The organism is Gilliamella sp. Gris1-4 (assembly GCF_001690335.1).
Lineage (GTDB): Bacteria > Pseudomonadota > Gammaproteobacteria > Enterobacterales > Orbaceae > Gilliamella > Gilliamella apicola_P.
In genome coordinates this window covers 1-57,671 of the sequence record NZ_LZHA01000009.1, presented here as the reverse complement: position 1 = coordinate 57,671, position 57,671 = coordinate 1, and the positions used below count along the sequence as shown (strand labels likewise).

The 57,671-nt window shown below is 35.2% G+C and carries 57 protein-coding genes, 2 tRNA genes and 1 pseudogene; 37 read left to right on the top strand and 23 right to left on the bottom strand.

Annotated features, from left to right (window positions below):
- Window positions 1-203 precede the first annotated feature (203 nt).
- The 3 genes from A9G31_RS01010 to A9G31_RS01000 all read right to left on the bottom strand — a co-directional run bounded on the left by A9G31_RS01010 (window position 204) and on the right by A9G31_RS01000 (window position 4,050).
- Window positions 204-1,358 (bottom strand): sugar diacid recognition domain-containing protein, encoded by a 1,155-nt coding sequence (locus A9G31_RS01010; protein WP_065560039.1) that lies wholly within the window; start codon window positions 1,356-1,358, stop codon window positions 204-206.
- A 224-nt stretch (window positions 1,359-1,582) separates the two neighbouring features.
- Window positions 1,583-2,728 (bottom strand): glycerate kinase family protein, encoded by a 1,146-nt coding sequence (locus tag A9G31_RS01005; RefSeq protein ID WP_065560038.1) that lies wholly within the window; start codon window positions 2,726-2,728, stop codon window positions 1,583-1,585.
- A 17-nt stretch (window positions 2,729-2,745) separates the two neighbouring features.
- Window positions 2,746-4,050 (bottom strand): GntP family permease, encoded by a 1,305-nt coding sequence (locus tag A9G31_RS01000; protein ID WP_065560037.1) that lies wholly within the window; start codon window positions 4,048-4,050, stop codon window positions 2,746-2,748.
- 319 nt (window positions 4,051-4,369) lie between these two features.
- On the opposite strand from A9G31_RS01000, the gene trhP reads away from it, so the two are divergent.
- Window positions 4,370-5,713: a prephenate-dependent tRNA uridine(34) hydroxylase TrhP gene (trhP, locus tag A9G31_RS00995; protein WP_065560036.1), complete on the top strand. Its 1,344-nt coding sequence runs from the start codon at window positions 4,370-4,372 to the stop codon at window positions 5,711-5,713.
- A 59-nt stretch (window positions 5,714-5,772) separates the two neighbouring features.
- Here the strand turns inward: trhP and proA are convergent, their stop codons facing one another.
- The 4 genes from proA to gpt form a co-directional block, all read right to left on the bottom strand.
- Window positions 5,773-7,026, bottom strand: coding sequence for a glutamate-5-semialdehyde dehydrogenase (gene proA, locus A9G31_RS00990; protein ID WP_065560035.1), 1,254 nt, complete (start codon window positions 7,024-7,026; stop codon window positions 5,773-5,775).
- 174 nt (window positions 7,027-7,200) lie between these two features.
- Complete coding sequence (gene proB / locus A9G31_RS00985) at window positions 7,201-8,310, bottom strand: glutamate 5-kinase (protein WP_065560034.1); 1,110 nt, start codon at window positions 8,308-8,310, stop codon at window positions 7,201-7,203.
- Window positions 8,311-8,332: 22 nt separating this feature from the next.
- Window positions 8,333-9,589 (bottom strand): alpha/beta hydrolase, encoded by a 1,257-nt coding sequence (locus A9G31_RS00980; RefSeq protein ID WP_065560033.1) that lies wholly within the window; start codon window positions 9,587-9,589, stop codon window positions 8,333-8,335.
- A gap of 23 nt (window positions 9,590-9,612) precedes the next feature.
- Window positions 9,613-10,149 carry a xanthine phosphoribosyltransferase gene (gpt, locus tag A9G31_RS00975; RefSeq protein ID WP_081296839.1) on the bottom strand — a complete coding sequence of 179 codons (537 nt, stop codon included), beginning with the start codon at window positions 10,147-10,149 and terminating at the stop codon, window positions 9,613-9,615.
- A 146-nt stretch (window positions 10,150-10,295) separates the two neighbouring features.
- Here gpt and A9G31_RS00970 point away from each other — a divergent pair, with 146 nt between their 5' ends.
- The 6 genes from A9G31_RS00970 to serC all read left to right on the top strand — a co-directional run bounded on the left by A9G31_RS00970 (window position 10,296) and on the right by serC (window position 18,007).
- Window positions 10,296-11,759: an aminoacyl-histidine dipeptidase gene (locus A9G31_RS00970; RefSeq protein WP_065560032.1), complete on the top strand. Its 1,464-nt coding sequence runs from the start codon at window positions 10,296-10,298 to the stop codon at window positions 11,757-11,759.
- Between the two features lie 238 nt (window positions 11,760-11,997).
- Window positions 11,998-13,008, top strand: a complete 1,011-nt coding sequence (gene argC, locus A9G31_RS00965) for an N-acetyl-gamma-glutamyl-phosphate reductase (protein WP_065560031.1) — start codon at window positions 11,998-12,000, stop codon at window positions 13,006-13,008.
- Between the two features lie 77 nt (window positions 13,009-13,085).
- Entirely contained in the window at window positions 13,086-13,865 is a 780-nt protein-coding gene (gene argB, locus A9G31_RS00960; protein WP_065560030.1) for an acetylglutamate kinase, read from the top strand.
- Between the two features lie 104 nt (window positions 13,866-13,969).
- Window positions 13,970-15,214, top strand: a complete 1,245-nt coding sequence (locus A9G31_RS00955) for an argininosuccinate synthase (protein ID WP_065560029.1) — start codon at window positions 13,970-13,972, stop codon at window positions 15,212-15,214.
- Between the two features lie 174 nt (window positions 15,215-15,388).
- Window positions 15,389-16,762 carry an argininosuccinate lyase gene (gene argH, locus A9G31_RS00950; protein WP_065560028.1) on the top strand — a complete coding sequence of 458 codons (1,374 nt, stop codon included), beginning with the start codon at window positions 15,389-15,391 and terminating at the stop codon, window positions 16,760-16,762.
- Between the two features lie 159 nt (window positions 16,763-16,921).
- On the top strand, window positions 16,922-18,007 hold the full coding sequence (gene serC, locus A9G31_RS00945; protein WP_065560027.1) for a 3-phosphoserine/phosphohydroxythreonine transaminase: 1,086 nt from the start codon (window positions 16,922-16,924) through the stop codon (window positions 18,005-18,007).
- Window positions 18,008-18,083: 76 nt separating this feature from the next.
- Here serC and A9G31_RS00940 read toward each other — a convergent pair whose 3' ends face one another.
- Window positions 18,084-18,443 (bottom strand): DUF4156 domain-containing protein, encoded by a 360-nt coding sequence (locus A9G31_RS00940; RefSeq protein WP_065560026.1) that lies wholly within the window; start codon window positions 18,441-18,443, stop codon window positions 18,084-18,086.
- 216 nt (window positions 18,444-18,659) lie between these two features.
- On the opposite strand from A9G31_RS00940, the gene A9G31_RS00935 reads away from it, so the two are divergent.
- The 20 genes from A9G31_RS00935 to A9G31_RS00840 all read left to right on the top strand — a co-directional run bounded on the left by A9G31_RS00935 (window position 18,660) and on the right by A9G31_RS00840 (window position 32,976).
- Window positions 18,660-18,736 (top strand) — tRNA-Ile (locus tag A9G31_RS00935).
- 161 nt (window positions 18,737-18,897) lie between these two features.
- The gene (locus A9G31_RS00930) at window positions 18,898-20,133 is read left to right on the top strand and encodes an integrase domain-containing protein (protein ID WP_065560025.1); all 1,236 of its coding nucleotides are present in this window, start codon (window positions 18,898-18,900) and stop codon (window positions 20,131-20,133) included.
- Window positions 20,134-20,573: 440 nt separating this feature from the next.
- Window positions 20,574-21,389: a hypothetical protein gene (locus A9G31_RS00925; protein ID WP_065560024.1), complete on the top strand. Its 816-nt coding sequence runs from the start codon at window positions 20,574-20,576 to the stop codon at window positions 21,387-21,389.
- 105 nt (window positions 21,390-21,494) lie between these two features.
- A complete protein-coding gene (locus A9G31_RS00920; RefSeq protein ID WP_065560023.1) occupies window positions 21,495-21,677 on the top strand; it encodes a helix-turn-helix transcriptional regulator in 183 nt (60 codons plus the stop codon).
- Window positions 21,678-21,687: 10 nt separating this feature from the next.
- Window positions 21,688-21,975, top strand: a complete 288-nt coding sequence (locus A9G31_RS00915) for a helix-turn-helix transcriptional regulator (protein WP_065560022.1) — start codon at window positions 21,688-21,690, stop codon at window positions 21,973-21,975.
- Window positions 21,962-22,615, top strand: coding sequence for a Rha family transcriptional regulator (locus tag A9G31_RS00910; RefSeq protein WP_065560021.1), 654 nt, complete (start codon window positions 21,962-21,964; stop codon window positions 22,613-22,615). Before A9G31_RS00915 ends, A9G31_RS00910 begins: the two co-directional genes overlap by 14 nt.
- A 67-nt stretch (window positions 22,616-22,682) precedes the next feature.
- Window positions 22,683-23,333 carry a host cell division inhibitor Icd-like protein gene (locus A9G31_RS12065; protein WP_255306919.1) on the top strand — a complete coding sequence of 217 codons (651 nt, stop codon included), beginning with the start codon at window positions 22,683-22,685 and terminating at the stop codon, window positions 23,331-23,333.
- The gene (locus tag A9G31_RS00900; protein WP_065560019.1) at window positions 23,326-23,553 is read left to right on the top strand and encodes a hypothetical protein; all 228 of its coding nucleotides are present in this window, start codon (window positions 23,326-23,328) and stop codon (window positions 23,551-23,553) included. Before A9G31_RS12065 ends, A9G31_RS00900 begins: the two co-directional genes overlap by 8 nt.
- On the top strand, window positions 23,546-23,767 hold the full coding sequence (locus A9G31_RS00895) for a hypothetical protein (protein ID WP_065560018.1): 222 nt from the start codon (window positions 23,546-23,548) through the stop codon (window positions 23,765-23,767). Before A9G31_RS00900 ends, A9G31_RS00895 begins: the two co-directional genes overlap by 8 nt.
- Complete coding sequence (locus A9G31_RS00890; RefSeq protein ID WP_065560017.1) at window positions 23,754-23,933, top strand: hypothetical protein; 180 nt, start codon at window positions 23,754-23,756, stop codon at window positions 23,931-23,933. Before A9G31_RS00895 ends, A9G31_RS00890 begins: the two co-directional genes overlap by 14 nt.
- A 4-nt stretch (window positions 23,934-23,937) precedes the next feature.
- The gene (locus A9G31_RS00885) at window positions 23,938-26,349 is read left to right on the top strand and encodes a phage/plasmid primase, P4 family (RefSeq protein WP_065560016.1); all 2,412 of its coding nucleotides are present in this window, start codon (window positions 23,938-23,940) and stop codon (window positions 26,347-26,349) included.
- A 4-nt stretch (window positions 26,350-26,353) separates the two neighbouring features.
- Complete coding sequence (locus A9G31_RS00880; protein WP_065560015.1) at window positions 26,354-26,674, top strand: hypothetical protein; 321 nt, start codon at window positions 26,354-26,356, stop codon at window positions 26,672-26,674.
- A 223-nt stretch (window positions 26,675-26,897) separates the two neighbouring features.
- Window positions 26,898-28,055 carry a phage major capsid protein gene (locus tag A9G31_RS00875; protein WP_065560014.1) on the top strand — a complete coding sequence of 386 codons (1,158 nt, stop codon included), beginning with the start codon at window positions 26,898-26,900 and terminating at the stop codon, window positions 28,053-28,055.
- A 32-nt stretch (window positions 28,056-28,087) separates the two neighbouring features.
- Complete coding sequence (locus tag A9G31_RS00870; protein WP_065560013.1) at window positions 28,088-28,645, top strand: HK97 family phage prohead protease; 558 nt, start codon at window positions 28,088-28,090, stop codon at window positions 28,643-28,645.
- Between the two features lie 2 nt (window positions 28,646-28,647).
- A complete protein-coding gene (locus tag A9G31_RS00865) occupies window positions 28,648-29,847 on the top strand; it encodes a phage portal protein (protein WP_065560012.1) in 1,200 nt (399 codons plus the stop codon).
- Window positions 29,844-30,176 carry a phage head closure protein gene (locus A9G31_RS00860; RefSeq protein WP_065560011.1) on the top strand — a complete coding sequence of 111 codons (333 nt, stop codon included), beginning with the start codon at window positions 29,844-29,846 and terminating at the stop codon, window positions 30,174-30,176. The genes A9G31_RS00865 and A9G31_RS00860 overlap by 4 nt, the downstream gene beginning before the upstream one ends.
- A complete protein-coding gene (locus A9G31_RS00855; protein WP_065560010.1) occupies window positions 30,169-30,462 on the top strand; it encodes a head-tail connector protein in 294 nt (97 codons plus the stop codon). The genes A9G31_RS00860 and A9G31_RS00855 overlap by 8 nt, the downstream gene beginning before the upstream one ends.
- 7 nt (window positions 30,463-30,469) lie before the next feature.
- A complete protein-coding gene (locus A9G31_RS00850; protein ID WP_065560009.1) occupies window positions 30,470-30,838 on the top strand; it encodes an HNH endonuclease in 369 nt (122 codons plus the stop codon).
- A 142-nt stretch (window positions 30,839-30,980) separates the two neighbouring features.
- Window positions 30,981-31,325 carry a phage terminase small subunit P27 family gene (locus A9G31_RS00845; RefSeq protein WP_065560008.1) on the top strand — a complete coding sequence of 115 codons (345 nt, stop codon included), beginning with the start codon at window positions 30,981-30,983 and terminating at the stop codon, window positions 31,323-31,325.
- Complete coding sequence (locus tag A9G31_RS00840) at window positions 31,309-32,976, top strand: terminase large subunit (protein ID WP_065560007.1); 1,668 nt, start codon at window positions 31,309-31,311, stop codon at window positions 32,974-32,976. The genes A9G31_RS00845 and A9G31_RS00840 overlap by 17 nt, the downstream gene beginning before the upstream one ends.
- Here the strand turns inward: A9G31_RS00840 and A9G31_RS00835 are convergent, their stop codons facing one another.
- Window positions 32,977-33,309, bottom strand: coding sequence for a hypothetical protein (locus A9G31_RS00835; protein WP_065560006.1), 333 nt, complete (start codon window positions 33,307-33,309; stop codon window positions 32,977-32,979).
- 540 nt (window positions 33,310-33,849) lie between these two features.
- Here A9G31_RS00835 and A9G31_RS00830 point away from each other — a divergent pair.
- Window positions 33,850-34,044, top strand: a complete 195-nt coding sequence (locus A9G31_RS00830; protein ID WP_065560005.1) for a hypothetical protein — start codon at window positions 33,850-33,852, stop codon at window positions 34,042-34,044.
- A gap of 743 nt (window positions 34,045-34,787) precedes the next feature.
- Here A9G31_RS00830 and mmuM read toward each other — a convergent pair.
- From mmuM to mfd, 4 genes are all read right to left on the bottom strand, one after another.
- Window positions 34,788-35,729 carry a homocysteine S-methyltransferase gene (mmuM, locus tag A9G31_RS00820; protein ID WP_065560003.1) on the bottom strand — a complete coding sequence of 314 codons (942 nt, stop codon included), beginning with the start codon at window positions 35,727-35,729 and terminating at the stop codon, window positions 34,788-34,790.
- Window positions 35,716-37,119 carry an S-methylmethionine permease gene (gene mmuP / locus A9G31_RS00815; protein ID WP_065560002.1) on the bottom strand — a complete coding sequence of 468 codons (1,404 nt, stop codon included), beginning with the start codon at window positions 37,117-37,119 and terminating at the stop codon, window positions 35,716-35,718. The genes mmuM and mmuP overlap by 14 nt, the downstream gene beginning before the upstream one ends.
- 89 nt (window positions 37,120-37,208) lie before the next feature.
- Entirely contained in the window at window positions 37,209-38,501 is a 1,293-nt protein-coding gene (locus A9G31_RS00810) for a YdgA family protein (RefSeq protein ID WP_065560001.1), read from the bottom strand.
- 36 nt (window positions 38,502-38,537) lie between these two features.
- Window positions 38,538-41,996 carry a transcription-repair coupling factor gene (gene mfd / locus A9G31_RS00805; protein WP_065560000.1) on the bottom strand — a complete coding sequence of 1,153 codons (3,459 nt, stop codon included), beginning with the start codon at window positions 41,994-41,996 and terminating at the stop codon, window positions 38,538-38,540.
- 158 nt (window positions 41,997-42,154) lie between these two features.
- On the opposite strand from mfd, the gene lolC reads away from it, so the two are divergent.
- From lolC to lolE, 3 genes are read left to right on the top strand one after another with little or no spacing between them, the layout of a single operon-like run.
- Window positions 42,155-43,357, top strand: a complete 1,203-nt coding sequence (lolC, locus tag A9G31_RS00800; RefSeq protein WP_034911788.1) for a lipoprotein-releasing ABC transporter permease subunit LolC — start codon at window positions 42,155-42,157, stop codon at window positions 43,355-43,357.
- Window positions 43,350-44,054 (top strand): lipoprotein-releasing ABC transporter ATP-binding protein LolD, encoded by a 705-nt coding sequence (gene lolD / locus A9G31_RS00795; protein WP_034911737.1) that lies wholly within the window; start codon window positions 43,350-43,352, stop codon window positions 44,052-44,054. The genes lolC and lolD overlap by 8 nt, the downstream gene beginning before the upstream one ends.
- Before the next feature lie 12 nt (window positions 44,055-44,066).
- Window positions 44,067-45,305 carry a lipoprotein-releasing ABC transporter permease subunit LolE gene (lolE, locus tag A9G31_RS00790; RefSeq protein ID WP_065559999.1) on the top strand — a complete coding sequence of 413 codons (1,239 nt, stop codon included), beginning with the start codon at window positions 44,067-44,069 and terminating at the stop codon, window positions 45,303-45,305.
- 54 nt (window positions 45,306-45,359) lie between these two features.
- On the opposite strand, the gene A9G31_RS00785 is transcribed toward lolE, so the two are convergent.
- From A9G31_RS00785 to A9G31_RS00775, 3 genes are all read right to left on the bottom strand, one after another.
- On the bottom strand, window positions 45,360-46,091 hold the full coding sequence (locus A9G31_RS00785) for a rhomboid family intramembrane serine protease (RefSeq protein ID WP_065559998.1): 732 nt from the start codon (window positions 46,089-46,091) through the stop codon (window positions 45,360-45,362).
- Between the two features lie 44 nt (window positions 46,092-46,135).
- Window positions 46,136-46,630 (bottom strand): GNAT family N-acetyltransferase, encoded by a 495-nt coding sequence (locus A9G31_RS00780; protein ID WP_065559997.1) that lies wholly within the window; start codon window positions 46,628-46,630, stop codon window positions 46,136-46,138.
- A 295-nt stretch (window positions 46,631-46,925) separates the two neighbouring features.
- Window positions 46,926-47,507, bottom strand: a complete 582-nt coding sequence (locus A9G31_RS00775; RefSeq protein ID WP_065559996.1) for an IMPACT family protein — start codon at window positions 47,505-47,507, stop codon at window positions 46,926-46,928.
- A 59-nt stretch (window positions 47,508-47,566) separates the two neighbouring features.
- Between A9G31_RS00775 and nfi the strand changes: the two genes are divergently transcribed.
- Together nfi and A9G31_RS00765 are read left to right on the top strand one after the other, a co-directional pair.
- Window positions 47,567-48,232, top strand: a complete 666-nt coding sequence (nfi, locus tag A9G31_RS00770; RefSeq protein WP_442902662.1) for a deoxyribonuclease V — start codon at window positions 47,567-47,569, stop codon at window positions 48,230-48,232.
- On the top strand, window positions 48,222-48,968 hold the full coding sequence (locus tag A9G31_RS00765; protein ID WP_065559994.1) for a tRNA1(Val) (adenine(37)-N6)-methyltransferase: 747 nt from the start codon (window positions 48,222-48,224) through the stop codon (window positions 48,966-48,968). The genes nfi and A9G31_RS00765 overlap by 11 nt, the downstream gene beginning before the upstream one ends.
- Before the next feature lie 11 nt (window positions 48,969-48,979).
- Here A9G31_RS00765 and A9G31_RS00760 read toward each other — a convergent pair whose 3' ends face one another.
- From A9G31_RS00760 to lolB, 6 genes and pseudogenes are all read right to left on the bottom strand, one after another.
- Complete coding sequence (locus tag A9G31_RS00760) at window positions 48,980-50,389, bottom strand: basic amino acid/polyamine antiporter (RefSeq protein ID WP_065559993.1); 1,410 nt, start codon at window positions 50,387-50,389, stop codon at window positions 48,980-48,982.
- A 51-nt stretch (window positions 50,390-50,440) separates the two neighbouring features.
- Entirely contained in the window at window positions 50,441-51,211 is a 771-nt protein-coding gene (gene ddaH, locus A9G31_RS00755; RefSeq protein WP_065559992.1) for a dimethylargininase, read from the bottom strand.
- Window positions 51,212-51,482: 271 nt separating this feature from the next.
- Entirely contained in the window at window positions 51,483-52,034 is a 552-nt protein-coding gene (apt, locus tag A9G31_RS00750) for an adenine phosphoribosyltransferase (RefSeq protein ID WP_065559991.1), read from the bottom strand.
- Between the two features lie 172 nt (window positions 52,035-52,206).
- Window positions 52,207-53,258 (bottom strand): annotated as a pseudogene (locus A9G31_RS12155) (bifunctional transcriptional activator/DNA repair enzyme AdaA).
- 246 nt (window positions 53,259-53,504) lie between these two features.
- The gene (gene ispE / locus A9G31_RS00740) at window positions 53,505-54,347 is read right to left on the bottom strand and encodes a 4-(cytidine 5'-diphospho)-2-C-methyl-D-erythritol kinase (protein WP_065559990.1); all 843 of its coding nucleotides are present in this window, start codon (window positions 54,345-54,347) and stop codon (window positions 53,505-53,507) included.
- Window positions 54,348-54,358: 11 nt separating this feature from the next.
- Window positions 54,359-54,979: a lipoprotein insertase outer membrane protein LolB gene (lolB, locus tag A9G31_RS00735; protein ID WP_034914549.1), complete on the bottom strand. Its 621-nt coding sequence runs from the start codon at window positions 54,977-54,979 to the stop codon at window positions 54,359-54,361.
- Window positions 54,980-55,145: 166 nt separating this feature from the next.
- Between lolB and hemA the strand changes: the two genes are divergently transcribed.
- The 4 genes from hemA (at window position 55,146) to A9G31_RS00715 (ending at window position 57,258) form a co-directional block, all read left to right on the top strand.
- Entirely contained in the window at window positions 55,146-56,417 is a 1,272-nt protein-coding gene (hemA, locus tag A9G31_RS00730; protein ID WP_065559989.1) for a glutamyl-tRNA reductase, read from the top strand.
- A gap of 36 nt (window positions 56,418-56,453) precedes the next feature.
- Window positions 56,454-56,711, top strand: coding sequence for a DUF1289 domain-containing protein (locus A9G31_RS00725; protein ID WP_065559988.1), 258 nt, complete (start codon window positions 56,454-56,456; stop codon window positions 56,709-56,711).
- A gap of 118 nt (window positions 56,712-56,829) precedes the next feature.
- On the top strand, window positions 56,830-57,072 hold the full coding sequence (locus tag A9G31_RS00720; protein WP_065559987.1) for a zinc ribbon domain-containing protein: 243 nt from the start codon (window positions 56,830-56,832) through the stop codon (window positions 57,070-57,072).
- Window positions 57,073-57,171: 99 nt separating this feature from the next.
- Window positions 57,172-57,258, top strand: a tRNA-Leu gene (locus tag A9G31_RS00715).
- A 204-nt stretch (window positions 57,259-57,462) separates the two neighbouring features.
- Here the strand turns inward: A9G31_RS00715 and A9G31_RS00710 are convergent.
- A partial coding sequence (locus A9G31_RS00710; RefSeq protein WP_141671320.1) for a transposase occupies window positions 57,463-57,671 on the bottom strand: 209 nt, incomplete at its 5' end.

Here is a 57,671-nt window from a genome sequence, read left to right as displayed (position 1 = left end):
TCAAAAATGGTAAACTTGTTAGATATGAGTTTGTGGATAATTGGAATGGTATTAAACCTGCATTAGTTTTATATTTTAAAGAGGTTAATCCCATGCCAATTAGAGAATACCGATGGGATGAATATTTACCATTATTGAATAATGAAAGTTAAATTTATTAAGATAATATCTTCTGTATTAACTTTTTATTTTAAAATAAAAAGTTATTTATCCAGTTGTAGTGCTATATAAAGCAATACACGATCATCAAATTTTGTTAGATCTAGCCCTGTTAATTTAGCAATATTATTTAAACGATACTCTAGAGTATTACGATGTATAAATAGTGCGTCGGCAGTTTTGTTATTATGCAAATTATGATCAAACCAAGTTGTGAGCGTTTTTTGTAATATTCCATTGTGATCGGATAATTTTAGTTTTTTTAGTGGTAAAAGTAGTTCTTCTGCTTGCCAATCGTGATTTAGGCCATCTAAAAGAACTGGTAGAATTAATTCTTGATAGTAAAAATGGCGGCATTCAGGTGTTCTTTTTTTTCCAATTAGCATTGCTATTTTAGCTGTTTGATAAGATCGTGCAATTCTATCAATACCTTGAGAAAAGTATTTACCTAGGGATATCCTCACAGAAAATTGACAGGATGATTTTATATAACTAACTAATTTTTTTAATTTGCTTTTGTGTTCGTTTAGATCCCAGCGATTAAACTTATTTAATGCGGGAATCAACATAACAATTTCAGTTAGAGATTTTATAGCAACAAGTTTGTTTTTTGTGATGATTTGTAGTTCATTTTGAATATATTGCAATTCGCTCATTGTTGTTTCAATACCTAATTGGCCACTATCTACTTCTATAATAACAGCTACATAAGCTAAAGAAAGATTGATATTTAGTTTTCTACTCCATTCTGACAGATTGGGGACTTTATTGTCGGACTGAATAATGGATAAAATAAACTCTTCTTTTAAGCGGATGTCTTGAGACAACTGATTAAGTAAAAATGCTTGCTCCATCATCATTTCAGCAGACATACAGACTAATTTTGCAAATTGCGTGATTTTTGTTGGTTCACCTGTGATACCAATTACTCCCACTATTTTCTCGTTCAATTTAAGTGGAAAATTTACACCTGGTTTTACACCTTTTAATTTTTTTGCTGTAGGATTGTCAATTGTTACTACTCCTTGTTGGGATATAGCAAGCATAGCGCCTTCATGTATTTCACCAATCCGTTCTAAATCACCACTGCTAATAATTTCACCTCTACTGTTCATTACATTGATATTACAGTCAATGATTTTCATTGTGCGTTCAACAATATATTGAGCAAGTTGTGGTGTGATACTAACAGATTTCATGGTTAAAGATCCTTAATTTATTCACTAATACAAAGACCATTTTCATACAATATAATTTATATAAGTGATTATTGTTTGTGTTCCTCTTTATTTAATTTGTTAATCAAGATCATTATTTCTTATTATATTAAGTTTAATAAATGAGATATTTTGTAAAAATAAATGGAAGAATAGTATTCCTATTATACTATTTTCCCATTTTAAATTGGCTTTCTTTTAAGAAATTAAGCTTGAGCAATTTTAATTAAACGAGCTATGTTTTCACTAGTTCGTTCTATATTTTTAAAACCGCCAGCTAGTAACTCTTCTATTGTTGCAGCAGTTGGAATAATGCCAAAAATAGTATCAATACCTTCAGGATAGAGTTCTTCAATATTTTTTCCAATGGTACCGGCTAAAGCGATAACAGGTACATGTTGAGTTTTAGCAACTTGAGCTACGCCAAAAGGTGTTTTACCAAACTTAGTTTGGAAGTCTATACCTCCTTCACCAGTAAAACAAAAATCAGCATTCTTTAATTTGTGTTTCAGACCACTATAATGAATAACAATGTTAATTCCTTTTTCCATTTTACTATTAGTGAATGCCATTAACCCAGCCCCTAATCCACCAGCAGCACCTGAACCAGGAATTGTTGCTACATCTTTATCTAATTGTGATTTAATAACAGATGCATAATGTTGTAGGTTTTGGTCTAATTGCTTAGCCATATCAGGAGTTGCGCCTTTTTGTGGTCCAAAAACTATCGAAGCTCCTTTTTCTCCATACAGTGGATTGGTAACATCACTAGCAATAATAAATTCCACTTTACTGAGTAATGGATTAATTTCTGAAAGATCAATTTTTGCTAATTCACCTAATGTGCCGCCACCTTTACCTAATAATTGACCATGCCTATCATAAAATTTAACACCAAAAGCTTGAGCCATTCCTGCACCACCATCATTAGTAGCGCTACCACCAATACCTAAAATGATTTTTTTTACTCCATGTCTTATAGACTCTAAAATTAACTCACCAGTTCCATAAGTAGTTGTGATTAATGGATTACGTTTTTCTTTGGGTACCAGTTGAATCCCACTTGCTGAGGCCATTTCAATTACTGCGGTGGTTTTATCTCCCAAAATACCAAAATGTGCTGTAACTTTATTACCTAACGGGCCAGTTACTTCACAAGCATGCAAAGTTCCATCTGTAGCATCAACTAATGATTGTGTAGTGCCTTCGCCTCCATCAGCCATTGGTACATGAATAAATTTAGCATCAGGAAAAACTTTTTTTATACCTAATTCCATTGCTTTACAAACTTCTTTTGCTGTTAGACTTTCTTTAAAAGAATCGGGTGCAAGTACAAATGTTTTTTGTTTCATAATATTATATCCTGATATTAAAAAATAAAATCGTATAGGATGGTTGCAACGAGTGTCATTGTGCCACCAACAAGAGCCTCGTATGGGATTAGTTTCATACGTTGTTTTATTGACATATTCATGCTGTTACCAGTTACATGGAAGTAATTGCCCTGAGGTAATGAATCAATAACAGTTGCACCTGTATGCATCATAACCGCTGCACTAATTGCAGGTATACCCATATCAATAATTGTAGAACCGAAAGTTCCCGTAGCTAAAATAACACCAGTTGAAGTTGAAGCAGTCGCAGCAGCCATTAACACGCCAGAAATTGGTGATAAATAATAACCAGAAATACCCATTGATTGAATGATATTAATCACTTGACTAGCAAGATTGGATGAACCAATCAAACCAGCAATTGCTCCAGCACCAACTAAAATAAGAACAGTTGGTGTCATTTTATCAATCCCTGATTTGGTATACATTGCTATTTTACGATGTTGCCCCATAGCCAACATACCTATCAATCCTGCAATTGGTAACACATATAGTGCGTCAATTTTTAAATTGGATAAAAAATCAATATGAAAAATATTACCAATTGGACTAATCATTAATAGTATTATTGCTGTTACAGGTGCAACAATAGCTTTGCCTAAAGAAGGAGAATTGTTTTCTCCCTCTTTATTAATACTTTTCAATGCAACCACTTCTTGTTCGGTAATTTTATCTCCTTTGTTTTTTATTAATGAAGCAATTACAACAGTTGCAATTAAACCAAATATTGCTGGAATAAAACCTCCAATCATGACATCACTTAAACTTAAATTAAATCCATTAGCAGCAGCAATGGTATTTGGGTTGGGGGATATAATATTTCCGGCCTTACCACCGCCAGATAAAGCTAACAATAATGCTAACCGAGATATTTCCATCTTATTACCGACAGATAAGGCAATTGGCGCAACAATTAATACCGCTACTGGTATAAACACTCCCGAAGCAGTAATAATACCTGTTGCAAGTGCTAAAGCTAGTAAGGCCTTCCTTTCGCCTAATTTTTTAACAACAGCTTGAGCAATAGTTTCAGCAGCACCTGATTCCATCATAACACCAGCTAAGATACCTGCTGCTAATACACGAATCACAGTTCCCATTATACTTTGCGTGCCACTGGTTAAAATAGATACTGTTTGAATTAAATTGGCACCACCAATAAAAGCCCCTATTATGGCGCCAAAAAATAACGAATAAACGGGATTTATTCCTCGCAATATTAAAAATATAGCTAGAAACAATCCTATTAGTGCTCCGTACCAACTGATTAGTTCCGTCATTACATTACCTCTTAGTTTATTTACATGCTGCAATTTATATTTTCAACAATTTTATTATTGACGTAGATGCTATGCTATGTGGTTTTGACTAAAAATAGTAATGTAAAATTTAAAAAAATTAGGCATAATCACAGTTTGATGTGAAATTAATCACAACATTTAACAAAATAGCCTTTGTTTATGAGCATAGGTTTTCTGCTGTGTATCTTGGCAATATAATAAATTTGCCAACAGATAGGCTAAAGCGTAAAATGCCCATCCTATTTTGCTTAACCTATTACTTATAAGTAATACTGACCTGAAATCAGAGGCATTTTTAATGACAAATTTATATGCAAAACCAGAATTACTTTCTCCTGCCGGTTCTTTAAAAAATATGCGTTATGCTTTCGCATATGGTGCAGATGCTGTTTATGCCGGCCAACCGCGATATAGTTTACGAGTTCGTAATAATGAATTTAATCATGAAAATCTAGCAATTGGCATTAACGAAGCACATGCTCAAGGTAAGAAGTTTTATGTAGTTGTGAATATAGCACCACATAACTCGAAGTTAAAAACTTTTATTCGTGATTTAGAACCCATTGTAAATATGAAACCTGATGCCTTTATCATGTCAGATCCAGGTTTAATTATGTTAGTTCGCGAACATTTTCCTGATATGGAAATTCACTTATCTGTACAATCGAATGCTGTTAACTGGGCAACAGTAAAATTTTGGCATCAAATGGGATTAACTCGAGTCGTTTTATCGCGCGAATTATCACTTGATGAAATTGCTGAAATCCGTGAAAAAGTTCCTGAAATGGAGTTAGAAGTGTTTATCCATGGTGCATTGTGTATGGCATATTCTGGGCGCTGCCTGCTTTCGGGCTATATTAATAAGCGTGATTCAAATCAAGGAACATGCACTAATGCCTGCCGTTGGGAATATAAAGTTGCTGAGGGTAAAGAAGACGAAGTGGGGCAAATTGTACATAAATGTGAACCGATCTCGGTAAAACAAGTTGAACCAACATTAGGAATTGGTCAAACTACTAGTAAAGTATTTATGCTTGAAGAATCAGGTCGCCCAGGTGAATATATGCAAGCTTACGAAGATGAGCATGGTACATATATTATGAACTCAAAGGATTTAAGAGCAGTGGAACTAGTAGATGATTTAACAAAAATTGGTGTACATTCGCTCAAGATTGAAGGAAGAACTAAATCTTTTTATTATTGTGCAAGAACAGCACAAGTGTATCGCCAAGCTATTGATGCGGCGAGTGAAGGTAAACTTTTTGATCCTCGCTTGTTACAAGAGCTTAATGCACTTGCTCACCGAGGGTATACGGAAGGATTTTTACGTCGCCATAAGCATGAAGAAATGCAAAACTACGAACATAGTCATTCAGTTTCGGAAAGGCAACAATTTGTTGGTGAGTTTAGTGGTGAGCGATTAAATGGATTGGCTGAAGTTATCGTAAAAAATAAATTCTCTGTTGGGGATAGCGTTGAAATGATGACACCGAAAGGTAATAAAACTTTCACGATTGAGCGAATGGAAAACAAAAAAGGACAACCTGTTCCTGCTGGTTTAGGTGATGGTCATATTGTTTATATTCCGATTCCTGAAGAAATCGATTTAAATTATGCATTATTAATGCGTAATTTTGATTAGTTTGGTTAAGCATAAAAACTGTTCGGGATGTCCGAACAGTTATATTAAACAGAATTTTATTATTGACGAATTAAATTGTCTCCATAACCTATCCATTTATAGGTAGTTAAAGCTTCGAGTCCCATTGGTCCGCGTGCATGTAGTTTTTGTGTACTAACTGCTACTTCTGCACCTAATCCAAATTGCCCACCATCAGTAAAACGTGTTGATGCATTGACATAAACTGCAGCTGCATCAACCTGATTTACGAACTGTTCTGCATTAAGCAAGTTACGCGTGAGAATGGATTCCGAATGCCCCGTACCATACTCGCGGATATGCTCTACAGCCAATTCAAGTGAATCAACAATGATCACATTTAAATCTTTTGATAACCATTCTTGCCGTAATTCTTCATTTTTTACTGGTAGGATAGTTGCATTACCTGTTTTTAATATGTCATAACAGTTTTGGTCAGTATGTAATACGACGTTATTATCTGCCATGACCTGACAAAGTTTTGGTAAAAACTGCTCCGCAATATTTCGGTGGACTAGTAACGTTTCAAGCGTATTACAAGTGCTTGGACGCTGAGTTTTGGCATTGACAATAATTGGTATAGCATTATCAACATCAGCACTTTCATCAACAAAAATGTGACAGACTCCAATACCACCTGTAATGACAGGTATTGTTGAATGTTCACGGCATAATTTATGTAAAGATGCACCACCTCGGGGGATAATCATATCGATATACTTATCGAGTTTAAGTAACTCATGAATATATTTACGATCAGGATTATTAATACATTGAACAGCTGTCTGGGGTAAACCAACTTGTTTTAACGCTTTTTGAATAACAGAAATTGTGGCCATATTAGTATTGATTGTTTCTTTACCCCCGCGAAGTATTGCGGCATTGCCTGTTTTTAAACAAAGAGCTGTAATATCAATGGTTACATTTGGTCGAGCCTCGTAAATCGCACCAATAACGCCAAGTGGTACTCTGTGACGGTGTAACTTTAAGCCGTTTTCTAAAGTAGAACCATCAATGATTTGACCAATAGGATCAGTTAATGAAATGATTTTACGGACATCATTGGCAATAGATGATAATCGTTTGGGTGTTAAGAGTAGACGATCTAAAATGGCTTCGTTTAAATTTTGTTTTTTTGCCGCTTGGATGTCCTTTTCATTTGCAATGAGTATACTTGCGCTATGCTGTTCTAATAAATCAGCTATAACCATCAACGTGTTGTTTTTCATTGCGGTAGGACATTGTGCTAGTTGATATGAAGCAAGTTTAGCAGTTTTACCCATTTGCTGTAACATTGTTATCACCACGATTTTATATTACTATTTAGTTGTTTTATATTATTTATTTATTTCTTTTAATAATGATTGCTTATCATCATCAGTCATATAATTTAAATCTATCTACTGCTAACCAATTAGCAATTATACCTCCAATAGCTAATCCCATGATTTTCCTTCCTTGTTTATTATTTATTTTATTATCATATCATCACGATGAACAGCAACGTGACCATATTCATAGCCAATAATTTGACTAATTTCTTGAGAATGATGCCCAGCAATTTGCCTTAAAGCATCACTATTATAACGACTGACACCGCGCGCAATGCGTTTGCCAAATTTGTCGCAAATATCAATAACTTCGCCGCGAGAAAAATCTTTCTCTACGCTGATAATTCCTTTAGGTAATAGCGAACTACCATTATTTAAAATCGCATTAACAGCACCATCATCTAATAACACTTTGCCTGCTTTTGGTGCGCCAAACAACCAGTGTTTACGATGTTCTAGTGGTGTTTTTTGTGGTAAAAAATGTGTTCCAATCGGTTTATTATTGACAATATCAATAATAACATTTGGTTTATTTCCTGCAGCGATAATAACTTCTATACCCGCACTTCCTGCTACTTCAGCTGCTTGTAATTTTGTGCTCATACCACCCGTGCCAAGCCCTGAAACACTACCACCGGCGATACTTCGTAAATTATCGTCAATATGATCAATTTCATGAATTAACTTGGCACTTTTATCAGATCTTGGATCGGCTGTATAAAGACCTTCAATATCGGTTAATAAAATCAACTTATCTGCTTCAGCTAAAATGGCAGCTAGCGCTGATAAGTTATCATTATCGCCAACTTTAATTTCTGCGGTTGCAACAGCATCATTTTCATTGATGACAGGAACAATATGATTATCTAACATTGCTTTTAAAACGTCTTGCGCATTTAAAAATCTTTCACGATCTTCAAGGTCTGCACGGGTAAGTAACATTTGACCAATATAGATCTTATAGATAGAAAATAGCTGTTCCCAAAGTTGAATAAGCTTACTTTGTCCAACAGAAGCGAGTAATTGCTTTGAAGCAACAGTATTAGGTAGGGTAGGGAAGTTAAGATATTCGCGTCCAGCTGCAATTGCACCAGATGTAACAATGATAATTTTATGTCCATCTTGATGTAGACTTGCGCATTGTCTTATCAACTCAACTATTTGTGCTCGATCAAGTTGTTTTGTTCCACCTGTTAGTACACTGGTACCTAATTTAACAACCACGGTTTGTTGTTTTTTAATAGTCATAGCATATTCTTATTTTTTCACGTTATATAACAGACTTCATCCAATTTACTGATTGTGTTAACGCCTGATGCAAACTTTTTTGTAACTGTGTTTTAGGTACAGTTATTACTTTATTTTGTTTGATTGAATGAATTAATTTTGCTTCACAAAGATCACTTAACTTATCATCCTCAAAGACGATATTCATAACAGGCACATGACAAGCATGAGTTAAAAACCCTTGATTTTTTAGTGAAAAATAATTTAATTCTGCTGCCAATTGTTGGCTGGATATTGAAGGTAATCCCAAACGACTAGCTAACATATCTTTATAACTATTCGGTAGATTTTTTTGCAGATCTTTATCAACAAAAATTTGATGAATAAACGGAGTAAAGTTAAATACGCCTTTTATTTTATTTGGCATCAAATAAGCTAAACGTGTGGCAATATGCGAACCAAACCTAAATCCAGCAACAATAATCCGATTATCATCTATCCATGGAACAGAAGACAACTGCTCTAATATAGCTTGATAAATTTGGCTACTATTTTGTGATAAAGCAAAGTTACGGCTATAACCAACAGTTGGTAGATCAACAGTTAGCATGGCAAATCCATGCGGCGCTAAAAATTCACTAAAATAACGATAATAATCGATCTGCAAATTGCCTAACGCATTACAAATCAACACAACAGGGCAAGTCCCTTCGCATTTTGGTAAATGTAAAATTGTTTTGACACTACGATTATCGACTTTAAATTCCAGTTCTTTTATCAAAAATGGCGAAAATTGAAGAGCTTTTGCATAATACTGATAAGCGCATGTTTGGGCATACATTGCTAGTTGGTCATTTTTAAAATGAGGATAACTAGCAATACTTGCATATATGCTGGCTATAAGATAATAATTGTGTAAATTATTTTTATTTTCATCTATAAGATTTGCTTCATCAATTGATTCAGCTTTAGCTTGCCATACTGCCGCTTGATTTAAAAATTCATAGACCCAGTTGCCAGATTGATAACCAGCAACAGTGTCTAGCCAGGTATCATTTGTGTGGCGTCGAGTTGAAGCGGCAATTTTTGATAAAACCGCTTCAGCCTCTAATTTGGGTAATCCACGCCAATGCCACAAAATGGGATTAATAATTCGATACCATCTGGAGTCAACTTCCCCATCTAAGGAGCTAATGCTACTACCATTACTATTATCAATGCGATTGATAAGTGTTGAAGTTTCAGGATAATCAAATTGTGGTTTAAATATCTGTTCAGTTAGATTTTCGGTAGTTGCCATAACAACCTTAACTTCCTTATCAATTATTTATGATCGCTAATAGGTTTAACAAACATAACACCGGTATCCCATGGCTGTTCAATCCAAGTATCTTGTGCAATATCGACAACATAATCATCAACAAGTGGTTTACCAGCAGGTTTTGCAAAAATAGTTACGAAGTGAGCTTTAGGGTACATTTCGCGAATTGTATGAGCAGTGTTACCAGTGTCAACTAAATCATCAACAACAATAAAACCTTCACCATCGCCATTAGCTTGTTTTAATATTAGTTTTTCACGTTGATGATCATGATCATAACTTGAAATACAAACGGTATCGACATAACGAATACTTAATTCGCGCGCTAAAATTGCCGCTGGAACTAATCCACCACGACTAACGGCAATAATACCTTTCCATTGATTTGCAGGTAATAAGCGTTCAGAAAGTTGGCGCCCATAGGATTGCAACATTTCCCAAGTAACATTGAATTTTTTCTTTTCAGCAATAAGTTCTGCTTTATGTTGTTTTTTGGCTTGGATTTCTTCTTCTGTTAATAAAATTTGATCTGTTGACATTGAGTAACCTGCAATTTTAATCGATTGTATGAATAAATAAATATTAATGAACTAAAAATAGATGTAAAATTGCACCTTATTATAATGTGATTCAATAAAAAAAACCACTCATTAATTTATTACATACTTAATATTGAGGTTATATTATGCTTTCTACCTTAACGCCTAAATTTGTTTGGCAGATTTTTAATGATATCTGTAAAATTCCGCACCCATCTCACCATGAACAAATGATAACTAAATATATCGTCGATTTTGCTAAAACTCATGGTATTGATTGCAAACTTGATAAAGTAGGTAATATTTTGTTAAGTAAACCTGCTACCAAAGGTATGGAAGAGTGCCCATCAATTGCATTACAGGCTCATATGGATATGGTGCCACAAAAAAATGAAGGTACTAGTCACGACTTTTTGACTGACCCAATTCAAGCTTATGTTGATGGCGAATGGGTAAAAGCCAAAGGAACGACATTAGGTGCTGATAATGGCGTTGGGTTAGCATCTGCATTAGCTGTTTTAATTGATCCTGCTGTTGAACATGGACCAATTGAAGTATTGATAACAGTATCAGAAGAAACTGGTATGCACGGAGCCTTTGGTTTACAACCTAATTGGCTAAAAAGTCACTATCTAATTAATACTGATTCTGAAGATGAAGGCGAAATATTTACAGGTTGTGCTGGCGGCGTTGACTTTACTACAACCTTTGCTGTTACTTATGCTGTAATGCCAGAAAAGCATGATTGTTATATGAACATTTCACTTAAAGGGTTAAAAGGGGGGCATTCAGGTTGTGATATTCATCTTGGTCGTGGAAATGCAATTAAATTGATGGCTCGCTTTTTAGCGCAATATGCACAAGATATCTCGTTTAGATTAGCTGATATAAAAGGTGGTTCACTACGTAATGCGATCCCAAGAGAAGCCTTTATTGAAATTACACTAAATAAACAAGAACTGCCAAAATTAGAAGCCATTGTTAAACAGTATCAAACAATTTTACACAGTGAGTTAGGTCATGTAGAACCTGCTATCGAAATAACGTTATCGAAAGTTGAATCAAACAAAGTAAAACGCGTATTAACTACAGAGCATCAAAATAAAATCATAAGCTGGTTAAATTCAGCGCCTAATGGTGTAGTTAGAATGAGCGATCAACTTCATGGTGTGGTTGAAACATCGCTTAATTTAGGTATTGTTAGTATTGAGGACAATCAACTGAATGTCCATTTTCTTATTCGTTCTCAAGTCGATAGTGCTAAAGATGCGGTTGTATCAACATTGACATCACTTAGCCAATTAGTGGATGCTAATTATGAAATAAGTGGCGGTTATTCAGGTTGGGAACCTAATTTAGATTCACAGCTTTTAAAGCTTGCTAAAGATAAATATCACGAAATTTTTTCTCAGAAAGCCAAAATAATGGTGATTCATGCAGGGCTTGAATGTGGTTTATTTAAACAAAGTTACCCAAATCTGGATATGATATCAATTGGACCAACGATTGTTTCGCCACATTCACCAGATGAAAAAGTTAACATTCAAAGTGTTTATCGTTATTGGGAATTATTGATAGCGATATTAAAATCAGCAACTTTATTAAAATAATCCAACACCTCACCTGCCGATCTTTATCGGCAGGCATTTCGAACAGATTACTCGTGTTTATATTTACTAAAAAACAATTTAATACAACATAATACGTTAGAATATTTGGGTGTCTGCAAAAAAAACTTTGAAATTAAATTCACAAAAAGTGAATAAAAATTCATTTTGTGCTTGTAATAGCCTTATAAATAACCTACTATATGCACATTATTGCATAAAAAATAGATAAGGGTAGGGTATGTTAAAAGCAATTATTGTTGGTGCAAGTGGTTATGCAGGGGCAAAATTAGCTCATTATTTACACAAGCATCCGCATATACAACTTATTGCTTTAACTGTGTCTGAAAACAGCCAAGACGGTGGTAAGCTTATTTCTGATTATGATTTACACCCTCAATTAAAAGGTGTTGTTGACTTACCACTTATTGCCACTGCAGATTATTCTGCCTATATCAATGATCTTGATATAGTTTTTTTAGCTACTGAACATGTAGTCAGCCACAATATAGCTCCTTATTTTTTAGAACATGGTTGTACAGTTTTTGATTTGTCGGGTGCGTTTAGAGTTAACTCTGCTACTTTTTATACCGATTATTATGGTTTTACTCATCAGCATCCAAAATGGTTAGATAAAGCAGTTTATGGCTTAGCAGAATGGAATAGTGAACAAATCAAACAGGCACAACTGATTGCTGTACCAGGATGTTACCCTACAGCATCACAATTACCATTAAAACCATTAATCGAGGAGGGGCTATTAGATAATTCACAATGGCCTGTTATTAATGCTGTGAGTGGGGTGAGTGGAGCAGGGCGAAAACCTTCGCATAATAATATATTTTGTGAAGTAAGTTTACATGCCTATGGACTTTTTACTCATCGGCACCAACCCGAAATTGCAACACATTTAGGTCAAGAAGTGATCTTTACACCTCATTTAGGCAGTTTTAAACAAGGTATCCACGCCACAATTACTTGCCGAGTAAATGAAGGTGTTACATCACAAGATATCCTCAAAGCTCTAAATAAATATTACAAAAATAAGCCTTTGATTCGAATTTATCAAAAAGATTGGCCAGCATTAAAATCTGTCATTGGTTTGCCTTATTGTGATATTGGATTTGTATTAAAAGATCGTCATTTAATATTAATTTCTGTTGAAGATAACTTATTAAAAGGCGCAGCAGCACAAGCTGTGCAGTGTATGAATATTCGATATAATTTTGATGAAACCACATCACTATTATAAAAATGAGTGAATTATTTCAAAGCTCTGTACAAAATTTTTAATGAATTAAAAATAGGTTAAATTAATAGGAAACTAAAATGAAACCATTAATTATAAAACTTGGAGGCGTATTGCTCGACAATAAAGATGCCTTAAGTAAATTATTTGACGTTATCAGTGAGTACAAAAAAAATTTTCAACGATCATTAATTATTGTTCATGGTGGTGGTACGGTAGTTGATTCATTAATGGATAGACTTTCTTTACCCGTAGTACGTCGCAATGGATTACGGGTAACTCCTGCTGATCAAATTGACGTTATTGTTGGTAGCCTTGCTGGCAGTGCCAATACTACTTTATTGTCAGAAGCAAAAAAACAGCAAATAGCAAGTGTAGGACTCTGTTTAGCTGATGGTAATAGTGTAGAAGTTAAACAAATTTCAGAAGATTTAGGTTATGTTGGTGAAGCCAAAGCTGGCGATCCTACATTAATCAATCTACTTATTAATTCGGGTTACCTTCCCATTATTAGCTCGATTGGTATTACTCAAGCGGGACAAATGATGAATGTTAATGCCGATCACGCAGCGGTAGCACTAGCTAAGACCTTAAATGCTGATTTAATATTATTGTCTGATGTAGTTGGCGTACTTGACGACAACAAACAACGCATCAAATCATTAACTCAATCGCACGCAGATCAACTGATTGCTAAAGGTGTTATTACAGACGGTATGGTCGTTAAAGTGAATTCAGCTTTCGAAGCCGCCAAGGCCTTAGGACGACCAATTGATATTGCTAGTTGGAAAGAATCCCACCAACTCATCGAATTATTTAATGGGCAATCAGGCACTACAGGCACAAGAATCATTGCTTAGATATTGAGCAGCTATTATATTAAGCTAGTTATCTATATCTAACGATTAATAAAAAAATATTTTTAACTCATTTTTATCGTCAGTTAATTTAGAAAGGGTATAACATGGAAAAAAGTGGAACAAAAAAGGTCGTATTGGCTTATTCAGGTGGTTTGGATACATCAGCAATTATTCCTTGGTTGAAAGAAAATTATGGTGGATGTGAAGTTTATGCCTTTGTTGCTAATGTAGGTCAAGATCCAAAAGAACTAAAAGATGTAGAAAAAAAGGCTAAAGCATCGGGTGCAGTTGCTTGTAAGGTTGTTGATTTAAGAGAAGAATTTGTTAAAGATTACGTATATCCAGTCTTAAAAACAGGAGCCTTATACGAAGGAACTTATTATCTTGGTACCTCAATGGCTCGTCCAATTATTGCAAAGGCGCAAGTTGAATATGCGTTAGAAGTTGGGGCTGATACACTCTGTCACGGAGCGACAGGTAAAGGCAATGACCAAGTGCGTTTTGAAACAACCTATACTGCACTTGCACCACAACTTAAAGTGATTGCTCCTTGGCGTGAATGGGATCTGCGTTCACGCGAAGCATTAATTGATTATTTAAAAGTCCGTAAAATTCCAACAACTGCAACCGTTGAAAAAATTTACAGCCGTGACGAAAACGCATGGCATATCTCCACTGAAGGTGGTGTGTTAGAAAGCACATGGAACCAAGCTAATACAGATTGCTGGGCTTGGACTGTTTCGCCTGAAGATGCTCCAAACCAACCAGAATTAGTAACCATTGGTATTGAAAAAGGCGAAGTGGTTTCAGTAAATGGGAAAAAATTATCACCATATAACTGTGTTGCAACATTAAATAAAATTGGTGCAAAACATGGTGTTGGTCGAGTTGATATTATTGAAAATCGCTTAGTCGGTATCAAATCGCGTGGTTGTTATGAAACGCCTGGCGGCACAATAATGATGACAGCATTACGTGGTTTAGAACAATTAATATTAGACCGTGACAGCTTTAAATGGCGTGAACAGCTAGGTATTGAAATGGCTTATGTTGTTTATGATGGGCGCTGGTTTGCTCCATATCGTCGATCAATTCAAGCTGCGGCTGAAGTTTTGGCACAAGACATGACGGGTGAAGTAGTGGTTAAACTTTATAAAGGTAATGCAACTGCCGTGCAAAAGAAATCACCAAATAGCCTATATAATGAAGAATTTGCTACATTTGGTGAAGATGAAGTTTATGATCATAGCCATGCAGGAGGATTCATTCGTCTATTCTCATTATCATCACGTATACGTGCTTTAAATGAGGAACAGCAAAAACAAACTGCCAAAAAAGCGAAAAAGTAAACGCCAATTTGCAAATATACTAGTGATAATAATAAATATATACAGGCAACGTCCTGTATATATTGTTCTTGATTAAATTTAATTTTATTATAAAAATAAATATATAAAACGAAAATTGAAATTGTACAGCTAATCATTAAGATAACATTTATTTAAGATAATATTGAGGTAATTATGGCATTATGGGGTGGGCGTTTTAGCCAAGAAGCAGATCAACGATTTAAGCATTTTAATGATTCATTACGCTTTGATTATCGTCTTGCAGAGCAAGATATCATTGGCTCAATTGCTTGGTCAAAAGCATTGGTAACGGTTAACGTTATATCTTATGATGAACAAAAAAAATTAGAAAAAGCCTTAAATGAATTGTTGCTATTGGTTAAACAAGATCCTAACCAAATTTTACAAAGTGATGCCGAAGACATACACAGTTGGGTTGAACAAAAACTGATTGAAAAAATTGGCGACTTAGGTAAAAAATTACACACAGGACGAAGCCGTAATGACCAATCAACAACCGACTTAAAATTATGGTGTAAAGACCAAATTCCTCATTTAATTAATACGATAAATCACTTACGCCAATTACTAGTTACAAACGCTGAACAGCACCAAAAAGCCATTATGCCTGGTTACACCCACTTGCAACGAGCTCAACCAATTACATTTGCGCATTGGTGCTTGGCTTATTTTGAAATGCTAAGTCGTGATGTCAGCCGTTTAGAAGATACATTGCAACGTTTAGATGTTAGTCCATTAGGCTCAGGTGCATTAGCCGGAACTGCCTATCCAATGGATCGTGAACAATTAGCGCATTGGTTAGGATTTGCTCAAGCAACTAATAATAGTTTGGATTCGGTATCTGATCGTGATCACATTCTTGAACTATTAAATAATGCCTCAATAGGTATGATACACCTATCGCGTTTTGCTGAAGATCTTATTATTTTTAATAGTGGTGAAGCCAATTTTGTTGAACTATCAGATCGAGTGACTTCAGGATCTTCACTCATGCCACAAAAAAAGAATCCAGATGCATTAGAACTGATTCGTGGTAAAGTAGGGCGGGTTGCGGGTGCATTAACAGGTGCCTTAATGACCTTCAAAGGTTTACCGCTTGCTTATAATAAAGATTTACAAGAAGACAAAGAGCACCTATTTGATGCACTTGATACTTGGCAAGAATGCTTAGATATGGCAACACTAGTACTAGAGGATATTAAAATTAACTACACAAATTGCCAAGAAGCTGCCAAACAAGGTTATTCTAATGCAACTGAACTGGCTGATTATTTAGTTGCCAAAGGCATACCTTTCCGTGAAGCTCACCACATTGTTGGCGAAGCAGTTGTTGATGCTATTGCAAAGCAAAAAGCGCTCGAAGAACTTTCGCTTGAAGAACTACAAAAATTTAGCCCAGTTATTGATAATGATGTTTATCCAATATTATCGCTAGAATCATGCCTAGCTAAACGCTGTGCCAAAGGTGGAGTTTCACCACAACAGGTAAAATCAGCGATTGAAGTTGCCAAGCAACAACTTTTATAAACGGCTATATTAATCTAATACAACTATACTGGCGTTAGCCGGTATTTTTATACTGAAACACATAGTTACCAGAGACTTTTTAACAAAAATCTGATTGTATATCTGTTTATACAGTGTAAAAATAGAATTCTTTTTTTGAATGGATTAAAGTGAAGTATAATGAGAAAAAGTTATAATTTTAGTGCAGGTCCAGCAAAATTGCCTGCTGAAGTATTAAAACAAGTTCAAACTGAATTATTAAATTGGCATAATACAGGCGCATCAGTCATGGAATTAAGCCATAGAGGTAAAGATTTTGACGCCTGTGCTATTGAGGCCACCAACGACCTACGAGAAATCTTAAACGTTCCAAACAATTACAAAATTCTTTATTGCCAAGGTGGAGCCAGAGCACAATTTGCTGCAGTTCCATTAAATATTTTAGGAAATAAAACCAATGCCGACTATATTAACAGTGGTTATTGGAGCCAATGTGCAATCAAAGAAGCCAGCAAATATTGCCAAGTGAATGAACAAAATGTTGTTATCAAACAAAACGGACTAACGGCTGTTAAACCTATGTTAGAATGGCAATTAAATGATAATGCTGCCTATGTACACTATTGTCCAAACGAAACAATTGATGGCGTTCAAATCTTTGAAGAACCCAACTTTGGTGATAAAACCGTTGTAGCTGACTTATCATCGTGTATATTATCGCAACCTATTGACATAAACCGATATGGCATAATTTATGCGGGTGCTCAAAAAAATATTGGTCCATCAGGTATTACCATTATCATTGTGCGAGAAGATCTAATTGGCCATGCAAAAAAAATGTTACCATCAGTACTAGATTACAAAATCTTAATGGACAACGATTCAATGTTTAACACTCCACCTACATTTGCATGGTATTTGTCGGGGCTAGTGTTTAAATGGATAAAAAGTCTTGGTGGATTAAAAGCAATGCAGCAACGAAACCAAGCTAAAGCACAATCACTATATCAATTCATCGACCAATCTAATTTTTATCGAAATAATGTTGCAGTAGCTAATCGGTCAATTATGAATATTACTTTTTTATCACCAAATGAAGAGTTGGATAAAAAATTTGTAAGCGAAGCAACTCAAGCTAACATTATTGGCATTAAAGGTCACCGAATTGCAGGAGGCATGCGAGCATCAATTTATAATGCTATGGATCAAGAAGGCGTTAATTATTTAATTGATTTTATGCAGCGATTTGAAAAACAAAATAGCTAAATTAACTCAAAATATTACAAGTCATTACTATCAGCAAAAAGGGAAGGAAAAACTTCCCTTTTTCATTTAATCAGCATTATTTACAGCTATAAACCTCACCAACCATAACCGCATCTGTTGGTGCAATATCAGAAATATATTGCATTGAAGTATCCTGTGCATTATAAATCACATTACCACCCATTGCAGCAGCTTTATTCATCAGGTCAGAAGCCGCATCACGAATAAGCTCACTATGTGTTTTAAGACCAGAAAAAAAACTACTACGACGCCCCTCTGCTTTACCTAATAACTGACAAGAAGCAGCTGGTTTAGTATCAATAAACTGAACTTGACTACCGGCAGAAGTAGTTTGATAGTTAGAACTACTACAAGCACCTAAAAGCAAAGTCGCAACCATCGCAACACTAATAAATAATAATTTTTTTATAGACATAATATTTCCTCAACCAATAAAACAACAATCAATAATAAACTAAATTATTGTAGCAGTTTAATTAAACAAAAAATATCAGTAATTAAACTTGTATAAAATCCAACAAATCACAGGACAATAAATAATCAAACCGACCTATTTTATTAATTAACTATAGCAAATTCGATTTAACTCTATTATAATCGCAACCCTACTAACTAAGTAGCACATCCAAATGGCCCCTTAGCTCAGTTGGTCAGAGCAGTCGACTCATAATCGATTGGTCACTGGTTCAAGTCCAGTAGGGGCCACCATCGCAAGAATCAAGCAAGATTAAAAACGTTCAAAAAACCTTTATCTAACAGGCTTTACCGTTAGTTCACAGTTCAACTAGATTCATCTTAATTTAGCTAAATTCAAATTTTTATGTTATATATTATGTTATACGTTTGAATATAACATCGAGATGTATAACATGGCGAAAATAGTTAAGCCACTTACTGATACCCAAATTAAAAATGCCAAGTCAAAAGAAAAGGATTACACTTTATCTGATGGCGATGGGTTGTATTTGTTGATTAAAAAGACGGGTTCTAAAATATGGCGTTTTAATTATATTCGCCCATCAACGAAAAAAAGAGCATTAATTAGTTTTGGCCATTATCCTCAAGTTAGTTTAGTTGATGCTAGGACTCTTCGTAATGAGTCAAGAGATTTGATTAGACAAAATAGAGATCCATTAGAAAAAGAACTAATTGATAATAATAAGGGACGAACGCTAAAAAGTGTGGCCGATGATTGGCTTATATTAGAGAAGTCACAAGGTTATAAAGATGAGACAATCAAAAAAAGCTGGCAGTCACTAGAAAATCATGTTTTCCCCTATATTGGTAATACACTGATTACGGATATCACTCCGACACTATTTATTAATATATTAGCACCATTAAAAGCAGCTAAAAAATTCGATATGATAAAACGGGTAATAAGGCGAGTTAATAAGATAATGGATTATGCTGTTAATTATGAATTAATTGAATCTAATAAATTAAGTAAAGTTGGTAAAGTATTTGAAAGCCCAACACCTACAAATATGGCAAGTATTCGACCTAGTGAATTACCTGAATTTATGCAAGCCCTATCTTTGGCTAATATAGAACTACAAACCAGATGCTTAATAGAGTGGCAATTATTAACTATTACAAGACCAAGTGAGGCAGTAGGTGCCTTATGGGAAGAAATAGATATAAAGCAAAGAATTTGGACCATTCCAGCTAGCAAAATGAAAATGAAGCGAGATCATATTATTCCTTTACCCCCTCAAGCTATAAAAATACTGGAAATCATGCTACCTATAACTAGTCATAAAGAATTTGTATTCCCAAGTATGAAAGGTTCTATTAATAAACCTATGAGCAGTCAAACCGTCAATATGGCCATTAAACGGATGGGCTTTGGTGGTCGTCTCGTTTCTCATGGTTTAAGGTCATTAGCAAGCACAGCATTAAATGAACAAGGCTTTAATCCTGACTTGATAGAGGCTTCTTTGGCTCACGCTGATAAGAACGAAGTTAGACGGATTTATAACCGAGCAAATTATCTTGAGCAACGCCGTGAATTAATGAATTGGTGGGGCAACTTTGTAGAGCAAGCTAGCCAAGGAAATGTTTCATTATCGGGGAGTAATGCTTTGAAAACCGTTAATGATTAGTTTTGCCATAGTCATATATTAAGCCAGTCAATCAGACTGGTTTTTTATTTCCCATTTTATATAAGAATTACTTTATATATATTTAATAACACTAACAACACTAATAACATAATATAATTGATTTATATATATTTTTTTAAGTGTTATTAAAAGATAATAATAACATATATAACATAAAAGCATGTTATTAAGTTTGATCCTAACTGTGTGATGTTTCCTAATTGTAACCCTTTCCTTTGGCTAGCAATGATCCCCTAATGGGGTAATATCCCTAAAAGGTTTTGTTTAAAAAGTAGTGTTTTTTTATACAGTGTTGATATAATTGAGTTCAAACATATTCAATAGATTAAATTAGTTACGCCTAGGATAGCTACCGAACATTCGTAACCCTAACGAATTGGCGTAACTTTCTCATTAGGGTTATTGTTTGAGGGGAAGCAATGGCATTATTACCAAAAAGGCCATATATAAATTTAGAACGGGCATGTAAAGAATTATGTTGTACAACTGATGATCTGGTTGATTGTTGGTTATCAGAGCAAATTAATTTTTATTATATACTCCAAGGGGAAAAAATAGTTATTAATTATCTATGTGATTATGGTGGTTTAGGAAAAAAATTTTTCCAATATGGAACGCATTTTTACAATGATGATATTACTCAATTGTATGGCGTTAGAGTTCAGCGTGAAAAAGATAATTGTGTCAGTGTCAAGGGTAAGGGATATGGTGCTTTTATTATTTCTCCAATGAAATCAACAAGATTTGTTCAAGATGCTATTTATATCATATCCCCTGATTTTGTTAATGAACGAGAAACAAACGGATTAATAACAGCAGGGTACTGCCATTTGCATCATCCCAAAACAAAAGATATTGTTATTATTAATGAAGCATGTTCAATTGATGGACTGAAAGTCTCTTTAACTGACCTATTCGTTATGCGTAAAGATATTGCTAGATTTATTGAATCATCAGGGCGTGAGTTATCCAAAGATCCAAGATATTGGATTAATGTTGCCATATATACTCAACGCTATTATTTACAACAAAATATTCATATTTCTAAATCAAAACTTGCATCTAAAATAGCTGATATTTCAGGTAAAGCCTATAGCACAATAATGAAAGATTGGTTTAAAGACACCGATATAAAAACAGCAGAAGAGCTAAAAGGCACAAATAAACACGGGAATAAACCAGTAGATGATTTTGATTTAATTAATCCAGAAACAGGCGTAAAACTTAGCTTTTAATAGGGGGGTGGGAAATCCCACCTATCCCCACCCCTGAAATTAAATTTTTATAAACTTCATAATTACCTCATTAGTTAAACATTAACGAACTATACGAGGAAAAAAATGCAATTAAATACAACTCCTAAATTCTATTCCTTAGATGAACTAGCCTTAATCTTAGGTTGTGCTAAGAATACATTACGCTACGATCCAAATTTCCCCAAAGGTATTAAAGTTGGCAAGCGTCGAGTAGTTTACGATATGGCCGAAGTTAAAACCTATTTAGAAAGCAACCGAGTACAGTAAGGGGCTTTCAATGTCATATTCAATCACTCCAGAACAACACAAAGCAATTAGGGATAAATACGGTATCCAATATGATCGTCTTGTTCGTGAAAATGAACGATACAAAATTACAAGTATCGCCCGTTCTACTGCTTGGCAACTTGAGAAAGAAGGTAAATATCCATTAAGAAAATCGTTAGGAGCTAATTCTTGCGGTTGGTCATTAGTGGAATTACTTCACTGGATAGACAACCCTCCAGCAGTAGCAAAGATAAATCAACCGACTAAACGCCGAGGGTTTGCTAATGGGAGCTACTAAGATGATTATTAAGCAAGGTGATATTGAATTAGTTCAATCTAAAGAGGTTCGTATTGATAGCCGTTTGGTAGCTGAAAAAATGGGAATTAAACATTTGAGTTTGATGTCTTTAGTTAATAAAAATAAAAGTGAGCTTCGGGAATTAGGCACGCTTCCATTTCAAATCGAAACGTGCAAACACCGAACGGGTGCAAGTAAAAGTAAATATGTATTACTAAATGAAATTCAATTTGATTTTATATCTCGGTTAATCAGAGGTAAGAATCATAAAGATATTGTTAGATTTAAATTAGATGTAACCAAAGCCTTTGCTGCTAGTCGTAAGCGTGAAGCCGTAAAACGTGAATCATTAGCCTATTACCATGAAAGCCGAGATTCATTATCAACCATGCAAGGAGTAGAAAAACATCACTATATAAACCTTGCTAGAGCTGAAAATAAAATGATTGGTTTATCTACTGGTGAGCGACAAAATGCTGATGAAGTTCAATTAGGTATGTTGATTTGTTTACAACAGATTGAAACATCCGTATTTAAAGAAATCGATTCACCGACAGAAGCAATTAGAGAAGTGAGTAGACGGTTTAATGCTCTTGCTAATTTAATTAGTCCCAACGGTGGGATTACTCATGTTCGGTAATAAAAAAAGGCAACCTGTTACAGTTGCCTTTATTCAAACATTAAAATCAATTAATAAGGAATTTTCAATGACAGTAGATATAATTAGATGCATTGAGATTGTGCCAAAGCGTCACGCATTTAAAGCACGTTCTTATAATAACGCAGAGCTAAAAAATTGGGTAGATTTCGGAAGCGTTCGAAAGGATTTTAATTATTTATTCAATCTCATTTTACAAGCAGTTTTGACCCAACCAGAAAAAGATTCACCATCTTTCTTGGCTTGTTGGTTAATTTGTTCAAGTAGATCATCTTCGAACCTTATAATTTTTCTTGTACTGTTAGAACGATCTGTTTTTTTCTTATCTTTTTTTTCTTGCATTGGTGCATACCTTTATGATAAATTAAATACTGTTGGTATGCACCATTATAAGGGTGAGTACCATAAAAAGCAATCCCCCGAAGTGTTACCAGCACTATCGAGGGATCTAACCACAATAACATTAAACGAGGTAATGATTATGGCTAACCGCTATGATAGCGTACACCTATGCGCAAGACAACCCAAACTATATAAATTCTATGACCTATCAACGGCTCAAGTAGTCCAAACAACGGCAACAACCGAACGCCAAGCACGCAAGAGCCTAGGCAAATCATCCCTTATCTTTATTGCCAGAATTCGCTTACATTCAGTTATTGATCAAGCTAGAAGCTTTGGAGGTTACAGCCATGAATAATGATCAGTTAATTTGTAATGTTGAATCTAAACTTATTCAAGTTCGGAGCATGGCTAAAATTGCCTTAGATAATACTAACTATAAGTGCGCAGGATATGACGAGCCTTTTATCGAACAAGCCGATATGAGTAATTTACTGTGGGTTATCGTTGATTTAGTAGAGCAAGCTTTTGATGAGTTACAAGAGTACGGGTTAATGGAGGAGAAAAACAATGGCTAATATCTCACTGGACGCAATAAATACTATCAATACAAAACTAGGACAAGCTAACGCTATCACCACGCTTTTAATGACTGATTGTGATTCAAACACGCCAATTAATGATGAGTTACGCGCCTACGCCCTTGATGCTGTATCAGACTTAATTAACGATTCTAAAAAGCTATTTAGAAGCGAAACCGAGCGCAAGGAGGCAAAGAATGAAAGAGTTTGATTTTGTCCATAACGATGACGGCACTATTACCGCATTAAGGCTTAAAAATGGCAAATATGTAGCACTACTTTCTTTTGGCAAGGCTGAAATCCCTAACTTACTCGCTGATGTCACCAAGCGACTACCGCCCGAAGTTAGGCGATACATGACACAAATTAAGGGCTAAAAATATGAAAATCAATGAAATTACAGCTCAAGCTATAGGCAAGTGGGATTTTATCTTCCAATCATTAGGTATTGAGGTGGGTAATGGCAAGCATTGCCCCTGCCCTGTTTGTGGGGGTAAGGATAGATTTAGATTTGATAATCAAAATGGTAGAGGTACTTACATCTGTAACCAGTGTGGTAGTGGTGACGGCTTAGAGCTTATCAAAAACTATTATCAATGTGACGCTAAAGAAGCATCAAATAAAGTAGCGGAATGTTTAAATCTGTCTAATCAGAATAACCAAATACGGGAAAATCTCGCATTTAAAAAATTAGATTCCGAACAATTACATAACGATAACATACCAGATAATCCCGTATGTAAAAAGGTCGAGTATTTGCTATCTAAAGCAACATTAGGGCAATCAGATTACCTGACCAAGAAAGGATTAACCTTTGATTTGCCCTTGTTAGATAACGGGCGCATTTTTGCGCCTATGCTGAATCTTCATAATGAATACGCAGGCGGTCAATTTATTGAGCTAGACGGCAGTAAGCACTTAATGAAAGGCTCGAGCAAAAAAGGGGCTTTTATTTTAGTCAGCTCAATGTTGAGCAGACCTGCCGAGGTGTGCGCAAATTTGCTCGCACATAATGAAATTATTATCTGTGAGGGGTTAGCCACAGGGATATCGATAACGGAATTCCGCCAACAGTCTATTGTTATATCCGCTATTGACGCAGGTAATCTTATTCATGTAGCTAAAGACATTCGTGAGTTAAACCCTACCGCTAAAATCATTATTGCAGGTGATAACGATATTGGTCAAAGCCCAAATACGGGCTTAGCTAAAGCAATAGAAGCAGCTCAAGCGGTAAATGGTTATTACTCCGTTCCTGATACAGATTATAAATGTGATTGGGATGATTATAGGCAACAACATGGCATGAATAAAACTACAGCGGTATTTGACAACAATATCAAAAAAGCTGAATATGATTTACAAGGTAAAAGCCAAGGTCTTAGCATTACTAAAAATGCCCATAATCCCGTTCCTGACTTATCGCAAATGCAAGCCAGCCAGAAAGCAGATGTACTTATAGAGCACTATGACAATAATCTTGCTTTAGATATGCTTACTAATGAAGTCTATCAATATAAGGATAATGTTTGGCAGATGATTTCTGAAATGGACCTAAAGCGTGCGTTAGTTCAGTTATTCAGGCAAGCAAAAGCGCATTATTCAGAAAAAGGGGTTAAATCAACCATTGATACCATGAAGCTACAGATACCGTTAAAAGGTGAACAAGCTAGAAATTTAATCGGGTTTAAAAATGGCGTTTTTGATTTACAAGCTCGTGCGTTTAAGCCTCATTCTAAAAGCCATTGGTTACAATCAATTAATAATGTTGATTATGTTGATAGCGTATCTAATGAAAACTTGGAACGTCATGCACCACATTTTTATCAGTGGTTATCACGCTCAGCTAAAAAAGATAAAATCAAAATGGACGCGATAAAAGCTGCGCTATATATGATTTTAGCCAATCGTTATGACTGGCAATTATTCTTAGAGGTTACAGGCGCAGGCGGTAGCGGTAAAAGTGTTTTTGCTGAGATTGCTACCATGCTAGCAGGCAAGAATAATACGGTATCGGCAAATATGGAAGCCTTAGAAAAACCAAGAGAAAGGTCGCTTATTGTTGGGCAATCATTAATCATCTTACCTGACCAAGCCAAATATATCGGTGAGGGTAACGGTATCAAGGCGATTACTGGAGGTGATGAGGTGGCAATAGATGAAAAATACAAGAAACCTTATTCAACTAAGATACAGGGGGTTATATTAGCGATTAACAATAACCCAATGACATTTAGTAATGATGATGGCGGTATCTCACGGCGCAGGGTTATTTTTCACTTTGGCGAGCCTGTCCCTGCTAACGAAAGAGATCCTAACCTTAAAGATAAAATTAGCGCAGAGTTATCCGTTATTATTCGGCATCTCTTTAACTATTTTAAGGATGATAGCAAGGCTAAATCATTACTAATTAAACAGCAAAAATCATCGGAGGCTATCGAAGTGAAACGATTAACTAACCCACTGATTGATTTTTGTAGTTATCTTTTTGCTACAGATAAACCCGATGGAATGATGATAGGTAAATACTCGACACCCATACAGTTTAAGCGGTTTTTGTATCATGCCTATATTACTTTTATCGAAAATAATAACTTGAAAAATCCATTATCGCTTCGAAACTTTGTTAATGCTTTACCATCAGCCATGAAAGAATATGATGTAGAAGTCATTATAAGAGCAAGGCATAGCGAGGGACGCAGGACTAACTTACACCTTGATTATGATAAGTGTAATGACTGGTTCCCTGATGCTGCGTTAGAAGAAAATAATATTAACTATAATAAAAGGTAACAAAATGAAAAGACTAATTGATACTAAAATTATGGCGATTGCATTAGATGAAATGTTGCATGATCCTATTAAAATAAATCAAATAACAAACGAATTTAGCAATCTAAAAATGTATGTGCAAAACCAGCGCAAAATTTTGGATAAGAAACGAACTAATAATGAATTAACTGAATTAGAGGAATATTTTATTTTCCCCGCTTTAGATGATGTTTATTTTTATTTATTAGATAGCCTAAAAAGTAACGCCAAACCTAGTGGCGAAATGAAGAGAATTGTTAGTGATATACCAAATAGAATTGATTATTGGCTAATACAAATAAAATAATTTTGTTTTCATGCTTTCAGGTGGATTTTATCTAATTCATTGAATTAACAATATTATTTTGTTTTGTTAGACTGCTATTTGGGTTAATAGAATAACCACGAATTAGCGCAGATATGGCAGTCTAAAACCAAAGCGCAGCACCTTCTATAGTTTAACCACTATCAACTTTCAAAGCCTTTCATATCTCGCTGCAAATAATTTATTAATACAGGTAAATATAGATATGAAAAAACTGATTGAATTACGTCAATTAAAAGCGGCCAAAGTAGCCGAAATGCGCTCAATGCTTGACAAAGCAGAGCAAGAAAACCGCAGTATGACCCCTGAGGAAAAAACACAATTTGATACCATTAAGGCTGATGTCGAGCAACTCAATACAGATATTACTAACTATGAAACCTTAGCCAATGAAGAGCGTAGCCTTGCGGATAAAGGTAAGCCCGTCGATAAAAAACTCACTAATGAAGAGTTACGCAACTATATCCGCACGGGGGAAAGCCGTTCGTTATCGACTGGTGTACCTGCTGATGGTGGTTATACGGTTATTCCTGAGTTAGATAAAGAAATCATGCGCCAGTTATCGGATGAGTCTGAAATGCGCGCAATTTGTACCGTTAAAAAAATTGGTTCAAATGAGTATAAAAAGCTGGTATCAGTTGGTGGCGCTGTTGTTAATCATGGCGAAGAGGGAATAGCTAGAACGGAAACCGCTACGGCAAAACTTGAAGAAGTTTCAATTAAACTTTATCCAATCTATGCTTATCCTAAAACTACCCAAGAAATTTTAGATTTTAGCGATTTGGATGTTTTAAGTTGGTTAACTGATGAAATCAAAGATACGTTTGTCGAAACCGAAGAATTAGACTTAATTAATGGTAGTGGTACTAAGAAAGCTAAAGGCTTCCTTGCTTATCCGCAAGCAGCACAAGCCGATAAAGTGCGTCCATTTGGCACACTGGAAAAGATGACAACTACCACAATCACGGCAGATAGTTTAATTGATCTACTTTTTAAACTTAAAAAGAAATACCGTAAAAATGCAGTATGGGTGATGAATTCAAATACTGCTGCTACATTACAAAAACTCAAAAATGGTAATGGTGATTATATTTGGCGTGATGGTTTAAAAGCAGGCGATCCTGATATGCTGTTAGGTAAACCTGTTCATTATTTAGAAAATATGAATGATACGGGTGCCGTTGTTGCGGTGGGTGACTTTAAACGGGGTTACTATATTGTTGATCATGAAACTGGAGTAAGAACCAGACCCGACAACATCACAGAACCAGGATTTTACAAAGTTCATACCGATAAGTATTTAGGTGGTGGCTTGGTGGATTCTAATGCTATCAAAATCTTAGAACTATCAGCAGGCAAATAATAACAGGGGCTATATGCCCCTTTGAGGTTGATATGGATAAGAAAAAATATGAAATTAGAAGCACTGAGATAACACGAGACGATACTAAGCTTGTTGGTTATGTAGTGAAATGGAACAGCCGGTCACAATTAATTTGGGGTGAATTTTACGAGCAGTTCGCACCGAAAGCCTTTAGTCAATCGCTGAATAATAATCCTGATATTCGTGCTTTATTTGAGCATGATCCTAAATCTTTGCTAGGGCGTACCACCTCTAATACTCTAATTCTTAATGAAGATGATATTGGGCTAAGATTTGAACTTACACCACCCGATACCCAATTGGGGCGTGATTTACTTGTCAGTGTTGAACGTGGTGACATTCGAGGCATGTCGTTTGGATTTATGGCTACTAAAGAATCATGGGATTTTAATCAAGAGCCTTGTTTAAGAACTGTCAGCGAAGCAGAATTATTTGAGATAACGGTTACTAGTATACCCGCCTACCAAGAAAGTGATATCCAAATTGCTAAACGCTCGATGCTTGAAGCTAAAACAAAATTACAGCCTGATTTAAGTAAAGCATGGCTTGACCTTATGGAGTTGTTATAAACATGGGATTATTTAGCCGAAAGAAGAAAGAGCAACGAAGCATGACGGTTGACGAGTTAATCTCTTACCTTGGCTTGCCTAATACCAATTCAGGTGAATATGTATCGCCGAGTTCTGCCGAAGCATTGCCTGCAGTAATGAATGCGGTCACGGTAATCAGTGAAGCCGTTGCCTCAATGCCGTGTTATCTCTACAAGCTTAACAAAAAAGGCGAACGTGAACGCATATCAAGCCACCCTGTTGAATATTTGCTAAATGAGATGCCAAACACCAAACAGACACCTTACCAGTTTAAACGCACGATGATGCGCCACTGTTTATTAGGTGGTAATGCTTATGCGGTCATTCATTGGGGTAATGATGGGCGACCTAGTGGGCTTGAAAGCTTTCCACCTTATGCTGTTACGCCAAAAAGATTAGGTAATGGACGTTATGCTTACTCCATTGTTGATGAGGATGGTAATGTCACAAATTACTTACAAGATGAAGTATTACATTTACGTTATGCGAGTGATGATGGCTTTATTGGGCGTTCCCCTGTAACTATTTGCCGTGAAGCAATAGGATTGGGGCTAGCGCAGCAACGCCATGGCTCATCTGTCATGAAAAATGGCTTAATGGCTAGTGGTTATGTTTCTATGGCTGAATGGATGGACGACGCAAAAGGCAAAAAAGCCCTAAACGCATTAGAGCGTTATAAAGGGGCAAAAAATGCAGGGAAAACGCCTATCCTTGAGGGCGGTATGAAATACGAGCAATTAGGCATGAGTAATCAAGATGCTGAGTGGTTGCAAAGCAGGCGGTTTACTATTGAAGATATTGCACGTATTTTTAACATTAGCCCGATGTTTATACAAGAATATTCCCATAGCTCATACAGTAACTTTTCAGAAGCTACACGCTCATTTTTAACATTAACGCTAAGACCATGGCTAACTAACTTTGAACAACAATTAAAAGATGCCTTGATGATTGATGTTAGTCAAGATAAAAGCCGTTACTTAATTGAATTTGATACATCCGATCTGATGCGTACTAGCCCTATAGATCGCTTTAATAGTTATAACATTGCGATTAAATCAGGGGTAATGAATCCTAATGAAGCACGACTAAAAGAGGGATTACCTCCTTATGAGGGAGGCGAAGAATTTAGTCAGGCATGGAAGCAAACTGTTGAAGTTAAGACGGAGCCAGCTACATGAAAGCAGGACGATTAAGAAGCAGAATAACTTTACAAAAATATCAATCTAGTCGTGATGATTTTGGTCAAGTAATTCAAAACTGGGTAGATATTGCAAACGTATGGGCTGAGGTTAAAGCGGTAACGGGTAAAGAGCTTATGTTATCACAGCAAGAGATGAGCGGTACCACTATAAGGGTTTATATTCGCTACCGTAAGGATATTGATACCACTTGGCGGATTAAGTACCTGATAGCTGGCTCACAATATTTAAATATTAAAGCTGTATTACCTGACGCAAAAAGAACTTATTTAGAATTGTTATGTGAGGCTGGTTTAAACGATGGCTAATATTACCTTACAAGAAGTTAAGTTACATTGCCGTATTGATGACAGTGACACCTTAGAAGATAGCTTACTTCAAATCTATATAGATGCTGCTCTTGAAGTTTGTCAAAAGCATATAGGAAAATCATTTGATATACAGGAATTCACGCCAGCAATCAAAGCAGGTTGTCTTATGTATATAGCTCATCTATATCAGAACCGAGAAATGGTTAGTACTAACACCGTAAGCGAAGTGCCGTTAGCTATTTCTTCATTGTGGAGTATCTACCGTGACCCAGCTATCTATTAGGTGAATGATGCCAATACAACCATTAAAGAGATGTTCATATCCTAATTGTCGTAACCGTGTTAAATCAGGACGATGTAATGAGCATAGAAGAGATAAACAGCAAGATAAAGCACGAGGAACAGCAGCACAACGAGGCTATAATCATCGATGGCAAATATATCGAGCTGAGTACCTTAGGCACAACCCACTATGCAAAATGTGTAATGATAAAGGATTACTCACTCCTGCTACTGTGATAGACCATATCAAACCTGTTGAGAATGGACAAAGTGACCCTCTCTTTTGGCAAGCAAGTAATCATCAACCATTATGCCGTGATTGTCATAGCTATAAGACAAGAGTAATCGATAAACGAGGATTTGGGTCATCTTCATAATAAAGACAACTGATAGCAGTCCTCAGATATGATGAGTGGGTAGGGGGGAATGTTCAAAGAAATTCAAAAAGCTAAAAGACCGCCCCCCTCCTCAAATTTTTATGCACAGTGATTTTTTAGAAAGTAGAGGAAAAATAATAAGATGAAAGCACCAAAATATTTAGATAAATTAGCCAAAGAACAATGGAAACTTAGAGCCGATCACTTAGCACAGCGTGATGACATTCAACCAGCCGATTGGACCAACTTAGAGCTATATTGCGTTAATTACTCAATGTATCGTAAAGCAATGGAAGACATTGCAACGCGTGGGTTTTCAATCGTTAACTCACAAGGTACAGAAAGCCGTAACCCTGCATTAAGTGCAAAGTCAGAAGCTGAAAAAATTATGATTAAAATGGCTTCATTACTGGGCTTCGACCCTGTTAGTCGTCGCAAAAATCCCGTAGAAGTTGAAGAGGAAGACGAGCTTGACCGCTTGGCATAATTACGCGTTATCGGTTAAAAATGGGGATATTCCTGCTTGTAAACGCCTAAAACAAGCAGTAAATCGCTATTTTATTGATTTGGAAAATCCAAATTACTCTTTTGATAGTGAAGTAGTAACTAAATTCGTTTCATTTTCAAAAGTATGTCCACATGTTAAAGGTCACCTGCGAAGTAAAGCCATCGAGCTTGAACCGTGGCAACAATTTTTATTTGCTAATCTGCTAGGATTTAAGCACATTAAAACAGGACTCCGAAAGTATCGCAGTGCCTATGTACAAGTACCGAGAAAAAACGCCAAATCAACAACAGCGGCAATATTGGCTAACTGGTTCTTAGTGATGGAAAAAGGGCAACAAGATATCTATACCGCAGCCGTTAGCCGTGACCAAGCCCGAATTGTGTTTGATGATGCAAGACAGATGGCCATATTAAGCAAGCCAATAAAGAAAAGGGTCACCATTCAACAGCATAAAATCATCAATCCTAAGCAAAATAGTCTATTACGTCCTTTGGCGTCAAAGGCTGCTACTATTGAGGGGACTAACCCTAGCTTATCCATTGTGGATGAATATCATCTACACCCTGATAATGGCGTATATTCAGCTCTTGAGTTAGGTATGGGCGCAAGACCTGAGGGGATTTTATTTGCCATCACTACCGCAGGCAGTAACACAATATCAGCCTGTAAACAGCATTATGATTATTGTTGCCAGATTTTAGCAGGTGACGAGGTTAACGAATCGCAATTTGTGCTTATTTACGAACTGGACGATGAGAGCGAAATCGACAACCCTAATTTATGGATAAAAGCCAATCCCAATCTTGACATCTCCGTCGATAGGGTTGCCTTAGAGGACACCATTAAGAAAGCCAGAGGCATACCCTCGCAGTGGGTTGAAATGCTCACAAAACGCTTTAATATTTGGTGTAATGGTGCAACTCCTTGGGTAAATACTGGTAGCTGGATTGCGTGTAAGGCTGATTACTCAGAAGATGATTTAAAAGGCTTAGATTGCTATGCTGGATTAGATTTATCATCTACTAGTGATATTACTAGTGTCTGTTATTCGTTTCCGTTTGAAACAGAGGTAAGACTATTAACAAGGCATTATATTCCTGAATTTCAGCTTACTAACGTAGCTAACAAAAACAGAGAAATATACCGTAAATGGGTTGATCAGGGTTGGATTAGGGTAACGAAAGGCGATTGTATCGATTATGACCAGATTAGAGATGATATTTTAAAAGACAGCGAACAATTTAATATTAAGTTAATTGGTTTTGATGTTTGGAACGCCACACAATTACGCACGCAATTACAAAATATCGGCTTAGATGTTGAGCCATTCCCTCAAACCTATGCACGATACAGCCCAACTTCAAAAACAGCAGAAGTATTTATTAGCCGTAAACGCATTAGGCACAATGGCGATCCTGTTCTCTCTTGGGCGGTAGGTAATGTGGTTATGGAAACTGATGCTAATGCAAATATTAAACCCAATAAAAAGAAAGCAGCCAACAAGATAGATCCTGCGGTTGCTTTCCTAATGTCATTCGGCACTTACTTGCTTGAATATGGTGAGGTAGATATCAATCTATCCGACGAACAACAACAAGCGTTAGATAATTTTAAAGGGATTGAGTTATAACTAATCTTTTGTAAAGGGCATTACAGTGAATAGTATCATCATTAAAACATATATAACTATAAGAGCTAAAATCATTTTTTTATTTTTCAATCCAAGCTTTTTTATCTTCATATAGGTCGGAATTAACCAAATAACCCAAGGAAAAATTAAAAGGTAAATTGGTACTATCCAATCAAAACCATATAATGAAGTACCTTTCTTCATGCTTAAAAAAATAAACCCTGTTATTAGTATGCATGGCATAGAACTATTTAATATAGCTAAATAGCTTTCACAAAAACTTTCACTATTAATTAGAAATTCTTTAAGGCTTTCACGTTGTTTTTTTTCCATAGTTATTCCTCTAATGTTATGTGATAGTAACTTTATATTACCATGTCATTAACAACATACAACACTATAATAACACTTGGTTAACGTGTTGATTATTAATCATTAATTTTATTAGTGTTGTTAGTGTTATAAAATTGAAAAAAAGAAGTTTTTCTTTTAACTCTTCAATTGGTAATGTTGAAATGATTCCTTAGGTAGGAATCGACTAACATAGATTGATGTTATACGTTATGTTATACGTTAAAAGGTGAGTTTAATATAATATATTGATTAATAATATCATTTGTAATTTGTATGGAGGTAGTAGGGGCCACCATTCGAAACCAATATATCAATTAACATCTAAAATTTGTTACTAACTTAGTAAGTTTGGTCAAAATAACAATAAAAAATTTATATTAAATAATAATTGAAATTAAATAGATCATAATGCATCATTCATCAGCTTATTAAATTGAATTTGAAATGAATAAAATTATTATTAACATTAGTTCTACTTAGGTAGATATAAATTTATTTAATTATAAGAAGTTATTGGGAATGATTGAAATAATTAAAGATTATGTAAAAGATAGGAGATTGATTAAAGAGTTATTAATTAGTTATGGGGTATTTTTGGTATTTTGCATATTTTATATGCGAGCTGATGATTGTGAACAAGCTGGCAGTGCTGGTATGGTGATGATATTGGCATTAATTTGCTACCTATTTTTTTTTAATTACCATGTTTGTTAAATCAGCGAAAATGATACTATTTGGTCCTAAAGATAATAAATCAACTTCATTTAAATCGTTAACGATTAAATTTTTATTATTTGTATTTGCTATTATATTGATCATTGGATTGGGCATATTTTTAGTCCGTATCAATTATTTGACTATAGAAGATTTTGATAATGCAACCTATTTATTTACAAATACAGACTATCTGCTAGCCGACTCCTTTATATTTTTTATTCTGTGGGGTTATATTTTTGTATTCTTTTTTGTCATTTATTTTTTCGTTCTACTCATTCTGAAAGTGATGAAATTTTTTATTGCATTTATAATGAAAATAATAAATCAATAATTAGTGGTATTTAACTTATCATGAATATTCTGATTATGTGCAAATAAGTTGTATAAAATAGTTACTAGTGAAATCTATTAAAATTAAGTGAGTATCATTAAATTTTATTTAAAGAGAAAGTTAATTTGTGAATATAGTAAAATCTACTAAACCTATTTTACTCACTTGTTCCACTTTTAATTGTGATTTGTAACCAAGCTAATTAAATTTTATAACCATTTATTCAGTAGCTTTCATCGTACTACAAATTTATTTACAGAAATTCTGGACGTTAATTTAATAAATAAAAATTAAAAATCAACTTGTCATGTTTTGGTTATGTTGCGTTGATTGGATTTGAAACTGCTTTATATATTATGGCAAAACTACAGTAATAGATCTTCATGCTCAAAATCCAATCACAATAAAATTAATAATCCTTTAATAATCTCACAATCTCTTTAATCTCATTCGGTGTTGTTTGGCAGCAACCGCCAATTAATTTTGCACCTAATTTTGTCCAGGTTGGTAGTTGATTTTTGAAGGTGCAATCATGTTGATGGTTCTTGTGCCACTGTTTTGTTATTGGATCATATTGTTCACCTGAATTTGGATAAACAATTAATGGTTTGGTTGTAAGCTTATTTAGCACTTCTAATGCTGGAGTAACACTTTCTAACGCAATGCAGTTAATACCAAGGCTTACAATTTGCTCGAAGTTGTTTAAATAATCTATTACTTGTAATAATGGTGTACCGTCGCTAAGATGCAGGGCATCTTTTAATGTAAATGAAAACCATGTATTGATAGTTGGAAACTGCTGTATCAATTTAACTAACGCTTTAATTTCAGCAAAAGAAGGTAACGTTTCACAAGCAAGTATATCAACTTGGGCATCTATCAAGGCTTGAATGCGGTCACGGTGAAAATCAATAAATTCAGCTTCAGTTAGTTGATAGTCGCCAGTATATTCTGACCCATTAGCAAGATATGCTCCATAGGGACCAACTGACCCAGCAATCAGTAACGTTTTATTTTGCTTTGTTTCATTCAAATACTGCTGTTTAGCTTGCTGTGCAAGTTCAACGCTTTTTTTTATTAATTTGATAGATTCATCAAAAGTAATTCCTTTTTTTTCAAACCCTACTGGTGTGGCTTGATAGCTGGTGGTGATAGCGCAATCGGCGCCAGCTTTAAAATAGTCATAATGAACTTGATAGATCAGTTCGGGTTTTTCAATTAATACTTTTGCCGACCATAGACTATCATTAAGATCGCATCCACGGCGTTGTAGTTCGCTTGCTAGCGCACCATCAATAATAATGTAATTTTTTTGTTTGAATAGTGCACAAATTGGATTATAACTTGTCATCTTTTACTGCTCGTTTTTGATAAGATTGGGTAAAGTGATGCGCAATAAAACAGACAATTACAAAAGGAATACCGCAATAAAGCGCAATGCGTTGTTCTGGATCGAATGCTAAACCAATGCAAGCAATCAAGCACAAAATAAACCCTAAAATTGGCACAAAAGGGTAAAATGGTGCTTTATATTTTAAGGTGTTTTTTTGAGTTTCTGATAGTTGCTTTCTAAAAAAGTAATGTGAAGCGCAAATACTTAACCAAACTGCTACCACGGCGAAACCAGAAATAGCGGTTAATGCTACAAATACAGTATCAGGAGCTATCACGCTTGAAAATAACGCTAACAATCCACCAAGCATACTTACTGCAATAGCGATCATTGGAATACCTTTATTGGTTAATTTAGCAAAGCACTTTGGTAGTGTACCTTGATTAGACAACGACCACATCATACGCCCAGAGGCATAAAGTCCTGAATTAGCGGCTGATAAAATAGCAGTTAAAATGACAAAATTAAATATATCAGCAGCATATGGAATACCGATATTTTCAAATACCATTACAAATGGACTAGTAATAACGCCAGCTTGATCCATAGGTAGTAGAGCGGCTAACACTATAATTGTTCCAATAAAAAAGAGAATCAATCTTAAAATTGTTGTTTTAATGGCCAGTGGAATCGATTTTTCGGGATTATGAGTTTCGCCCGCAGCAATACCAATTAACTCGGTACCAGAAAAGGCAAAATTAACTGAAACCATCGTCATGATAATTGGTGTTATACCATTAGGAAACCAGCCATTATCGGTAATATTGTGTAAAAAAGGTGCTGGCATGTCATTTTTCATAGGAACAAAACCAAAGATAGCAGCAGCTCCAGCAACAATAAAAATAATAATAGTGATGACTTTAATGATTGAAAACCAAAATTCACTTTCGGCAAAGAATTGAGCGGTTATAATGTTTAATGCAAAGATTACGATACAAAAAATTAAACACCAAATCCAGACCGAAACAGTAGGGAACCAATACTTCATACATAATCCAGCTGCGGTTAGACTTGAACCAAGTGCCACTGTCCAAGTTAACCAATACAGCCAAGCAACGGTATAACCAGTGCCAGGACTAATAAAGCGAGAAGCATAAGTGTGAAATGCACCTGTTTCAGGCATAGCAACAGCCAGTTCGCCTAGGCACAGCATCACTAAATAAACAACTAGTGCACCAATTAAATAAGCAATAATAGCGCCAATAGCTCCAGCAGTAGCAATAATATAACCAGTATTAAAAAATAAACCTGTACCAATAACGCCACCCAGTGACAACATAATTAAATGACGGGTTTTCATTGTTCGTTTAAATTGGTTTTCGGTTGTGGATGATGAATTTGTATTCATAAATTTTTTTGCTTAAGTTAAAAATAATAAAATTCCGCCAAAATTAGTGGCGGAACTAAATAGGTTAGTTTGAATAATAAATTAGCTAATTATAATTGTTCAAAGAATTCTTCTTTTGTTACTTTTTTACCATTTACGTTAACTTCATCACTATCTTTGGTTAGGCTTATATCAGAATAGATACCATTGGTTTTACCATTGCTTGAAGTCAAAAATTGAGAGCTACTCATAAAAAATGCAGACATCATTTGTAGGTTTTGATTTGCTTTAGCAATTTGTTCTGGTGTGACATCGTTAGAGTTAGGGTTTTCGATTTGTGCTGACATATGAGCTAATACGTCAAATGGTGCTTCAAGTTTTAATTTTAATGTGTTGATTTTGTCATAATCAGCCTCATCCATAGCTGTAGTATCAATATCGGACATATCAAACATTATGTTAAGATTAATATCACCAGCAGGATTGTGCCAATTTAATTTGTTTAGTGAAAAATTAATGGAGTGTTTTTGGTTGGTATCATCTGAGTCAGGATAACCTATTCCCAATTGATTGGTAAATAGATGCTTATCAATTCCCTTAAAGTCAATATCTATCGAGCCATTGCCCAAATTTTGTTGACCATAAATAATTGAGCCAACACTACTTGAAAATGATCCATCAACAGTATTGGTGACGTCATTTAGGACATTTTTTTCGTCCATAACGAATTTATTAATAAAAACCGAAACTGGTTTTGAATTAAATGATGCAGGGTAGGTTAATAATATTTTATCGATTTCAATTTTAGTTGATATGTCAGAGCCAGTAGCATAACTACCAAAGGTGTAATTGCCTTCACCAAGTTCTAATGCACTATCAATTCTTGGAAAGAATGGAACTTCATTTTGGGTAACTTTTATCGCTTTACTTGCTAATTTTACGGTGATATATTCGCCATAACTTACACCTGCATGCCCTGTAATAAAGGGCTGATTGCCAGCTAGTTTCCAAAGTGTCGGATTATTCTGTTGACTCATTTCGTATTCTAACCAAGCCATTTGTGGCGCAAAACTCCCTTTGGCGAGCGCGGCAATAGGAAAAGGACCATGATGAATGGTAACATCATCATCAAATACGGTTTTTGGTTGCACATCTTCACCTATAGCGTTTTGAAGTGACGCTGTAACGGTTAAATGTAATTTAGTTGAGAAGATATTCTTTTCATAATTACTTTTTATAATGTTAAACGTATAATCGTCTTGAGTTTGATTAATTTTGTTTGTAATTTGTGTCAATTGGTTATCGATATTATTTTCGATCATGTTGCCTGTGTACCATGACGTACCTACATATGCAATTCCTAATACGGCAACTATTCCTATAGCAAGTGTGTGTTTTTTCATTATAGTTCTCTTAGTTATTTGTTCTATTTTAGATTATCATTCTTGATGATTTGTAAAGTCAGACAACAAATTTTTGATATATTCAATACGATCGATTCGTTGCAATTCTGATTTTTGTAATTTTAATCGATTTGAACTTTCTAAGCGATAATTTTTTGGTTCTTTTTGAATTATTTCAATTAAGTAATCGACTGACACCTTATTATTATTACCGAATTCAATATAACCGCCTTTTTCACCAAATTCAATCTTAGTAATGCCTAATTGAGTTGCGTGATAACGGATTTTGGTAGTTTCTAGTAAAAAAAGCACTACATCGGGCAATTTACCAAAACGATCACGCATTTCAACTTGAATATCGGTGAGTTCGATAAGATCGGTGATACTCGCAATACGTTTATATAGTGATAAACGTGTATTAACATCGGGAATAAAATCATCAGGAATAAGTGTTGGTAAGCGTAACTCAATTTCTGTTTGTTGATTATTGAGTAATGATTCAAGTGTTGGCTCTTTGCCTTCTTTTAGTGATTTGACGGCCTCATCAAGTAGCTCAATATAGAGGTTAAAGCCAATGGTCTCAATTTGACCGCTTTGATCGCTGCCTAATAACTCCCCAGCACCTCGAATTTCAAGATCGTGTGTGGCTAAAGCAAAACCTGCACCTAAATCTTCAAGTGAGGCAATTGCTTCTAGGCGTTTTTTGGCATCTTTAGTGAGTAATTTAGGATGTGGGGTTAATAGATAAGCGTAAGCCTGATGATAAGAACGTCCAACTCGTCCTCTGAGCTGATGTAACTGGGCTAAACCAAATTTATCGGCACGATCAATGATAATGGTATTGGCATTAGGAATGTCGATACCAGTTTCAACAATGGTTGTACAAACAAGTATATTAAAACGTTGATGATGAAAGTCATTCATTATGCGCTCTAAGTCGCGTTCATGCATTTGCCCATGACCAATGGTAATTCGTGCTTCGGGCACCAGCTCTGCAAGTTTTTCGCTTACTTTTTCGATATCAGAAATATCATTGTGTAAGTAATAAATCTGACCACCACGTAAAATTTCACGCAAAATGGCTTCTCTAATCACGAGATCATCATATTCTCTAACAAAGGTTTTCACTGCTAATCGGCGAGCTGGAGGGGTCGCAATAATAGAAAGATCCCGCATACCACTCATTGCCATGTTGAGGGTTCTTGGAATTGGCGTTGCGGTTAGTGTTAGAATATCAATGTTTGCTCGCATTGCTTTAATTCGTTCTTTTTGGCGGACGCCAAAACGATGTTCTTCATCAACAATCAACAGGCCTAAATCTTTCCATTTGATATCTTCTTGTAACAATTTATGTGTGCCAATTACAATATCAATTTTGCCTTCACCAAGAGCTTCTATAATACTTTTTTGTTGTTTGGCGGTTTTGAATCGAGACAGGCTTTCTATGCGAATTGGCCAGTTTGCAAAGCGATCACAAAAGCTTTCGTAATGTTGTTCTGCAAGTAAAGTTGTAGGAACTAAAACTGCTGTTTGTTTATGATTAATAACGGCTAAAAAAGCAGCTCGGATCGCTACTTCTGTTTTACCAAATCCAACATCACCACAGACTAATCTATCCATGGCATAAGGAGAGCACATATCGCCAATTACTGTCCCAATGGCATTTTGTTGATCATCAGTTTCTTGATAAGGGAACCCTTGGCAAAATAGTTCATACTGCTCTCGGTCTTGTTTAAATTCAAATCCGGGTTTACTTTCACGTTCAGCGTAAATATCTAGTAATTCAGCTGCAACATCTCGTACTTTTTCGGCCGCTTTTTGCCGCGCTTTACTCCAAGCATCAGTACCTAATTTATTGAGTGGTGCGTTTTCTTCATCGCCACCAGAATAACGGCTAATTAGATTTAATGATGAAACAGGAACATAAAGCTTGGTATCATTGGCATATAATAGAATAAGATATTCAGCCGTAATCCCACCTGTTTCTAATGTGGTAAGTCCTGCATATCGACCAACGCCATGTTCTAAATGGACAACGGGTTTGCCGGGTGTTAGCTCAGCTAAACTACGAATAAGTGAATCAGTATTGATAGCTTGTTTATTTTCTTTTTTACGACGAACTACTCGTCGTCCTAATAGCTCATTTTCAGTAATAAAGGCAAAATTATCTTGCTGATTGATAAAGCCCTGTTCACTAGCTCCAACGATTAAATAAAATCGGCTATCACTGTTTTTTCGTTCATCAAGTAAATTGATGGTAGTGGGATGAATACGAATTCGTCCAAGAATTTCTTGTAAAGCCTCTTTGCGTCCTTCTGATTCAACCGAAAAGATGATTGTTCCTGCAAAATTTTCAACAAATTTTTGAAATTGCAAATAAGGATCTTTTTGTTGGATCTCAATAGCAATATTAGGTAATGCTACATAAGGAAAATTAACGTTTTTATTTGATTCAGTCGTTATTGCATGCGATAAAACCATTCTTGGGTAGTTTTTGAAATTGGCAAAAATCTCGTCAGTTTTAGACCAAATAACATTTGGTGCAAGTAATGGTCGCATAGGATCGACTTTGCGACTTTCATAACGTTGGGTAATATCTTGCCAATATTTGTTAGCATATTGCTCAATATTAACTGTATTTATAATTAAGCTATTTGCTAAAAAATAAGAGAATAGAGGTGTTAATGGTTCGTTAAAAAACAGGGCTTGCCAATATTCAATACCAGTTGGCAAAATATTTTTACTAACTTGTTGATAGATGCTTTCTGAGTCTAATCTAACCTCAAATTGTTCTCGCCATTGACTACGAAACAACTCAATAGCTGTTTTATCGAAAGGAAACTCATGGGCTGGTAGCAATTGTATTTCAGCAATTTCACCAAAGGTACGTTGAGTTTCGACATCAAAAGTACGGATACTGTCGATTTCATCATCAAAAAAATCGATGCGATAAGGCTTATCACTGCCCATGGGGTAGATATCAAAAAGCGCTCCACGAGTAGCATATTCGCCATGCTCCATAACTTGGCTGACTGAACGATAGCCAGCATTTTCAAGTTGAAGGCGTAAATGTTCTCGGCTAATTTGTAAGCCTTTTTTCATTATAAAAACATGTCCACCCAAATAACTTTGTGGGCAGACTTTTTGCATTAAGGTATTAATGGGTAAAATTAACGCCCCTTTGGTTAAATGTCCAAGATGATAAAGGCAAGATAAGCGTTCTGATACGATATCTTGATGAGGAGAAAAGCTGTCATAAGGCAATGTTTCCCAATCTGGAAAGATAATAGAAGGGAAGGATGTAAACTGCTTTAGTTCTTCATGAATGCGCGAAGTTTGTTGCATATCATCAGTGACAATCACAACTATACCTTCATGTGCATCTATAGCTTGAGCGCAAAATTGTGATAAGGAAGAGCCAACTAGCTGCCCAATTTGCTTTACTTCACCTGATTTTTGAGGAATTAAGTTTGAAATATTAACTGTTTTAGACATGATGAGTTCGTTGATGTCGCTGAAAATTTATTGTCAGATTATAACGTAAGTATGAGGTTGTTTTCTATAACTGTTTAATCCTGTATGATAAGCACCTTGCATTTAACTAGCAAAACTTTGTAAAAAAGTTTCAGGTAATATATACGTTTATGTCAAAAATATTTCGTCCATTAGTATTTTTTATTGGTTTGCGCTATGTATACGGGCAAAAAACGGATGGGTTTGGTCGCTTTGTATCATGGTTGTCGATGATTGGGATTATGTTAGGTTCAATTGGTCTAATTGTGGTCTTATCAGTCATGAACGGGCTTGAAGATCAGATGCAAAGTAGTATTTTAAAGTTTTTACCTCAAGCCCAGATCACAACACCACAAGGTAGGATAGATCCTAAGGTCATTACTCGTGAGCAATTTAATCAGATTCAAGGTGTTAATCGTATTAGTTCTTTGGTGTCGAGTGATGTGGTTTTGCAAAGTGAGCAAAGTATCACTGTAAGCACACTAATGGGCATTAACCCAGAAGATGATGATCCTATTAATGATTATATCTATAGTGGATCGTTCTTAGATCTTCAAGCAGGGCAATACAATGTTATCATAGGGCAAACGTTAGCTAATCAATTAGGTGTAACCGTTGGCGATAAAATACGTTTAATGGTAACAGATGCAAGTCAAATTACCCCAGTTGGGCGTATACCTTCCCAGCGTTTATTTAATATTGTAGGACTGTTTACGGTTAACCACGATATCAATCAAACGCTTATTTATGTCAATCAATCTGACGCTAAAAACTTATTACGTTATCCTCCTAATATGATTAGCAGTTGGCGCCTATTTTTAGATAAACCACTGGATATTGCCTCGATAACCAATACCCCATTACCTGAAGGATTAGTCTTTAAAGATTGGCGAGCTAAACGCGGTGAATTATTTCAAGCCATTAAAATGGAAAAAAATGTCATGGGATTACTCATTAGCCTGATTGTGATTGTAGCGGCTTTTAACATTATTACTTCATTAAGCTTGTTGGTGATGGAAAAGCAAGGCGAAGTCGCTATTTTAAAAACACAAGGTCTGTCTCGCTTTAAAATTATGTTAATTTTTATTATTCAAGGTGCAAGTTCAGGAATAATTGGCACGTTATTAGGTAGCGCCTTAGGACTGCTACTTGCTATTAACTTAAACGAAATCATGCAATTGTTAGGTTTATCTTTAGCTGGTATCTTGCTACCTTCATTGGTTGAACCATCGCAAATTATTTTAATTATTATTGGATTGCTTATGTTATCGCTAATTTCAACACTTTATCCTGCATATCGTGCAGCCAATATTCAACCTGCCGAGGCTTTACGTTATGAATAATTCACAAATATTACTAAGTGCCAAAAATCTTTATAAAACTTATAACGAAGGCAAAATGGTAACCGAGGTTTTAAAAAATGTCTCGTTTGACATTTATTCACAATCATTACTCGCCATTATAGGTAGTTCAGGATCAGGTAAAAGCACTTTACTGCATTTGCTTGGTGGCTTAGATAATCCCACATCTGGCGAAATTATTTTTAAATCACATCAGTTAAATCAATTATCTGAACAAGAAAAGGCACGTCTACGCAATCAAGAAATTGGCTTTGTTTACCAATTTCACCACCTATTGCCTGACTTTACCGCGCTTGAAAATGTAGCCATGCCACTATTAATTGGCGGCGTTTTACCCAACGAAGCTAAAAAACGGGCTATGGCAATGCTAGAGTCGGTTAATTTAGTCAAACGAGCAAATCATCGTCCTTCCGAGTTGTCTGGCGGAGAACGCCAACGAGTGGCAATAGGGCGTGCATTAATTAATAACCCCGCTTTAGTAATGGCTGATGAGCCAACAGGTAACCTTGATAAATCAACAGCCGATTCTATTTTTGAGCTACTGATTAAATTAAATCGTGAACATGGAACTGCGTTTTTGGTTGTTACACATGATCTTGAGCTTGCCAATAAACTTGATAAACAAATGGTGATGAGAGATGGTCAACTTTCTGATAGCGCATCATTAGATAACAATTAATGGATAATTAATATGAATTTATCTTTAATTACCGCCATAAAATTTCGAAAAGGGCGTCGCAAAAGTGGTATGGTGTCGTTAATTTCGATTATCTCAACACTCAGCATTGCTATTGGTATTGCGGCATTAATTATTGGCTTAAGTGCCATGAATGGCTTTGAGCGTGAATTACACAATCGAGTGTTATCGGTAGTGCCACATGGACAATTCTATCCAAAATACGGCAATTTAGATAATTGGCAACACGTTCAACAAGAACTTAAAAACAATAATAATATTGTATCAGCCTTACCATTTGTTAATTTTACTGGATTAATTGAAAACGGTAGCAAACTTGGTGCTGTGCAAGTACAGGGTCTTGACCCTGAACAAGAAATGCAAATCAGTTCACTACCGAATTATGTACTGAATAATAAATGGCAAGATTTTAAGCCCGATAACCAACAAATTATTATTGGAGCAGGGCTTGCTAAAAATTTATCAGTGAGAGAAGGGGGATGGGTTTCTTTATTAATTCCTGTTTCGAGTAGTCCAAATCAACTCAAACCACCTAAAAGAGTCCGTTTGCAAGTAGTAGGGATTTTAGAATTAAGTGGCAGCTTGAGTAATAACATGGCTTTAATTCCATTAACAGATGCACAGAAATTACTAAATATGGGCGATAGCGTTACAGGTATTATGGTAAATGTAAAAGACGTTTATCAATCCAATAACCTTATTGGTCAAGCAGCATTAGGGCTTGACGAAGATCTGTTATTTAATAGTTGGGAACAGACGTTTGGCTTTATGTATCGTGATATTCAAATGATTAGGCAAATCATGTATCTGGCCATGATTGTAGTGATTGGCGTGGCCTGTTTTAATATTGTATCCACTTTAGTCATTGCCGTAAAAGATAAACAGCGTGATATTGCCATATTAAAGACCCTAGGCGCAACTAATCGTTTAATCAAACATATTTTTATATGGTATGGAGTGATTTCAGGGTTAATTGGCAGTCTAATTGGAGTTATTTTAGGCGTAATATTGTCATGGCAACTTTCTAACATCATGGGCTTTATTGAGTCATTAATGGGGCATAAAATCTTAAATAGCAATATCTATTTTATTGATTTTTTACCATCCGAAATTCATCTGTTTGATGTGGTAATAGTGTTTATAACCGCCATGTTACTTAGCTTAATTGCTAGCTATTATCCAGCTAAACGTGCTTGTAAGATTGAGCCTGCACGGATTTTAAATAGCTTTTAAATAGCTTTTGCATAAATAAGGCGCTGTTTAATGATAATCAGCGCCTTTTTATTATTAATAATAGACATAATAACCACTAGGCAAAGCATAGTGCATATATTGCACATAGATCCCCAATGCAGTCACAATAAATACAAAACCAATAATAAGCAGAGTTAACTTACTTGGGTATTTGAACATTTTAATACATAACGAAACAGCCCCACCAAGTACAAAACCAGCACAAGCACCACCAATATGCGCCATATTATCGATAGATGGCAATAACCCTAACCCAGCAGTTAATACTAAACTCACCAGCATTGCTTTGACTGGCATTTCTTGTATATTGGTTTTAAACACCAAACAATAAGCCAACAATGCGGTAATAATACCCAAAATAGCACCCGAAGCACCACAGCTAATCACATTTTGATTGATGGTGGCAATATCGCTTGATAAGCTTCCTACTAGCCCTGAAAAAAAGTAAATGCCAACAAAAGCAAGGCAAGGAATGCGCTGTTCTAAAATAGGACCAATGCTCCATAATGCCAGCATATTCATAGCTAAATGAGTAAAACTGACATGCATAAATAAATTAGTAAACATGCGCCAATATTGGCCAGAAAAAGTTAACTCCGCAACATCGGCTCCCCAATCAATCAAAAAATGATTTTCATATAATGACGAAAACCCACGGCTATCAATTAGCCGAAATGCAAAAAAACACAGAATATTGATTACTACCAGCGTTGTGGTGATTTTAGATTGACTGGCGTAATATTTAATATCATTAAAGGTGCTCATTAAAAAATCCTTTTGAATAGGTAAATTTTATTGATAGAGGTCAGTTAATTTAACCGTTTACCTAATATCACTAAATCACGCTGAACATTATCTAATTCAGCAATTTTTGGAAGAAGTCCCCATTGTTGATACTGCATTTTTTTAAATAAATTAACACTAGGTAAGTTATGTCGAAACACATAGCTAAAAATTGTCTCAATTCCAGCTTGTTTAGCAAATTGTTCGATTTTATCCACCATAAATTGACCAATTTTTTTGCCACGAAAATCTTGATGAAGATATAAGCTAATCTCAACGGTTTTATAAAAAGCGGGGCGACCATAAAACGAAGATAAACTAATCCAACCACAAGGTCTATCTTGATATTTAATTAACCAAAGTGGACGATTTTTAGGATTATGCTGGTAAAACCAATCCAATCGACTTTCAACAGAAACAGGCACTGTATCGGCAGTAACTTGGCGGCCAGCAATTGTTGAATTATAAACATCAACAATAAATGGTAAATCTTCTAATGTAGCATCGTGGTAAGTAATCATTTTTTTTGCTTTAAGTGGTTTAAAGTGAAATTATTGTAATTTTATTATTGTTTATTGGCAATAAAGCATATTTTTTATAGTGAGAAAAATAATGTATAGTAATATTTCACATTTAAAATAAAATCAATAAAAAAAAAGGTTAATAATGTCTTGTAAAAAAGGATTTTTGACAGAAAAATCCTGTTTGCCTTTTGCTAAATGGAGTTATAGTATATTGGCTTCTGGTTTACTGCCGTGTAGGTGGTCACTGTCGCATAAAAACTTCAACAAAATCAATGCTTAATCGGAAGGCTTTTTATGATTCAATAATAACTCGTCCACGAGTGATGTCGCTAATGTTTTTTTGTAGAAGTTGCAATTTGTCTTTTGTGATAGCGACGTTTACTTTTACACCTTCAGCATCAAACTCTTGATTTTCAACAATGGAATCAAGTTCCTTTAGACGATTTTCGATAATTGGCCATTCGTTATAATAACAGTGAAATTGTAGCGTTATGCGGGCAATGAGTTCAATTAGCTCAGCTTGTTGTAAGCAGTGGCTAGCCGAACCGCCATAGGCACGAATTAATCCTCCAGTACCTAATTTTATGCCACCAAAGTAACGAGTCACTACTACAACCACTTGGTCACAATCTTGCCCTTCAATGGCTGAAAGAATAGGGCGACCTGCTGTACTAGTGGGCTCGCCATCGTCATTAAATCGGTATTGTTGCCCAATCTTCCATGCCCAGCAGTTGTGGGTGGCGTTGAGATCGCTTATTTGATTAATAAAGTCGGTGGCTTGTTCAGCTGATGTGACTGGCGCTGCATTGACAATAAAACGACTTTTTTTGATTTCTTCTGTTAACTCGGTAGGATTTGCTAATGTATATGGCATGCTAATTCTGATAAAATCAATCTATTGGAATAATGATACTGAACAGAATAAAAATGTCTATCAATTTAGAACAATTAATGCAAACACAGCAGGCGTTAGCCAAGCAGGTTAAATGCGATGATGACTTTAATCCGTCAATAAATTACGTTGGTGGTACTGATGTCGGTTTTGAAGATAATGGCAAGATTACTCGAGCAGCAATCGTTATTTTGCGCTATCCAACTTTCGAGGTTGTTGAGTATTATATTGCTCGGGTTGAGACAGGGTTTCCTTATATTCCTGGTTATTTGTCTTTTCGGGAATACCCTGCGCTACTTGCCGCTTGGCAGCAGGTAAAACAAAAGCCTGATTTATTGTTAGTTGATGGGCAAGGTGTTGCACATCCTAGGCGGTTAGGTATTGCGAGTCATTTCGGCTTGTTGTTAGATATGCCAACAATTGGTATTGCTAAAAAAAGGCTTTGCGGTCAATACGAAATATTACCTAAGCAAGCAGGTAATGTAACACCTTTACAAGACAAGCAAGAACAGATTGGTTGGGTTTTATGTAGTAAAAATAATTGCAATCCTTTATTTATTTCAACAGGTCACCGAGTAAGTCAAGATAGTGCCTTAAAATGGGTTAATTTATGCTTGCGGGGCTATCGTTTGCCAGAACCGACTCGCTGGGCTGATGCGATAGCATCTAACAAGCCTTTGTTTAAGAAGTTTATTTATGCAGAATAATTCATTACCGTTAAAAAAAGGTGGCTTTACTTTTAAGCGTTTTTTTGTGGCGCACGATAAAAGTCCAATGAAGGTAACAACCGATAGTTGTTTGTTAGGGGCTTGGGTTCCGATTGATTCGGCTCCGCAAAAGGTACTCGATATTGGCTGTGGTTGTGGTGTAATTGCGTTAATGTTAGCTCAGCGGTTAGAACATGATAACAGCCAAATTGATGCCATCGATATTGATATGCAGGCGGTAGCACAATGTCAGCAAAATAGCCAACAAGCTGGGTTTACTTTGATTAATGCGATTAATGCTGATATTAATCAATTTCAGCTAAGTTATGCGGTGGGCTATGATTTGATTGTGACTAATCCCCCTTATTTTGAATCTGCCGTTGATTGTCGCAATTCCCAAAGACAGTTGGCACGTTATACCGAATGTTTGAACTTTCAACAGCTTATTGACACAGTTAAGCGCTTACTAAAACCGAAAGGGCAATTTTGTTTAGTTTTACCTTATCATTTATCCAATCAGTTTAGGTTATTATGTGAATCTAATCAGTTATATTTATTCCAACTGATGAATGTTAGATATAGTGCAGATAAAGACTTTTCGTTATCATTATTGGCTTTTTCATTTATCCAGGCTAATAAAATTGATGAGCAGCAATTGTGTATGCGAGATGGTGATGGGCGTTATTCTCAAGAGTTCAGAAAGCTATTAGCTGACTTTTATCTATTTCGAAAATAACGCCTAACTAATTAATTTGGTGTTATGTAGAAGTGTAAAATAGCGATGATAGCTAATAGGATGATTGCAATAGCGTACGCTTTGTCATGCAAGTAACTAAATGCTGGCAAAGATCGTTCCTTTCTGGCATAAAGGTAAAAACAGAGTCCCATACTATATAGTATCATCGACAGTAATAAATAAACTGTGCCACCAGCATAAATCAACCATATGCCATAAAGCGATCCTAAAGCGCCAATCATAATTAAGTAGGCTTTACCTTGTTGAACGGCTAATTTAAAAACAAAGAGAGCCGCCAGTAAATAGGGAATAAGCACCATTGAGGTTGATAATTGGATTAATGTGTTGTAGCCAGATTGATAGTAGTGGGCAAGGATAATTAATACGGTTATTAAACATGTTGTTAACCATAATGCGTTGGATGGCGTGCCTGCTTTGTTGAGTTTTCCAAAACAACTTGGTACTGAGTGTTGTGTGCCTTGGCCAGCTAAAAATAGCATTTCGGCCGCTAGCATTAACCATGATAGTAATCCACCACTGACTGACACAATTAAACCAATATTAATTAATGTTGCTCCCCAGCTGCCTACTACATGTTCAATAACAAGTGCCATGGAAGGGTTTTTCATTTGAGCAAGTTCTTGTTGTGGCACAATACCAAGCGATAACACAGATACGCAAACAAGTAATAAGCTGGTAATAGCAAAGCCAAAAAAGGTAGCTCGGCTAATGCTGATGATGTTTTTGGCTCTAGCAGCATACACAGTTGCGCTTTCAATCCCTAAGTAGACCCAAACGGTATAGAGCATGGTGTTTTTTACTTGCTCGATAATTGAGCCTAATTGCGGTGTTCCCCAAAAATCTATCTTAAATGTCGATATTTTAAAGGCAAGGCTAACACAAACAATAAATAAACCAATAGGCACGATTTTCGCTAATGTTACTAGGCAATTTAATAAAAAAGCACGATATATTCCTTTTAATACAAAATAGTGCACTATCCATAAAAATATGATAGCCGTAATAACGGCAGGTAATGTGGTACCATGACCAAAGAAGCTCAAGCAATCAAAAGATCCTAATGCACTAAATAAAATCACTAGGTAGCTAGTGCACGACATCCATGCTGATATCCAGTAGCCCCACGCGGCATTAAAGCCGATATAATCGCCAAAACCTTCACGCACATAACCATATAATCCATCATTGATTTTGTAAAATCGAATCGATAAATACTGAAATATCCGTGTTAGCATTAACATGCCAAATAGGGTTATTATCCATGCAATTAAAATAGCGCCAGAGCCCGAACTTTCGGCCATGTTTTGTGGTAGGCTGAAAATACCGCTGCCTACAATACTGCCAACCACTAACAGTGTGAGTGGCAGGATGCCTAGCTTTTTTCTTACCGATGTATTCATGTTGTTGTCTTATTATGTGGTTTAGTAAGGTTAATATTTAATATAGATCGATTAAAATCTTAGTGACATGCAACTTACGCCACCATCAATCTTTTGGTATTCCGATGTATCAACTTCAATAACTTGGTAGCCAAGTTTTTCTATTTTTGCTTTTGTTGTTGGATAGCCCATCGGCATTATTACGTGATCATTAACCCAAATACAGTTGGCAGCATAACTTTCTTGTTCGGGAATTTCGATAATATTAAAGCGTTGAAACTCAGGTTTAGTTATAAATTCGCCTGCTGCTAATAGGTTGTTGTTTTCTAAATAAGCTAAACCTGTTTTTAGATGTAATACTTTTTCAAGCTTAACTACCAAACCAGTTAATCCGTACTTCTCTAAAATAGCTATCATTTGGTTAGCACCAGCTTGGTTGGTTCGAGCAGATAAGCCAATATAGTAGTGGTTTTCAACCATCATAATATCACCCGCTTCAACGGTGCCTGGTGCGGTGATTCGCTCAACTTTATTGGGATAAAATCGCTCAATGGTGTCTGATATAATTTCGGTTTCTGCTCGGCGACTTTCTGCGCCAGGCCTTGTAATAATTGCACAATATGGGGTACAAAGCACAGCGTCTTCAACAAAGACTGAATCAGGAAAACGTTCGTCGGGTGGTAAAATAGTGATATCAACATCGCACTGCTGTAGTGCTCGAATGTAATAGTTATGCTGATCTAAGGCCTTTTGATAATCAGGTTTACCCAAGTTAGCTGACGTTAATCCGTTAATTAAAGATTTGGCGGGTGTTCTTGCAATAATATGGTTAAATTTTTTCATTCTATCTATTTTCTTTTGTTTTAAATAATTATGCTTTATTTATGAATAATAATTCGCATTTATATCTTTATCAAGATGTAAAGTGTATTTTTATTCGTTTTTGGAGGTTTTGTTGGTTTTTTATCTTGATTTATTTAGCTGAATTTAGATAGAGTGGTGGTACATATCTATTTTTATGCAATGAAAATGACTAACTTATTTTATTTTAGAAAGGAAAAGAGATAAAAGTATTCAAAATAAAAAAAGGCACTAATTGTGCCCTTAATAGTAATTATTCGCCGTCAAAATTAACTAAAGTAAAGCAATCAATTCCCATATCCGTTAACTTTGTTTTGCCACCTAAATCTGGTAAGTTGATTACAAATGCGGCGTTTTCGGCAATGCCACCAGCTTTACGAATTAAATTCGCTGTTGCAGCAATTGTTCCACCTGTAGCAAGTAAATCATCAATAATTAATACTCGTTCACCTGGTTTAATGGCATCAGTGTGAATTTCTAACGTATCTGTACCGTACTCAAGTTGATATTCTTCTTTAAATACGTGGCGAGGCAATTTATTAGGTTTTCGAACAGGAATAAAACCGACACCTAACGCTAACGCAATTGGTGCAGCAAAAATAAAGCCTCGAGCTTCTGTGCCTACTACTTTATCAATTTTTTTATCACGATAATGATCAATTAATAATTCAACAGTGGTTTTAAATGCAGCAGGATCAGCAAGTAAACTTGTGATGTCACGAAACAAAACCCCTTCTTTTGGATAGTTGGGAATAGTAAGAATGCTGTCTTTAATTAATGCAAGTTTTTCTTGTAACTGATTCATCTAAATGCTCTCTAAGTTCTTCTATAAGAGTTGCTAATCTTACATTATATACCTGCAAACTTTTTAGTTGCAACAAATAAACCGTAATATCATGCTGAAACCTAGCAATACTTATAATTTAAGTAATAAAACTGCCATTACTGTATTTAGCACAGCAATTATAATGGAACAATTAAGAATGTCTTTTTTCATGTTCAATTAACCATCGTTTCCTTTCTAGCCCTCCGCCATATCCCATTAATTCACCATTTGAGCCAATGACTCGGTGGCAAGGTATGATAATTGCAATTCGATTAAATCCATTTGCGCTTGCAACTGAGCGGATAGCATGTGGATTATTGATGTTTTCTGCTTGCTCTTTATAGGTAGTTAGTTTTCCATAAGGGATTTGTTTTAAACTGTCCCAAACAGTTCGCTGAAAATCTGTTCCAGGAGTATGTAATTTAACTGCAAAATATTTTCTTATTCCTTGAAAATATTCATTAATTTCATTTTTAGCTTGAACAATATGGCTATTTTCTCCAAAAATAATTTTTGTATTAAGTTGTGTTTGTAATTGTTTAAATTCTGTTTCTAACATTCGACGATCCACGAATTCTAATAGGCAAATACCTTGATTAGTGGCGCAAATAAACATTGGTCCCAATGGTGTAGTTAGGCGATTAACCAAAATAATTTCGTTATTAGTATTTTGAGATGGGGCATTTTTCATTATTTTTTTGTAAGTGTATCCAAAACCACTTAATGACTCATATCCTGTATCATAAGCGGTATTAATGACATTTTTACCAATTTTAAGCTCTTGAAAGGCATTATTTATTCGATACATCCTTTGATAGGCTTGGAAGGTAATACCATAATTTTTTTGAACCAGCGTCTGATCGTTTCGGGGCTTATTTGATGCTCTTTTAATATCATATCGGATATTTTTGTTTTAGGATTTTGGGTAATTAATGCGATAGCTTTAATGACTTCTGATGGTGCTGCGTTAGAATTTTCAGTTGGTTTGCAAATTTTACAAGGACGATATCCAGCATCAAGAGCTTCTTTGAAAGTGCTAAAAAATTCTACATTTTCATATTTTTGTTTCTTTGCCCGACAAGTTGCAATACAAAATACCGAAGTTGTTTTAACTCCAGCATAGAATATCCCAATATAGCCTTGGTCTTTTGCAAGTAAAGCCTGATAATATTGTTTTCTTTTGTCTAAATTGGTAATAAGCATAATTTTTAAAATCTTAATTTTAGTTAATTGATAACTGGGTTTTGTAATCTGGTTAGCATATTAAATAAACAGTAAGCATCGCAACCGAAAAATCGACAACTATTTTTATTTTACTGTTTTTATGGTTTATAAATATAATTGGTGATTACCACATTCTATCTTTGTCAAAATGTGGTTATATTTAATATATAAATATTGACGTAATAAAACCTTAACCATTTAATGATTGTTGATTAAGGTTTTTGTTTAATTTGTGAATAAAGGAGAGGTGTTTAACGATTTTGCGACAAAACTATTAACTGATAGTGCTGCATTAAGTTTGCCTTGAATGGCTAATGCTTGTTGCTTTGATTCACATTGGGTAAAAACACATGCACCAGTTCCTGTTAATCGAGTTGTACCATATTGGGAAAGGTAAGTAATTATTTTATCTATTGTTGGATAACGTTTCCTAACTACTTCCTCACAATCATTTTTTAATTCGTTAAACTTCAATGAAAGTAAATCAGTAATGCTTTGAGCTGGCGTATTGCGAGTTAGCTCAGGAGCATTAAATATTTCGACTGTTGATATTTCAATATTAGGGCAAGTGACTAAATACCAATATTCAGGAATATCTACAGGGTGAAATTGATCGCCAATTCCTTCGGCAAAAGCCGCATGACCATAAATAAAAATAGGGACATCGGCACCAATTTTTCGTCCTATATCCATTAGTATTTCGGTTGATAAATTAAGTTGCCATAGCTGATTAAGTGCTACTAATACTGTTGCAGCATTAGATGAGGCTCCTCCTAATCCACCACCCATAGGAATTTTTTTATCAATTGTAATATCTACACCTAAATCATTACGGTTGGTATAGGATTTCAATTGTTCAGCAGCAACAACAATTAAGTTTTTATTAACGGGTACATTTGTAAAATCGGTTAATAAGTTAATTTTATTATCTTGACGAACATTAAAGATTAGGATGTCGCAATAATCAATAAATTGAAATAACGTTTGCAAATTATGATAATTGTCAGAACGGCGTCCAGTGATATAAAGGAATAAATTTAATTTAGCAGGTGATAACCACTGTTTCATACTATTATCCTTTATCGTAAAATCCAGTCACTAATTTTTAAGCGAACAACTTCGTCATCATGCGTAAGCTCTATAGTTGCAGGTAAATCTATCTTTTTGTTTTGATAAGTATAAGTAGAGTAACTTGGAATTTTTAATGTCCATTTATTGTTATTTTGTATAAAGACAGTTGAAAGTAATCTTCCTGAACTATCTAACTTGTCAGTATTGATGTTGTCTGAAAATCCTTTTAACCAATTATGCAAAGAATTAAGTGGAATATTTACATTGGATATCTTTTTCATAAGATTTTCAACATTGGTATCTTGGTAATTTCTACCGTCTTTATCAACCAGTTGGGCATAATTAGGTTCGGCGTTTAATGTTAAAATATTGCTACCAATGGGGGAGGTTAATTTAACTTGGTAGTTATCAGTTGATTGTTGAGCTATTAAAAATCGTCCATAATTACGAGATTTATCACTTATGTAAGCTATACTACCTTTAACTTGGAATGTGTTTATTTGTTTTAGATTTTGTTGGCGGATTTGCCACTGCTGTTCAATCGAGGTGTTGTTTTGAGATTTTGTTATTTGGCAAGCGGTGATAAGTAAAGGTAATATGAAAACAAATATATATTTGATTTTAGACATAAAATAACTCTTAGTTGTTAGTGTTTGTGTCAATAAGTGCAGTATTATAACTGATAATTTACTGAATAAGAAAAAGAACCTTTACTGTTTTTTATGTATAATATGGAAGTTTAAGAACTGTTAATAAAATAATATATCTAATAACCTTCAAAAAAGAAGTGATGCAATGTCTATTACAATTTTTGGTGTTAATCATAAAACAGCGCCAGTTGCTTTAAGGGAAAGGCTTGCTTTTCCTAATGAGATTGTCGATAAAGCACTATACAGCTTATACCAACATCCTTTAGTTGATGGGTGTGTTATTTTGTCTACCTGCAATAGAACAGAAATTTATCTTAGTTATGAGCATCAAACTGACTATCTAAGATTAAAACAATCTGTAGAAAGTTGGTTAGGACAATTTCATCATCTTGATGTTGATCTATACCAAGATTCATTTTATTGGTATGACGGTCAACAAGCTGTTGAACATTTGATGTCGGTAGCAAGTGGTTTAGATTCTATGATCATTGGTGAGCCACAAATTCTAGGGCAAGTTAAGCAAGCATATAGTTTTGCTCAAGAACAAAATTGCTTATCTGTTCAATTAAAAAAACTATTTCAAAAAGTATTTCATGTGGCGAAAATTGTCCGTAGTGAAACCAATATTGGCACTAATACAGCATCTGTCGCTTATGCTGCTTGTTTAGTTGCTCGCCATCTTTTTAGTGATACCTCTAATTTAAATATTATGCTTGTTGGCGCAGGTGAAACAATAGAGCTTATTTCACGTTACTTAAAGCCGCATGGATTTAATCAAGTTATTATTGCCAATCGAACCCGTGAAAAGGCATTAAAACTTGCGGTTGATATTGATGCAGAAATCATTTCATTACCTGATATCGCTAATCGACTTAAAGATGTTGATATTGTGATCAGCTCAACAGCGAGTCCTTTACCTATTATAGGTAAAGGCATGGTTGAGCGCACTTTACGAGCTAGAAATCATCGTAAAATGCTGTTTATTGATTTAGCTGTTCCTCGCGATGTCGAGGAAGAGGTTAGTCAACTCAATAATGTGCATCTTTATACTATTGATGACTTACAAAAAACGGTTGAAAGTAATTTAGAACAAAGAGCTATTGCCGCTAAAGAAGCGCAATATCTTATTCAAGAACAAGCTGAACTTTTCATTGATTGGCTTAAGACTAGACATGCAGTTGCTTATGTTAAGCAGTATCGTAGTAATGCAGAAAGTATCAAACGTGAGTTACAAATAAAAGCCTTAAATGCCATCAGGCAGGGCGCTAACATTGACGATGTTTTTGCTGAGTTTTCACATCGCTTAACCAATAAATTAATCCACGCACCGACTCAAACATTACTTCATGCAGCTACACATGATTGTGATGACTGTTTTAAAGTATTAAGTAAAGGGTTAGGATTAAAAGAACATTAGTCAATATGTCGTTTTGCTTAGGAAACGAGGAATAAATTGGATCAGATTGAATTTTTTGATATTCCAAGCCCGTGTAAACGAGTTTGTGTAACTGATAAACAAGGCTATTGTATTGCTTGTTATCGCTCAAGAGAAGAAAGATTTAGTTGGTTAACCTTGAGTGATAGCCAAAAGCAAAAAGTTTTGCGTTTATGTAAACAACGGGCATTAAAACGCCGTTATCTATTATCAAAACAGCAACGACAACAACAAGAATTAAATCCAGTAACACCTCAATTCGATCTTAATTTCTAAATCTATTTATCTATTTTTAATATATATTGTAATCTTGTTTAACTCAGAGTAGGATTTTTATACATATAAAGATGGCAATTATTTAGTCACCTTTTTTAATATTATTGGAATTTAAAATATGAAAATGTGTATTGCATGTGGCATGCCAATGACTGCTATTGCTGATTATCCATTGCTCGATATGTCTAAAAACTATTGTAAACATTGTGCTCATAAAGATGGCAGAATGAAAACATTTGATGAAAAATGGCATGAAGTTACATTACAATATGCTCAAAATCACAATGTTGATAATGCAGTAGCTAAACAAACTGCTTATATAATCCTTAAAAAATTACCTGCCTGGGAAAGGAAGGATTAGACGTTTTTTTAGGCAGATAAATTGCTTTATGAATAATATCTGTTGCAGATATTGCAAAGCTTAGTATAATGCCAACGTTTACTTATTTGCACTTCAAATGCCAGTGTGGCGAAATTGGTAGACGCAGCGGATTCAAAATCCGCCGCCCTTAAAAGCGTGTCGGTTCGAGTCCGACCACTGGCACCAAGTCACAAAGAACACCAGCTTAAAGCTGGTTTTTTTATGTCTAAAGTCTTATCAAAACTTAACCTGTCAACTTATCACTAGTCTTAAGTTAAAATTCATAAAAACATGTCAACTACCAAATGAATAGGTAAGCCGAAAGCGTGGTTCTGATTAAATTCAGTTTCAGTAATTAGGGGCTGTTGATCTTTGCTGTACATAAATTACTCAACAATACATTGGCAGCCACATTAACATAAATGCCAGTGATACCATACTGGCATAATTCCTTTCTAACTTATCGTATCTAGTTGATATTGAACGATATTGCTTGATTCTAGCAAAGGCATTCTCGACTAAATGACGATAGCGATAAAGGCAGCTATCCATACTGCTTTTATCTATATCCTTACCATAATTACGTTTAGCAATCACCG

Coding starts and splice junctions, on each gene's coding strand:
- A9G31_RS01010 (WP_065560039.1), bottom strand. CDS start 1,358: ATGAAATCTGTTAGTATCACACCACAACTTGCTCAATATATTGTTGAA.
- A9G31_RS01005 (WP_065560038.1), bottom strand. CDS start 2,728: ATGAAACAAAAAACATTTGTACTTGCACCCGATTCTTTTAAAGAAAGT.
- A9G31_RS01000 (WP_065560037.1), bottom strand. CDS start 4,050: ATGACGGAACTAATCAGTTGGTACGGAGCACTAATAGGATTGTTTCTA.
- trhP (WP_065560036.1), top strand. CDS start 4,370: ATGACAAATTTATATGCAAAACCAGAATTACTTTCTCCTGCCGGTTCT.
- proA (WP_065560035.1), bottom strand. CDS start 7,026: ATGTTACAGCAAATGGGTAAAACTGCTAAACTTGCTTCATATCAACTA.
- proB (WP_065560034.1), bottom strand. CDS start 8,310: ATGACTATTAAAAAACAACAAACCGTGGTTGTTAAATTAGGTACCAGT.
- A9G31_RS00980 (WP_065560033.1), bottom strand. CDS start 9,589: ATGGCAACTACCGAAAATCTAACTGAACAGATATTTAAACCACAATTT.
- gpt (WP_081296839.1), bottom strand. CDS start 10,149: ATGTCAACAGATCAAATTTTATTAACAGAAGAAGAAATCCAAGCCAAA.
- A9G31_RS00970 (WP_065560032.1), top strand. CDS start 10,296: ATGCTTTCTACCTTAACGCCTAAATTTGTTTGGCAGATTTTTAATGAT.
- argC (WP_065560031.1), top strand. CDS start 11,998: ATGTTAAAAGCAATTATTGTTGGTGCAAGTGGTTATGCAGGGGCAAAA.
- argB (WP_065560030.1), top strand. CDS start 13,086: ATGAAACCATTAATTATAAAACTTGGAGGCGTATTGCTCGACAATAAA.
- A9G31_RS00955 (WP_065560029.1), top strand. CDS start 13,970: ATGGAAAAAAGTGGAACAAAAAAGGTCGTATTGGCTTATTCAGGTGGT.
- argH (WP_065560028.1), top strand. CDS start 15,389: ATGGCATTATGGGGTGGGCGTTTTAGCCAAGAAGCAGATCAACGATTT.
- serC (WP_065560027.1), top strand. CDS start 16,922: ATGAGAAAAAGTTATAATTTTAGTGCAGGTCCAGCAAAATTGCCTGCT.
- A9G31_RS00940 (WP_065560026.1), bottom strand. CDS start 18,443: ATGTCTATAAAAAAATTATTATTTATTAGTGTTGCGATGGTTGCGACT.
- A9G31_RS00930 (WP_065560025.1), top strand. CDS start 18,898: ATGGCGAAAATAGTTAAGCCACTTACTGATACCCAAATTAAAAATGCC.
- A9G31_RS00925 (WP_065560024.1), top strand. CDS start 20,574: ATGGCATTATTACCAAAAAGGCCATATATAAATTTAGAACGGGCATGT.
- A9G31_RS00920 (WP_065560023.1), top strand. CDS start 21,495: ATGCAATTAAATACAACTCCTAAATTCTATTCCTTAGATGAACTAGCC.
- A9G31_RS00915 (WP_065560022.1), top strand. CDS start 21,688: ATGTCATATTCAATCACTCCAGAACAACACAAAGCAATTAGGGATAAA.
- A9G31_RS00910 (WP_065560021.1), top strand. CDS start 21,962: ATGGGAGCTACTAAGATGATTATTAAGCAAGGTGATATTGAATTAGTT.
- A9G31_RS12065 (WP_255306919.1), top strand. CDS start 22,683: ATGACAGTAGATATAATTAGATGCATTGAGATTGTGCCAAAGCGTCAC.
- A9G31_RS00900 (WP_065560019.1), top strand. CDS start 23,326: ATGAATAATGATCAGTTAATTTGTAATGTTGAATCTAAACTTATTCAA.
- A9G31_RS00895 (WP_065560018.1), top strand. CDS start 23,546: ATGGCTAATATCTCACTGGACGCAATAAATACTATCAATACAAAACTA.
- A9G31_RS00890 (WP_065560017.1), top strand. CDS start 23,754: ATGAAAGAGTTTGATTTTGTCCATAACGATGACGGCACTATTACCGCA.
- A9G31_RS00885 (WP_065560016.1), top strand. CDS start 23,938: ATGAAAATCAATGAAATTACAGCTCAAGCTATAGGCAAGTGGGATTTT.
- A9G31_RS00880 (WP_065560015.1), top strand. CDS start 26,354: ATGAAAAGACTAATTGATACTAAAATTATGGCGATTGCATTAGATGAA.
- A9G31_RS00875 (WP_065560014.1), top strand. CDS start 26,898: ATGAAAAAACTGATTGAATTACGTCAATTAAAAGCGGCCAAAGTAGCC.
- A9G31_RS00870 (WP_065560013.1), top strand. CDS start 28,088: ATGGATAAGAAAAAATATGAAATTAGAAGCACTGAGATAACACGAGAC.
- A9G31_RS00865 (WP_065560012.1), top strand. CDS start 28,648: ATGGGATTATTTAGCCGAAAGAAGAAAGAGCAACGAAGCATGACGGTT.
- A9G31_RS00860 (WP_065560011.1), top strand. CDS start 29,844: ATGAAAGCAGGACGATTAAGAAGCAGAATAACTTTACAAAAATATCAA.
- A9G31_RS00855 (WP_065560010.1), top strand. CDS start 30,169: ATGGCTAATATTACCTTACAAGAAGTTAAGTTACATTGCCGTATTGAT.
- A9G31_RS00850 (WP_065560009.1), top strand. CDS start 30,470: ATGCCAATACAACCATTAAAGAGATGTTCATATCCTAATTGTCGTAAC.
- A9G31_RS00845 (WP_065560008.1), top strand. CDS start 30,981: ATGAAAGCACCAAAATATTTAGATAAATTAGCCAAAGAACAATGGAAA.
- A9G31_RS00835 (WP_065560006.1), bottom strand. CDS start 33,309: ATGGAAAAAAAACAACGTGAAAGCCTTAAAGAATTTCTAATTAATAGT.
- A9G31_RS00830 (WP_065560005.1), top strand. CDS start 33,850: ATGATTGAAATAATTAAAGATTATGTAAAAGATAGGAGATTGATTAAA.
- mmuM (WP_065560003.1), bottom strand. CDS start 35,729: ATGACAAGTTATAATCCAATTTGTGCACTATTCAAACAAAAAAATTAC.
- mmuP (WP_065560002.1), bottom strand. CDS start 37,119: ATGAATACAAATTCATCATCCACAACCGAAAACCAATTTAAACGAACA.
- A9G31_RS00810 (WP_065560001.1), bottom strand. CDS start 38,501: ATGAAAAAACACACACTTGCTATAGGAATAGTTGCCGTATTAGGAATT.
- mfd (WP_065560000.1), bottom strand. CDS start 41,996: ATGTCTAAAACAGTTAATATTTCAAACTTAATTCCTCAAAAATCAGGT.
- lolD (WP_034911737.1), top strand. CDS start 43,350: ATGAATAATTCACAAATATTACTAAGTGCCAAAAATCTTTATAAAACT.
- lolE (WP_065559999.1), top strand. CDS start 44,067: ATGAATTTATCTTTAATTACCGCCATAAAATTTCGAAAAGGGCGTCGC.
- A9G31_RS00785 (WP_065559998.1), bottom strand. CDS start 46,091: ATGAGCACCTTTAATGATATTAAATATTACGCCAGTCAATCTAAAATC.
- A9G31_RS00780 (WP_065559997.1), bottom strand. CDS start 46,630: ATGATTACTTACCACGATGCTACATTAGAAGATTTACCATTTATTGTT.
- A9G31_RS00775 (WP_065559996.1), bottom strand. CDS start 47,507: ATGCCATATACATTAGCAAATCCTACCGAGTTAACAGAAGAAATCAAA.
- A9G31_RS00765 (WP_065559994.1), top strand. CDS start 48,222: ATGCAGAATAATTCATTACCGTTAAAAAAAGGTGGCTTTACTTTTAAG.
- A9G31_RS00760 (WP_065559993.1), bottom strand. CDS start 50,389: ATGAATACATCGGTAAGAAAAAAGCTAGGCATCCTGCCACTCACACTG.
- ddaH (WP_065559992.1), bottom strand. CDS start 51,211: ATGAAAAAATTTAACCATATTATTGCAAGAACACCCGCCAAATCTTTA.
- apt (WP_065559991.1), bottom strand. CDS start 52,034: ATGAATCAGTTACAAGAAAAACTTGCATTAATTAAAGACAGCATTCTT.
- ispE (WP_065559990.1), bottom strand. CDS start 54,347: ATGAAACAGTGGTTATCACCTGCTAAATTAAATTTATTCCTTTATATC.
- lolB (WP_034914549.1), bottom strand. CDS start 54,979: ATGTCTAAAATCAAATATATATTTGTTTTCATATTACCTTTACTTATC.
- hemA (WP_065559989.1), top strand. CDS start 55,146: ATGTCTATTACAATTTTTGGTGTTAATCATAAAACAGCGCCAGTTGCT.
- A9G31_RS00720 (WP_065559987.1), top strand. CDS start 56,830: ATGAAAATGTGTATTGCATGTGGCATGCCAATGACTGCTATTGCTGAT.